The organism is Populibacterium corticicola (assembly GCF_042683685.1).
Lineage (GTDB): Bacteria > Actinomycetota > Actinomycetes > Actinomycetales > Cellulomonadaceae > Timonella > Timonella corticicola.
The window spans coordinates 1-57,671 of the sequence record NZ_JBHUOP010000005.1 but is presented as its reverse complement, the minus strand read 5'-3'; the positions used below and the strand labels follow the sequence as shown (position 1 = coordinate 57,671).

At 58.1% G+C, this 57,671-nt stretch carries 46 protein-coding genes, 1 tRNA gene and 1 pseudogene (1 of these 48 running past the window's edge); 12 read left to right on the top strand and 36 right to left on the bottom strand.

Annotated features, from left to right (window positions below):
* Nucleotides 1-694 carry the 5' portion of a DUF3048 domain-containing protein gene (locus tag ACFSYH_RS12125; RefSeq protein ID WP_377467246.1) on the bottom strand. The gene continues 401 nt to the left of window position 1, outside the view, so the window shows 694 of its 1,095 coding nt (coding positions 1-694); the start codon lies at nt 692-694; its stop codon lies off the left edge, out of view.
* 95 nt (nt 695-789) lie between these two features.
* On the opposite strand from ACFSYH_RS12125, the gene ACFSYH_RS12120 reads away from it, so the two are divergent.
* Nucleotides 790-2,007 (top strand): AMP-binding protein, encoded by a 1,218-nt coding sequence (locus ACFSYH_RS12120; protein ID WP_377467245.1) that lies wholly within the window; start codon nt 790-792, stop codon nt 2,005-2,007.
* A 3-nt stretch (nt 2,008-2,010) separates the two neighbouring features.
* Complete coding sequence (locus ACFSYH_RS12115) at nt 2,011-2,880, top strand: 1,4-dihydroxy-2-naphthoate polyprenyltransferase (RefSeq protein ID WP_377467244.1); 870 nt, start codon at nt 2,011-2,013, stop codon at nt 2,878-2,880.
* 178 nt (nt 2,881-3,058) lie between these two features.
* Here the strand turns inward: ACFSYH_RS12115 and ACFSYH_RS12110 are convergent, their stop codons facing one another.
* Nucleotides 3,059-3,310, bottom strand: a complete 252-nt coding sequence (locus ACFSYH_RS12110; protein ID WP_377467243.1) for a DUF4229 domain-containing protein — start codon at nt 3,308-3,310, stop codon at nt 3,059-3,061.
* A gap of 30 nt (nt 3,311-3,340) precedes the next feature.
* Here ACFSYH_RS12110 and ACFSYH_RS12105 point away from each other — a divergent pair, with 30 nt between their 5' ends.
* On the top strand, nt 3,341-3,742 hold the full coding sequence (locus ACFSYH_RS12105) for a PLD nuclease N-terminal domain-containing protein (RefSeq protein ID WP_377467242.1): 402 nt from the start codon (nt 3,341-3,343) through the stop codon (nt 3,740-3,742).
* 101 nt (nt 3,743-3,843) lie between these two features.
* Here ACFSYH_RS12105 and ACFSYH_RS12100 read toward each other — a convergent pair whose 3' ends face one another.
* From ACFSYH_RS12100 to ACFSYH_RS12070, 7 genes are all read right to left on the bottom strand, one after another.
* On the bottom strand, nt 3,844-4,410 hold the full coding sequence (locus tag ACFSYH_RS12100; protein ID WP_377467241.1) for a hypothetical protein: 567 nt from the start codon (nt 4,408-4,410) through the stop codon (nt 3,844-3,846).
* A 141-nt stretch (nt 4,411-4,551) separates the two neighbouring features.
* Complete coding sequence (locus ACFSYH_RS12095) at nt 4,552-5,106, bottom strand: hypothetical protein (protein ID WP_377467240.1); 555 nt, start codon at nt 5,104-5,106, stop codon at nt 4,552-4,554.
* A 378-nt stretch (nt 5,107-5,484) separates the two neighbouring features.
* Entirely contained in the window at nt 5,485-6,483 is a 999-nt protein-coding gene (gene ccsB, locus ACFSYH_RS12090) for a c-type cytochrome biogenesis protein CcsB (protein WP_377467239.1), read from the bottom strand.
* A gap of 96 nt (nt 6,484-6,579) precedes the next feature.
* Nucleotides 6,580-8,382: a cytochrome c biogenesis protein ResB gene (gene resB, locus ACFSYH_RS12085; protein WP_377467238.1), complete on the bottom strand. Its 1,803-nt coding sequence runs from the start codon at nt 8,380-8,382 to the stop codon at nt 6,580-6,582.
* Nucleotides 8,383-9,255 carry a cytochrome c biogenesis CcdA family protein gene (locus ACFSYH_RS12080; protein ID WP_377467237.1) on the bottom strand — a complete coding sequence of 291 codons (873 nt, stop codon included), beginning with the start codon at nt 9,253-9,255 and terminating at the stop codon, nt 8,383-8,385.
* Complete coding sequence (locus ACFSYH_RS12075; RefSeq protein WP_377467236.1) at nt 9,252-9,869, bottom strand: TlpA family protein disulfide reductase; 618 nt, start codon at nt 9,867-9,869, stop codon at nt 9,252-9,254. The genes ACFSYH_RS12080 and ACFSYH_RS12075 overlap by 4 nt, the downstream gene beginning before the upstream one ends.
* 43 nt (nt 9,870-9,912) lie before the next feature.
* Entirely contained in the window at nt 9,913-10,557 is a 645-nt protein-coding gene (locus ACFSYH_RS12070) for a histidine phosphatase family protein (protein ID WP_377467235.1), read from the bottom strand.
* 185 nt (nt 10,558-10,742) lie between these two features.
* On the opposite strand from ACFSYH_RS12070, the gene ACFSYH_RS12065 reads away from it, so the two are divergent.
* Nucleotides 10,743-11,285 carry a YceI family protein gene (locus ACFSYH_RS12065; protein WP_377467234.1) on the top strand — a complete coding sequence of 181 codons (543 nt, stop codon included), beginning with the start codon at nt 10,743-10,745 and terminating at the stop codon, nt 11,283-11,285.
* Between the two features lie 112 nt (nt 11,286-11,397).
* On the opposite strand, the gene ilvA is transcribed toward ACFSYH_RS12065, so the two are convergent.
* Nucleotides 11,398-12,621, bottom strand: coding sequence for a threonine ammonia-lyase (gene ilvA, locus ACFSYH_RS12060; RefSeq protein WP_377467233.1), 1,224 nt, complete (start codon nt 12,619-12,621; stop codon nt 11,398-11,400).
* Between the two features lie 32 nt (nt 12,622-12,653).
* A complete protein-coding gene (locus ACFSYH_RS12055; protein ID WP_377467232.1) occupies nt 12,654-14,135 on the bottom strand; it encodes an AI-2E family transporter in 1,482 nt (493 codons plus the stop codon).
* A gap of 121 nt (nt 14,136-14,256) precedes the next feature.
* Between ACFSYH_RS12055 and msrA the strand changes: the two genes are divergently transcribed.
* Nucleotides 14,257-14,928, top strand: coding sequence for a peptide-methionine (S)-S-oxide reductase MsrA (msrA, locus tag ACFSYH_RS12050; protein WP_377467231.1), 672 nt, complete (start codon nt 14,257-14,259; stop codon nt 14,926-14,928).
* A gap of 22 nt (nt 14,929-14,950) precedes the next feature.
* Here the strand turns inward: msrA and ACFSYH_RS12045 are convergent, their stop codons facing one another.
* Nucleotides 14,951-15,838, bottom strand: coding sequence for a LysR family transcriptional regulator substrate-binding protein (locus ACFSYH_RS12045; RefSeq protein WP_377467230.1), 888 nt, complete (start codon nt 15,836-15,838; stop codon nt 14,951-14,953).
* Between the two features lie 35 nt (nt 15,839-15,873).
* Here ACFSYH_RS12045 and ACFSYH_RS12040 point away from each other — a divergent pair, with 35 nt between their 5' ends.
* From ACFSYH_RS12040 to ACFSYH_RS12030, 3 genes are all read left to right on the top strand, one after another.
* Complete coding sequence (locus ACFSYH_RS12040) at nt 15,874-16,296, top strand: DUF5997 family protein (RefSeq protein WP_377467229.1); 423 nt, start codon at nt 15,874-15,876, stop codon at nt 16,294-16,296.
* 337 nt (nt 16,297-16,633) lie between these two features.
* Nucleotides 16,634-17,194: an alternate-type signal peptide domain-containing protein gene (locus ACFSYH_RS12035; RefSeq protein ID WP_377467228.1), complete on the top strand. Its 561-nt coding sequence runs from the start codon at nt 16,634-16,636 to the stop codon at nt 17,192-17,194.
* 1,080 nt (nt 17,195-18,274) lie between these two features.
* Nucleotides 18,275-19,495: a signal peptidase I gene (locus ACFSYH_RS12030; protein ID WP_377467227.1), complete on the top strand. Its 1,221-nt coding sequence runs from the start codon at nt 18,275-18,277 to the stop codon at nt 19,493-19,495.
* A gap of 79 nt (nt 19,496-19,574) precedes the next feature.
* Here the strand turns inward: ACFSYH_RS12030 and ACFSYH_RS12025 are convergent, their stop codons facing one another.
* The 22 genes from ACFSYH_RS12025 to ACFSYH_RS11920 all read right to left on the bottom strand — a co-directional run bounded on the left by ACFSYH_RS12025 (nt 19,575) and on the right by ACFSYH_RS11920 (nt 46,499).
* Nucleotides 19,575-19,979, bottom strand: coding sequence for an FKBP-type peptidyl-prolyl cis-trans isomerase (locus ACFSYH_RS12025; protein ID WP_377467226.1), 405 nt, complete (start codon nt 19,977-19,979; stop codon nt 19,575-19,577).
* Between the two features lie 136 nt (nt 19,980-20,115).
* A complete protein-coding gene (locus ACFSYH_RS12020) occupies nt 20,116-20,973 on the bottom strand; it encodes a Bax inhibitor-1/YccA family protein (RefSeq protein ID WP_377467225.1) in 858 nt (285 codons plus the stop codon).
* Nucleotides 20,974-21,183: 210 nt separating this feature from the next.
* Nucleotides 21,184-21,606 carry a hypothetical protein gene (locus tag ACFSYH_RS12015; RefSeq protein ID WP_377467224.1) on the bottom strand — a complete coding sequence of 141 codons (423 nt, stop codon included), beginning with the start codon at nt 21,604-21,606 and terminating at the stop codon, nt 21,184-21,186.
* A gap of 322 nt (nt 21,607-21,928) precedes the next feature.
* The gene (locus ACFSYH_RS12010) at nt 21,929-23,050 is read right to left on the bottom strand and encodes a Fic family protein (protein ID WP_377467223.1); all 1,122 of its coding nucleotides are present in this window, start codon (nt 23,048-23,050) and stop codon (nt 21,929-21,931) included.
* Between the two features lie 105 nt (nt 23,051-23,155).
* Nucleotides 23,156-23,228, bottom strand: a tRNA-Leu gene (locus ACFSYH_RS12005).
* Between the two features lie 122 nt (nt 23,229-23,350).
* The gene (locus ACFSYH_RS12000; RefSeq protein ID WP_377467222.1) at nt 23,351-24,811 is read right to left on the bottom strand and encodes an NAD(P)/FAD-dependent oxidoreductase; all 1,461 of its coding nucleotides are present in this window, start codon (nt 24,809-24,811) and stop codon (nt 23,351-23,353) included.
* 263 nt (nt 24,812-25,074) lie between these two features.
* The gene (locus ACFSYH_RS11995) at nt 25,075-26,634 is read right to left on the bottom strand and encodes a hypothetical protein (RefSeq protein ID WP_377467221.1); all 1,560 of its coding nucleotides are present in this window, start codon (nt 26,632-26,634) and stop codon (nt 25,075-25,077) included.
* Nucleotides 26,631-26,960 carry a PadR family transcriptional regulator gene (locus tag ACFSYH_RS11990; RefSeq protein ID WP_377467220.1) on the bottom strand — a complete coding sequence of 110 codons (330 nt, stop codon included), beginning with the start codon at nt 26,958-26,960 and terminating at the stop codon, nt 26,631-26,633. The genes ACFSYH_RS11995 and ACFSYH_RS11990 overlap by 4 nt, the downstream gene beginning before the upstream one ends.
* A gap of 346 nt (nt 26,961-27,306) precedes the next feature.
* The gene (locus ACFSYH_RS11985; protein WP_377467219.1) at nt 27,307-28,305 is read right to left on the bottom strand and encodes a Ppx/GppA phosphatase family protein; all 999 of its coding nucleotides are present in this window, start codon (nt 28,303-28,305) and stop codon (nt 27,307-27,309) included.
* A 75-nt stretch (nt 28,306-28,380) separates the two neighbouring features.
* Nucleotides 28,381-28,932: a DUF501 domain-containing protein gene (locus ACFSYH_RS11980; protein WP_377467218.1), complete on the bottom strand. Its 552-nt coding sequence runs from the start codon at nt 28,930-28,932 to the stop codon at nt 28,381-28,383.
* A gap of 106 nt (nt 28,933-29,038) precedes the next feature.
* Nucleotides 29,039-29,917, bottom strand: coding sequence for an FtsB family cell division protein (locus ACFSYH_RS11975; RefSeq protein ID WP_377467217.1), 879 nt, complete (start codon nt 29,915-29,917; stop codon nt 29,039-29,041).
* 249 nt (nt 29,918-30,166) lie between these two features.
* Nucleotides 30,167-31,459: a phosphopyruvate hydratase gene (gene eno, locus ACFSYH_RS11970; RefSeq protein ID WP_377467216.1), complete on the bottom strand. Its 1,293-nt coding sequence runs from the start codon at nt 31,457-31,459 to the stop codon at nt 30,167-30,169.
* A gap of 140 nt (nt 31,460-31,599) precedes the next feature.
* Nucleotides 31,600-32,277 (bottom strand): MazG family protein, encoded by a 678-nt coding sequence (locus tag ACFSYH_RS11965; protein WP_377467215.1) that lies wholly within the window; start codon nt 32,275-32,277, stop codon nt 31,600-31,602.
* A gap of 164 nt (nt 32,278-32,441) precedes the next feature.
* A complete protein-coding gene (locus ACFSYH_RS11960; protein ID WP_377467214.1) occupies nt 32,442-34,292 on the bottom strand; it encodes a fibronectin type III domain-containing protein in 1,851 nt (616 codons plus the stop codon).
* A 300-nt stretch (nt 34,293-34,592) separates the two neighbouring features.
* Nucleotides 34,593-36,650: a carbohydrate binding domain-containing protein gene (locus ACFSYH_RS11955; protein WP_377467213.1), complete on the bottom strand. Its 2,058-nt coding sequence runs from the start codon at nt 36,648-36,650 to the stop codon at nt 34,593-34,595.
* 8 nt (nt 36,651-36,658) lie between these two features.
* Nucleotides 36,659-39,640, bottom strand: a complete 2,982-nt coding sequence (locus ACFSYH_RS11950) for a carbohydrate binding domain-containing protein (protein WP_377467212.1) — start codon at nt 39,638-39,640, stop codon at nt 36,659-36,661.
* Nucleotides 39,641-40,161: 521 nt separating this feature from the next.
* Nucleotides 40,162-40,929: an ABC transporter ATP-binding protein gene (locus ACFSYH_RS11945; protein WP_377467211.1), complete on the bottom strand. Its 768-nt coding sequence runs from the start codon at nt 40,927-40,929 to the stop codon at nt 40,162-40,164.
* Nucleotides 40,926-41,942, bottom strand: coding sequence for an ATP-binding cassette domain-containing protein (locus ACFSYH_RS11940; protein WP_377467210.1), 1,017 nt, complete (start codon nt 41,940-41,942; stop codon nt 40,926-40,928). The genes ACFSYH_RS11945 and ACFSYH_RS11940 overlap by 4 nt, the downstream gene beginning before the upstream one ends.
* Nucleotides 41,939-42,862: an ABC transporter permease gene (locus ACFSYH_RS11935; protein WP_377467209.1), complete on the bottom strand. Its 924-nt coding sequence runs from the start codon at nt 42,860-42,862 to the stop codon at nt 41,939-41,941. The genes ACFSYH_RS11940 and ACFSYH_RS11935 overlap by 4 nt, the downstream gene beginning before the upstream one ends.
* Nucleotides 42,859-43,827, bottom strand: a complete 969-nt coding sequence (locus ACFSYH_RS11930) for an ABC transporter permease (protein WP_377467208.1) — start codon at nt 43,825-43,827, stop codon at nt 42,859-42,861. Before ACFSYH_RS11930 ends, ACFSYH_RS11935 begins: the two co-directional genes overlap by 4 nt.
* Before the next feature lie 202 nt (nt 43,828-44,029).
* Complete coding sequence (locus ACFSYH_RS11925; protein WP_377467207.1) at nt 44,030-45,712, bottom strand: ABC transporter substrate-binding protein; 1,683 nt, start codon at nt 45,710-45,712, stop codon at nt 44,030-44,032.
* Nucleotides 45,713-46,100: 388 nt separating this feature from the next.
* A complete protein-coding gene (locus ACFSYH_RS11920) occupies nt 46,101-46,499 on the bottom strand; it encodes a hypothetical protein (RefSeq protein WP_377467206.1) in 399 nt (132 codons plus the stop codon).
* A 421-nt stretch (nt 46,500-46,920) separates the two neighbouring features.
* Here ACFSYH_RS11920 and ACFSYH_RS11915 point away from each other — a divergent pair, with 421 nt between their 5' ends.
* A complete protein-coding gene (locus tag ACFSYH_RS11915; RefSeq protein WP_377467205.1) occupies nt 46,921-47,184 on the top strand; it encodes a hypothetical protein in 264 nt (87 codons plus the stop codon).
* A 63-nt stretch (nt 47,185-47,247) separates the two neighbouring features.
* Nucleotides 47,248-47,568 (top strand): annotated as a pseudogene (locus tag ACFSYH_RS11910) (ISL3 family transposase); the annotation flags it as partial.
* Between the two features lie 639 nt (nt 47,569-48,207).
* Here the strand turns inward: ACFSYH_RS11910 and ACFSYH_RS11905 are convergent.
* Together ACFSYH_RS11905 and mfd are read right to left on the bottom strand one after the other, a co-directional pair.
* Nucleotides 48,208-48,834 carry a hypothetical protein gene (locus ACFSYH_RS11905; protein WP_377467204.1) on the bottom strand — a complete coding sequence of 209 codons (627 nt, stop codon included), beginning with the start codon at nt 48,832-48,834 and terminating at the stop codon, nt 48,208-48,210.
* Between the two features lie 767 nt (nt 48,835-49,601).
* Entirely contained in the window at nt 49,602-53,288 is a 3,687-nt protein-coding gene (gene mfd, locus ACFSYH_RS11900) for a transcription-repair coupling factor (protein ID WP_377467203.1), read from the bottom strand.
* A gap of 153 nt (nt 53,289-53,441) precedes the next feature.
* On the opposite strand from mfd, the gene ilvD reads away from it, so the two are divergent.
* Both ilvD and ACFSYH_RS11890 read left to right on the top strand, forming a co-directional pair.
* Nucleotides 53,442-55,298: a dihydroxy-acid dehydratase gene (gene ilvD, locus ACFSYH_RS11895; RefSeq protein ID WP_377467202.1), complete on the top strand. Its 1,857-nt coding sequence runs from the start codon at nt 53,442-53,444 to the stop codon at nt 55,296-55,298.
* 232 nt (nt 55,299-55,530) lie between these two features.
* A partial coding sequence (locus ACFSYH_RS11890) for a choice-of-anchor G family protein (protein ID WP_377467201.1) occupies nt 55,531-57,671 on the top strand: 2,141 nt, incomplete at its 3' end.

Sequence of the window (57,671 nt, the reverse complement as noted above, 5' to 3'; positions counted from 1 at the left end):
CGCTTCCGTCAGCCACCGCACTCGCTGCTTCGTAGGTTTCGGCGAAGGCGAACTGCTCGGCGGGGGTCTTGTCGTGGCTTGAGTCTGCCAGGAGTTCGAACTTGGCCAGGTCAGCGTGGAGGTTGTGCGGTGCACGACGCCCGGAGGACCGCCACATGGCGCTTTGACCACTGGTCTCGTCGAGCGATTGGATGTTCTTGTCGGCGCGTAGTTCCCGTAGGATTCCACTTTGGCCTCCGGAGTACACGAACATTCCGTTGAGCGGCGAGACGACGCGGTAGTCCATTGGACGCACGGAACGCACTGGACCGACCTCGGTTGGATACTCGGAGTGGTAGACCGCGATGAATCGAGACACGTCGAACTCGACGATGGTCTCCCACACCACGTCTGCTTTGTCGAGGCCGTACTGGGGACGTGCGGCTGCGGTGTTCTCGATCTTGACGGCGATGGCCGGCCGTTCCTCGATGCTCTCGGCTGCAACGCCGGTCAGCGGCCACACGGTTGGGAGTTCAGGTTCGGGAACGGTGCCCTTGTCCGCGGTGGGGGTTGGCGTCACGGTCTCGGTCGCCGTTTGCGGTGCAGGTTCTTCTGACGAGCAGGAGGCGAGCATCAGTGCACTCAGCGACACTGCAACGAGGCTGGCCGTTGCGGTGCGGGTTCGGCGCCAGTGCGACCGTTCGATGCGGCTCATGAGGTAACTCCTTGTGTGGCTTTCGCGGCGCCGTTCTGGCGCACGAGGTAAAGCATAGTTTCAATCAATCCTATTGCGCGCAGTAGGCTTACAGAGTGAGTGACGCCCCGTTTTCCGCCAATTGCCTGACCACGCCCACACCGTATTCGTTGGAGGCAGTCAAGTCGATTCTGGCGAGTGCAGGGCATGTGGTCATCCACACCTCCGGGTCCACGGGCGCGCCCAAGGCCGTGTTGTTGTCGGCCTCCGCCCTGATGGCGTCGGCTGCCTCTGCGGATCGCGCACTGGATGGCCCTGGGCAGTGGCTGCTCGCGCTACCCACGGATCACATTGCAGGCGTGAACGTGCTGGCACGTTCCGTCTTGGCTGGCACGCACCCGGTCACGTTGGACCGTTCGGTTCCGTTTTCTGCGTCGGGTTTCTTATTGGCGACGAGTCGGCTCGTTCACCCCACCCGTTACGTTTCGCTTGTCCCGACCCAGCTGCACAGGTTGATCTCACCTGAAACTTTTGTGCGTGACTCTCGTACCTCGGGTGCGGTGCAGGATGAGGCTCTCAATGCGCTACAGGGTTACGCGGCCGTGCTTGTGGGCGGGGCCGCTATTCCCGCTCCCCTACTGGATCGTGCGCGGGTGGCTGGGATCAACATCGTCACCACCTACGGTATGAGCGAGACCGCAGGCGGCTGCGTCTACAACGGCAGCCCACTCGACATCGCCCAGGTCCACATTGATTCAGCCGACCGGATCTGGCTGAGTGGACCGATGCTCGCTGACGGCTACATCTCGGACACCGAGCTTGAGAACCTGCCGGCTTTTCCCTCCTCGAACTTACCCTGCACCACCGCCCATGTCCTGCGCGAGGACCCTGCCTTCATCACCGATGAATCCGGCGTACGTTGGCATCGCACAAACGACCTCGGGCACCTCGACCCAGCAAGCGGAACCCTGACCATTCTTGGCCGCGCCGATGACGTCATCTTGTCTGGCGGACTCAACATCGTCCCGTCCCGCATCGAATCCGCTCTCACCGATCGATACGGAATCGGCCAGGCCTGCGTTGTCGGTGTACCCGACCCCCACTGGGGGCACAAGGTCGTTGCCGTGGTGACGCAAAGCGGCGCAGATCTCGCACCGCTTGACCAGATCAGAGGCGAACTGACCGCTACGCTTGGTAGGGGGTACGGTCCACGTGCTTTTCTCACCGTGGACCAACTGCCACTGACAGACTCGGGGAAACCGGATCGTCGCCAAGTAGAACGCATCGCGCAAGCGATGACCGCCAACCAACCCGCACGCAGTCTTAGGAAGTGAACCATGGCCACCGCCCGCGAATGGATTGCCGGTGCGCGCCCGCGCACCCTACCCGCTGCCGCCGCACCCGTGCTGGTGGGAAGCGGCGCCGCCGCACAGATTGACGGCTTCGCGTTCCTTCCCGCGCTGTTGTGCCTGCTGCTCGCACTCGCACTGCAAATCGGCGTGAATTACGCGAACGACTACTCTGACGGGGTCAAGGGAACCGACGTGGACCGCGTGGGTCCGGTACGGCTCACCGCCGCACGGCTTGCTTCGCCCGGTGCCGTCAAGGCTGCTGCACTCGGCTCACTCGGGATCGGCGCACTCATTGGACTCATACTCGTGATCCTCACCGGACACTGGTGGCTCATCGCAGTAGGCGTGGCCTGCCTGTTCGCCGCATGGTTCTACACCGGCGGCAAGAAACCCTACGGCTACTCCGGGCTCGGAGAGGTCGGCGTATTCGTATTCTTCGGACTCGTCGCCACCATGGGAACCACCTACCTTCAGGCCGGACGGGTCTCCTGGCCGTCATTCCTGGGAGCCGTCGCAATCGGCCTCATCGCCTGCGCCATCCTCATGGCCAACAACATCCGCGACATCCCCACGGACCAGATGTCCGGCAAACGCACTCTCGCCGTACGAGTCGGAGACTTCCGAGCCCGCCGCCTCTACCTCGCCATGATCTGGCTGCCCTTCCCGCTCACCCTCATCTGCACATTCTTCAACCCGTGGGCGTTGTTCGCATTCCTCATGCTCTTTCCGGCCGTCATGCTCTCACTCCCAATGCTCGCTGGCGCTCGCGGGAAACTTCTCGTTCCCGTGCTGGCCGGAACAGGAATGTACGAACTCGGTTTCGGAGTACTCCTCGGTGCGGGGTTGGCCCTCTAGCCTGAATGTGTTCTTTCGCTTGATGCGTGAGTTTCGCGGGTCCCCCAATGGACGGTAGCGAACGGTTACCAGAACCAACATGGTGGTTCCCCGGGATCAACCACCATTAAAAAATGACCCCATTCACAGAAAATCACCATACGAGTTGTCCTGTTCGCATGCGGGACGCACGTATCGGTTAGAGATTGTCCTCGAAGTCCGCGTCCTCAGCCGCCAGACGCTCAAGCGCCGAGTCCTTGCGTTCCTTACGGGAAGCCAACCGGGAGGTCAGTTCGTCGCGTTCCCTGCCAAGCAGCAGATACGACAGGAGCATGCCAAGCAGGATCGCAAGAACCCACAGCAGTGCGCCCTGGGCGCCAGCCAACTTCAAGCCGAACGCACAGACCAAGATGAACGCGATTCTCAAAACTGAGTACTTCAGGAATGTCACATCTTAAGGTTAGACCGTTAACCTTAGAAGATGCCTAGATTCTTACTCGGATTGTTTGTGTTTGCGCTCGCAGTGTACGCGGTCTCCGATGTGATCGCGTCCACTGACCAGCGGCGGAACAATACACCGAAGTTCATGTGGATCATCATCACACTGTTCATCCCCATAGTTGGTCCGCTGATCTGGATCGTGTTCTCCAACATGACCCGCAACGTCAGACCGCAGTCAAACATCCCACCCGCACAGTACTCTCGCCGTGCCAAGCCAATGAACGGCGGCCCAACTGCGCCCGACGATGACCCCGATTTCCTGTGGAAGCTCGCAGCCGAGCAGCGCCGCAAGGAAGCTGAGCGCAAGGCCCGCACAGAAGAGGACACATCCAAGGATGAAGACTCCGAGGACGAATCCGACGGGGACTCCTCCAAGCGCTAGTCGCGCATGCCGCCGACCTGTGGGTTTCGTCGCCAATCTGTGCGAGGTAGAAGCACAGCCCGACAAGAAAACCCACAGACCGCTAGCGGGCGAACTCGTTTCTACAGCCCTCGCCCAGTCCAATCCAAGGCCTTCAACTGTGGTTCTTGAAGGAGTGCTTCTGCGAGCGCACCGTCGCAGCCTATGACTGTGTATGCGGTATCGGGGGTCGATGCAATCACCCATGACCTGTCTGTCGCCCACAGGTAACTGACCTCGAGGAAGAGAAACGGGTCCCAGTGTTTCTCAACCGCGCTAAAAAGACACTCGTTCAGTTCATCCTGGAGAAGAAGGTACGCCAAGCGTCCAGATACCCACGTCATTTCAGGGGTATCTATGCGCGCGATGCCCTCAGGTCTCAAGTATCCAGCGTAGAACGCAACACAACACTGCTCTTTCGGCCCTAGAACCTTCAGCAATACCTGTTCGAAGGCCTCGGTTTGCTCTTCGGAGAGCGGGACATCATTGGCGTTGGGCGCTCGAAACGGAAGAACGGGGTCGTCAACAACGTACGTTCCCGGATGCAGGATGACAACGACCCGCGGAAAACCTTGCGGAATGTCGCGGTCATAATCCTGCGCCATCGCGCGAAACCACGTTTCGTTTGCCTGGCTAATCCGCGTAAACATATATTTAGGCTACTCCCGAGCGCACCGTTCCGTGATGGTGGTTGTTCGATGCCCAGGAATGAGTGATCACACGGATACGTGATGCTCCCACCGAGCGTGTGGTGGAAGCATCACGTAAAGATCAGTCCGCGAAAGTTTTGCTCACTCTTCGCAAACACTTCCGTGGGGCACCAACTCCACCCCTAGGATAGGTTCGAAGACGCGTTCTGTCTCCTCCCCAACCTTACGATGAGTGATTTCGACCCCATCGGCTTTACCCTCAGCGAGAGGATCTGTGAGTTGGACAGTCGCTACTATTGACGCTGCCATACCCGCCGGAACTTCGACAGGAAGATCAGGAAAGACCGGCCGCTCTTCCACTGCATGGCCTTCGTATGGCGCAGTCGCACCGTGAACCACCACACCGAAAGACTCCAACTGCAGGTTCTCTGGGTTGGCCAAGGTGACGTCTTCAATTGCGATGTCAACGGATTCAACGGCCATAACCAGTGTCGTTTCAAACAATCGTTTGTCATCCGAACCTGCAACCAGACATGAAACGCCCTCAAATCCTGCGTTTTCCAGGATTGTTTCCCCTTGGCTCGAGCAAGCCGAGGCCGCCCCCACCACCAGTAACAGCAAGCCAGCATGCTTCACAATCTGACAAAAATGCGTTGCGAGTGGAGGCCCACACAGATTCGGCTCTATTCGGATCATTGGCACTTCCTCAGTAAGAGGGTAGCGGCCTGCGCCTCACACCCTTGTTTCGCCGCGAAGTCACCGTTGACGTCGGCATCTGAATCCAAACACACCATTTCGAGAAGCACAAGAGAGGTCTATCCGGCGCGTTGGGGATGTTGCCGGTCTGTGGGTTTCGTCGCCAATCTGTGCGAGGTAGAAGCACAGCCCGACAAGAAAACCCACAGACCGCTAGCGCATAGGTTGAACGCTGTTTCACTGTGATTGCGTTGCAAAGCGCCTGAGGCTGTGGCGAATCTTTGGCTGCATGGCAAAAAGCTGCAGTGTGCGTCCGTTCAAGATGCACACTGCAACTTTTTGCATTGACTCTGCCCGCTGACTGACTGACCCCGAGAGTTACCCAGCGTAGGAGTGCAGTCCGCTGAACACGTAGTTCACAACCGTGAAGTTCATGAGCACACAGATGTATCCGACGACCACGAACCAGGCGGCACGGCGTCCGGCCCAGCCACGGGTTGTCCGCGCATGTAGGTAGGCGGCGTAGACCACCCAGATCACGAACGACCAGGTTTCCTTCGGGTCCCATCCCCACGCGCGACCCCACGCCTCGTCAGCCCAGATCGCACCGCCGATGATGGTGAAGGTCCACATGACGAAGCCCCACGCGTTGATGCGGAAGGACAGGGCCTCAAGTTTGTCCGGCGTGGGAAGCACATCGAGCCAGCCCCAGTTCAGTTTGCCGTCGTTCTTGGCGCCTCGAAGCAACTGCAGGACAGACACCACGAAGGCCACGGTCAGCACACCGGTGGCCCCCACTGCAACGCCCACGTGGATGACCAGCCAGTATCGCTGCAAGGCGGGCTGTACGGCATCCGCCTGAAGGTGGAACGCCTGCAATGCGACCATCAGGAAGGTCACGACAAGGAAGGTCACGAAGACACCGACGTAACGGATCTCCTTGAACAGTTGAACGCCAAGGAACACCACGACCGCTGCGAGCGTACCGGTGATGGTGAATTCGTACATGTTTGCCCAGGGAACCCGGCCAGCCGCGATGCCGCGGGTGATCACTGCCGCGAAGTGCAGGAACAGGCCAACCCAGGTGGTTGCCATTGCGATGCCGAGTGCCTTGCTCCTACGGCCAACGTAGGTGATGTGCGGGTCGGTTTCACCGGCTAGAGCCACTCCTCCAGTTTTGGACGCTCTGACTGCCTCGTTCACGGCGCTTGCGGTCGCAGGAGCAGCGGCAGTCCCAGCTTCAAGTTTTTCGCGTCGGCGCAGGCCCACAGCATCCGACACCTTCGCGAGGTCGAACGCAAAGCACACCATAGCGATCGTATAGGCCGTGACGGTGGCCCACACGAAGTAGTCGCTCAGTTCTGCAACGTTTGTCATGTCATTCCTTTGTGGGCGGCTGTTTTCCCCAACCCAAGGGAGGTTCAGCCTATGCGGGCGACCGGTTCCCCGGCCAGGTGGTGTCTGAACAAAATCTTACAGTTCGCGTCGCGCGAGTCTTAGGGCTTCGCGTTCCGCTTCGGATAGAGGTTTAGCGGGCTCCAATACCCGAGCCACGCCGTCAACCTCTCCCTGCAATCCGGAGTCGTCTCCGCGGGCCAGACCAGCGAGCGCCACGTGCACGGTTCCGTCCGGCTGTTCGACTGCACGGACCCAGACACGGCGGCGTGGGGTAAACAGGGACAGTGAAATTCCGATAAGCGCGGCAACTGAAGAGACGAGCAACCAGATCAAGGTCGGGTCGTAGCGCAGGTCAAATGCGGCAAAGCGCGGGATGTCCGAGAACTCGATCGTACCCAACCCATCCGGAAGCTCCACGGTCTGCCCCAGAGCGAGCAGGATGGGGTCTGGATTCTCCTGCGTGGCGGTCACCTTGGTCATGTTCTCGGTGGCGAGCCGGTACACGTTTTGCGGGATACCGTCGTCCAGACCGAGGTCGCCTCGGTAGAGGTCCAGCACGAGTACGGGGTTGAGCGCTTCGGGATAGATGGACCGCATTCCTCCATCGGTGAGGTCCGCGGTGGGCAGCAGATAGCCAACGAATCCCAGTTGTTCGCCGGTCGAGACATCGGGAACCTTGATGACGCCCTTGGAGGTGTATTGAGCGTCTTCTGAGAGGAACGGCACGGCCCCAGAGAATGCGACTTCGCCTGCGGCGTCGCGTACGGTCACGGTTGGCGCGTGCCCGTTGCCCATCAGATAGACCTTCGCCCCGCCAAGGTCGAGCGGATAGTTGACCTTGATGGTCTCTTGGCGGGACTTACCGTCTGGCGTTTCCACGCTCATGTGGGCGGTGAAGTCCTCGGCGGCGGAGTCGGAGGCCCGGAACTTGGATTCGAAGCTGTCGAGTGTGATGATCCAGGGTTCCATCGAGTCTTCCGAGAACCAGGCTCCGTGCTCGAACGTGTTGTAGGCGACCTGCGCGTTGGCGAATCCACGTCCTTCGATCAGAATCGCCTGGCCGCGGTATTCGAGGAGTTGTCCGGTTCCAAACGAGACGAGGATACCCACAAGCGAGAGGTGGAACAGCAGGTTACCGGTCTCCTTGAGGTAGCCGCGTTCGGCGGAGACGGTCCAGGTGGTTTCCTTTTCCTGTGTGACGGAGGTACGGAACCGTGGCAGGAATCTCAGGCGTCCGCGCAGGTGGCGTTGCGCGGTGAGGGCCGCGGCCTGCGCTGCTCCCCCATCTTCACCGGTCGACACACCCGAGTCGGTCTGTTCAGGTGCCAAAACAACATTGGCCTTAGCCGGGAACCGGTTGAACACGCGCGGAGTCTTAGGTGGCGCCGAACGCAGGGCCTTGTAGTGCACCTTGGTGCGCGGCAGGATGCAGCCGATCAGCGAGATGAACAGCAGCAGGTACACGGCCGCGAACCACGGCGAGGCGTATACGTTGAAGAAGCTCCACTTGTCCAGCAAGGGTCCGAGGGTCGGGTTGTCCGCGATGTACTGGTTCACCCCGGCAAGATCGTGGGCACGCTGCGGGAACAGCGATCCCGGCAGCGCCGCAACTGCCAGCAGCATGAGCAGCATGAGCGCCACACGCATCGAGGTCAGTTGCCGCCACAGGAAACGCATCCACCCCACGAATCCGAGTTGCGGGCCGCCTGCGGTCCGCTTCGGCTTTGTCTCAGTGTCGTCTACAGCGTGGTCGCCGCCGGTTACGAACGCATCCTCGATGCCTTCCGGCCGATAGGTTGCACCGGTGGTTTCCTGATTGTCGACGAGTCGATCCGATTCGTTGTCGCCTCTAGACCCAGCGTTGTTGCGTGTTGTCATTTACACCACCGTGCTCGTGTAGCCGATCCAGATGGACATCTTGTTTGACAGTGCCGTCCACCAGCCTGCTGCCATCGCGATTCCGAGGATGAGGAGCATCCCACCGCCGATCCGCATGATGGTGAGGCGGTGCTTGCGCATGAACCCGAGCGCTTTCTTGGAGCGTTCGAGTCCGACGGCGATGATGAGGAAGGGCAGCCCAAGCCCCAGCGAGTACGCAACGGCGAGAATCGCTCCGCGCGTGGCCGAGCCTTCCGTCAGTGCCAGCGAGTTGATTGCCACGAGCGTGGGGCCAAGGCATGGTGTCCAGCCAAGCCCGAACACGAAGCCCAGGATCGGAGCGCCGAGCAGTCCCGAGTTGGGGACATAGTGCAGTTTGGCCTCGTTGCGTAGCGCGGGAATAGCGCCCATGAAGGCAAGACCCATGACCGCGACGAGCACCCCCAACACCCGGGTGACCGTGTCGCTCCACTGGGCGAGTGCCACACCGAGCGCGCCTGTCGCCACACCGGCCACAACGAAAACGAAGGTGAACCCGGCAATAAACAGGGTCATCCCCACAAAGATGCGGCCACGCCCCGCAGACCAGATCCGACGCACACGTGAGGTGCGTCCGGAAGCCGCCGAATCGTCGGCAATCTGTGTGGAAGGCGCCCGCTGGGTGCCAGCCTGCGAGCCGGCTAAACCGCCAAGGAAGCCAACATACCCGGGGACAAGTGGAACAACACAGGGAGAGGCAAAGGACACAAGACCTGCGATCAACGCAACGGGAATTGCGAGCGCCATCGATCCGGAGAATGCCGTCTGCGCAAAGGAGTCACCGATTCCGGTGGCGAGCGGCGCCCCTGCCGTGAGGACAGGCAGTGAAGTCACGAGTCATCGCCTTCGGCGAGGACTTCATCGATCAGAGCGTTGAGTGTGGACTTCTCAATCTGCCCCAGTACGCGTGCGGCAACCCGGCCCTCTTGATCCAGAACGACCGTGGTGGGTACCGCCTTGATGGGGACAACGCCAGCAAGGGTCGCAATCGCCTTGCCGTTGCGGTCGTCGATGCTCGGCCAGGTGATCCCGAATTCACGCTCGAACGCCTGGGCTGCGCCCGCGTCGTCTGTGCGGTTGATGCCGATCAGGTGTACACCGTCGTCGGCTCGATCTGTGGCCACGTCCAGAAGATCCTGCGCCTCAGCACGGCACGGCGGGCAGGCAGCATACCAGGTGTTGAGCACGACAACGTCGCCAGCAAAGACGGACGTATCCACGGCGTTGCCGTCGTAGTCCGTCCCGGTCAGCACAACCGATTCACCGCGTTCGTCCACGTCCCACGTGCGCAGCGAACCGTCACCGGACTGGTAACCCTGGTCCACCACGACCTCGCCGTTTCCCGAGTCCTGTGGGCCGCACGCGGCAAGCACGAGCACAGCGCCCGCAGCACACAGGGCTGCGAGGGCGCGACGGGAACGGGGAAGGGACGAGGACAAACGACTCACAACGCTAACTTTGACGTAATCGACTGGATAAAACCTGAAAATGTCAGGCTCCTGCCACCTTGGAGGCGTTCGGATATAGGTCTGCAACCGGTTCAGTGTACTTGACCTCGACAAGGGTGTCTTCGTCGAAGGTGAGAGAGGTCAGGGATGCAAGGTTGCACTCACGCTTACGTGGGTCGTGCCACAGTCGCTTGCCCTCGTAGGCGGAGCGGGCGATCCAGATGGGTAGTTGGTGGCTGACCAGAAGCGCTTCGTGTCCCCGTGCCAGTTCGCGAGCCGAGTCCACGGCTGCGTGCACTCGGGCAACCTGCTCCTTATATGGTTCGCCCCACGATGGACGAAATGGGTTGATGAGATGCGGCCAGTGCTCCGGGTGGCGTAGCGAGCCGTCACCCACGCCGAAGGTCTTACCCTCAAAGTAGTTGGCTGCCTCGATCAGGCGCTCATCCGTACCGAGTTCAAGATTGAATGCCTTGGCACTTGGCGTTGCGGTCTCCTGTGCTCGCTGCAGCGGCGAGGCGATGACGGTGACGATATCCCGCTTTTCCGCAACAAGGTGTTCGGCAACTCGGCGCGCCATCTCGTTTCCGAGGTCAGAGAGTCGGTATCCGGGGAGGCGTCCGTACAGGATCTTGTCTGGGTTGAAGACTTCGCCGTGACGCATAAGGTGGACAGTAGTAAGGGCCATGGCTCTAGTCTGTCAAAGAATCGCGGTTGTTGGGGCACAGGTCCGAGTGATGGGGACCACCACACGAATTTAGTTGAATCTTCAACTAGCACTTGCACGACCTCGCAGAAGGGTTTAGGCTAGTTACGAGCAATACTTGAAGCGTCAAGCAATTGAGCGCGCCACCCCTGAGCAAAGGAACCAACATGACTCTCCCAGCAGGTCTCGAAGCAGGCACCTACAACGCAGACCCAACCCACTCGACCGCGGCGTTCACCGTACGCCACGCAGGAATCTCCAAGGTCCGTGGAACCGTTCCAGTGACCTCGGCAGTCATCACCATCGGTGACTCCCTTGAGTCCTCCTCCGTCACCGCTGAACTCGACGCACGCGGCGTGAACACCGGAAACGCAGACCGCGACGGACACCTCCAGTCGGCAGACTTCTTCAACGTCGAGGCCAACCCAACCTGGACCTTTGCATCCACCTCGGTTGCTGGAACCCCTGAGGAGTTCACCGTGACCGGCGACCTCACCATCAACGGCGTCACCAAGTCCGTTGAACTTGAGGTCGAATTCACCGGAACCGCCGTTGACCCATTCGGCAACAAGCGCGCGGCATTCGAGGGCAAGATCGAGTTCTCCCGCAAGGAGTTCGGTCTGACCTGGAACGCTGCCCTCGAAGCCGGTGGCGTCCTTGTCTCCGACAAGGTCAAGGTTGACCTCGAGATCTCCGCAATCGCTGCGTGATGAATCCTCCCTTCGGTCATCGCATACGATGACTTGAGGCTTGAGAGTAAAGAACCCTCGTCCACGTACTGTGGACGAGGGTTCTTTCATGTCGCGGTCACCCTGCCTAAACTCAAGACGACAGGTTGTAGCCCTTTGAACGCATGAACTCGAGCAACTCTTGGCAGTGTTGGGGTCCCTTGGTCTCGACCTGCATGGTGACCTCAACCTCATCGATTGCGAGATCAACACCAGTACGCACGTGATCAACATGCATGATGTTCGCCTGCTGGGACGCAAGATCAAAGAGCATCTGTGCAAGCGCACCCGGCCTGTCAATCAGCCGCACCTTCATCACGAGGAAGCGTCCGGCAGCCACCAGGCCGTGCCGCACCACACGCAACAAAATGTTCGGGTCGATGTTTCCGCCGGACAGCAGCGACACCACGGGGCCGTCGAACTGGCCGGGCTTGGCGATCAACGCCGCCACCCCTGTCACACCGGCCGGTTCCACCACGAGTTTCGCACGCTCCGCCATGAAAACAAGCGCCCGCGAGATGTCCTCTTCCGACACGTTCACGATGCGGGTGTTGTGACGCGCAATGATGTCGAACGGCACATCTCCGGGAGTGCTCACAGCGATTCCGTCCGCCATGGTTGATTGGGCGGGGAAGGTGACGGGATGTCCAGCCTGGAGCGAGTACGTGTACGCCGAAGCCCGTGTGGCCTGCACACCAACGACCTCCACCTGCGGGGCGATGGCTGCGAAAGCAGCCACGAGTCCAGCCACGAGTCCGCCACCTCCAACAGGTGCAAGAACCGTACGCACGTCAGGCACCTGCTCAAGGATCTCCAGTGCCACGGTCGCCTGGCCCACGATCACGTCGGGGTGATTGAACGGGTGGATGAACGTTGCACCCGTGCGGTCGGCCTCCGCTTGGGCCTCAGCGAGGCTTTCATCCACATTCGTGCCGTACAGGCGCACTTCGGCCCCATATTCTCGGGTTGCCGCGATTTTCGGCAATGCTGCACCAGCTGGCATGTACACGACCGCTGGGATGCCGAGCGCCGCGGCCGCGAGCGCCACCCCCTGCGCGTGATTACCTGCGGATGCAGCAATCACGCCACGTGATTTTTCCTCGTCACTGAGGCGCGCCATGCGCACGTAGGCACCACGCACTTTGAACGATCCGGAGCGTTGAAGATTCTCGCACTTGAGGTAGGTTTTGGTGCCGGTGAAGGCTTCGAGCGCCCGCGATGACTCGATCGGTGTCACCCGTGCGATCCTGTCAAGAAGCTTGGCGGCTTCCTGAATGGATTCGAGCGTGACCGATGAGGTGTGCGGAGAGATCGTCATGGAGACTTCCTGGATGAGTGCTGGGCGGACAATTACTGGCCGCGTGGTTCGCCGTTGGGGTCGGCGGGGTCTGTGGATGAAGTTGACGACGAGTTGGAAGAAGTGGCGCTTGCGTCCACAGCCCCGGAAGCGCCCGTTTCGTAGGGATTCGTGAGCCCGTTGGTGCCATAGGGACTAGCGTGCGTAGCTGGTCCATCGGGTTTACTCTGGAAACGCGCCATAATTCTATCGAGGATTTCAGTGCCTTTGTCCTCGCTCTGTGGCACCTCGTCCCAGCGTCCATCGGAGACGTACTTTGCTGCGGAGACCACCATGTAGGCGGGACTACCAGAGGGCTTGATGGCGATGTGGTCGTCAAATCCGAGTTCAGGAAACTTATCGTGTCCTCGGTAGTACAGGATGATCGTGTTCAATGTGGCGACTAGCGGCACGGCAAACAGCGCACCGACAATCCCGGCGAGAACGGTTCCCGCAGTCACGGAGAGCAGTACGGCCACTGGGTGTACGGAGACCGCGCGCCCCATGAGCAGTGGTTGGAGTATGTGTCCTTCGATCTGCTGGACAAACAGCACGATGCCGAGCATGATGAGCGCATAGATCCATCCCTTGGCAACCAGCGCAACGAGTACGGCCACAGCGCCGGTTAGAATCGCACCGACAAACGGGATAAACGAGCCAAGGAATACCAGCGCGGCCATGGGCACGACGAGCGGCAAACCTAGAACTGCGGCGCCAAGGCCGATGCCAACGGCATCAATAAACGCGACGAGGATTTGAGTGCGCACATACGACGAAAGGGTGACGAGTCCGCGCCGGCCTGCTTGATGTGTGCGCTCTCGGACGTGCCGCGGCAGCAATCCTACGAGCCAAGTCCAGATCTGTCGTCCGTCCATGAGAAAGAAGATAGTGCAGAAGAACGCGATGAGCGTTCCCGCAAAGATGTGCGTAACGGTGCTGGTCACCGACAACGCCCCGTCGAGAACCGTGCCCACATACTGCTGGAAATTCCGGGTCAGTTCGCTCCAGTAACTCTCGACCGAGTGAAGGTCCAGGTTGAGTGGGGCTCCTTGCGCCCAGGTGAGTAGTTCGTTGAAACCCTTCATCGCCTGTGTTGACAGTTGCGAGATACCCGCCGCGATCTGTGATCCAGCCGCAGTCAAAAGCCCGGCAAGCGCCGCGATCAGCACAACGATTGACGTCACTGCACTGAGTGCACGAGGAACCTTGAGTTTCGTCACGAAGAAACTGTGCATCGGTTGCAGGAGCACAGTGAGCAGCAGTGCCACCGCAACCGGGATAACGATGGTTTTAAGCGCTCCAACACCCCAGATGGTGAGGGCAGCGACTGCCACGACCACCAGGATCCGCCATCCCCACGACGCGGCGGCAACAAGCACCGGGGAGACGTAGGGTTTTTCATCTCGGGTTTTCGCGGATACTGCTTCTTTGAGTACCGGCGAGGCTACACGTACCGTGGGTTCGTTCGTGTTCTCGGCACCGGGAGTCTGAGACATACTTACCTTTCGTTATGGTGGAACAAGCAGTCCGGAACATTTTCTCGCGCCAACTGGTTGTAACCTGTTGCCTATTTTTCCACCGACGCGACCGTTTTCGCGTCATTCCGAGGGGGTATTTGTGTTTGAGGCTCTTTTTGGTTCATCGCTGAAAACAACGATGGTTTCGCCTGAGCGAGCACTGTCTGGGCGTGGTGAGTCGATTCCCGTTCCCTCTCGGCACGAGGTGCTGGATGCGCCGCTCGTAGGCCTTGAGGATGATCCTGCGCTGCGCACGATTTATCTGGGACTGGGATGTTTCTGGGGTGCGGAGAAGGAATTCTGGCGTACCGACGGGGTCGTGTCGACTGCGGTTGGGTATCAGGGCGGCTACACGCCCAATCCCACGTATGAAGAGGTGTGCTCCGGGTTGACCGGCCACACCGAGATCGTGAAGGTCACCTACGATCCTGCCCAGATTAGCGACCGCGAGATTCTGCGGAAGTTCTGGGAGTCACACGACCCGACGCAGGGGTTCCGCCAGGGAAATGACGTGGGAACGCAGTATCGTTCGGCGCTCTACTTCACGACCCCTGAGCAATCGCGACTAGCCCGTGAGACGTTGGAGTCGTTCCAGCAGGCACTCGAGTCGAAGGGATTTGGTCGGATTACCACCGAGATTCGGCGCGCTGATGGCGAGGCTCCGCAAGCTGCCGGCCCGTTCTATTATGCGGAGGCCTACCATCAGCAATACCTGTACAAGAATCCGAACGGTTATTGCCCAGTTCATTCGACCGGAGTTGCGTGCGACTGACGAGGGGCATTGGGCGGCGGGGTTAGCGCTTAGGCTTGCGGCCCGTTCCCTTGCTGCTTTTCGACGAGCCCTTCGTTCCGCCCTTGCCTCCCGCGGGTTTCCTTCCGCCTTTGGCTGCGCCGCGGCCCGCACCAGCGCGCGTTCCGCCAGTGCGTGACCCTGCCTTGCCCTGAGCCGCGCGACGCTTCTGCTTTTCTGCGACCTGGGCGGCACGCTCAGCCTTTTGTGCAGCCTGGGCGTCCTCATCAGCGATCTTCTGCTGGTCCGGATTGGAACGCTGCGCCCGCGAAGAGCTCGCTTTTCGTCCACGCACAATCCCGATGAACTCCTCCACGTCCTCAGGGTTCTCGTCGTACGCAGGCCACACAAGCGCGACCGGTGAGAATGGTGCGCCCTCAATCGGGAGATAATCAAGGTCTTTGCGGTGATGCAACCGTGCCAGCGACTGCGGCACGATCACCACCCCGACCCCTGCGGCAACCACCTCAAGCGCGATCTTGGTGTTCTCCACCCGCTCGACAGCGGGAATACCCGGAAGGTGGGGCCAGTCCAACGGACAGTCGAGGGGATACTGAAGTACTTCGTCGGCAATGTCCACGAGCGTGAGGTTATCCGCCGCAGCGAAGTGGTGCTCCTTCGGGAACACAACAACCGGTGTTTCGCGGTACAACTCAATCGCGTGTAGGCCCTCGCGGTTTATCGGCAGTCGTACAAGGCTCATATCCGTCAAGCCCTCGCGCACGGACTGCGCTCCATCAAGTGCGGGAAGCTGAATCAACTCGATAGGTGTTTCTGGTCGGCGCTGCTTCCACAGGTTCACCCACTTGGCGGGAGTGACTCCGGGAACGTAACCCAACCGGAAAGTGGTGGGAGTCTCGTCAAGATTGCCGTTATTGGTGCCATTTTCCACAACTCAAGGCTACCCGCATTCGGTACGCTTTAGGTATGACAACTCGTAGGACCTCCCAGGACATGAAGGCGGCAACCGCTGCGAAGAAACTTGGTATTTACTTGCCAGCAGCGCCCCAAGAATTTCAGGAGGCGACCATCACCCGCGAGGAGCTCAACGAGCTCCAGGCCAACCCACCCCAGTGGCTCGTTGACCTGCGCCGCAACGGACCGCACCCACGCACCATCGTTGCAAAGCGCCTTGGGATTTCGATTTCCGGCTTGAACCGAAACGGCTACTCCGAGCCGCTCACAACCGAGGAAATCAACGAGATCCGCACCGAGGAACCCAAGTGGCTCGTCATCGAACGGCAGATCGCCGCTGAGGTCAAGGCCGAAGAAGAGCGGATCGAGAAGGAAGCCCGCATCAAAGCGGAACGCGACGCGCGTCGCGCCCGCACCGCACCCAAAGGCAAGTAGCAGCTCAAGCACAGTGCGGGGCTGGCTCGAACTCAGTAGTTCGAGCCAGCCTTTTTGCGTGTCTGCAGAGTTGGTTCGACAGGCCAACACCCTTGATGGGATGTTGTTCTGAATGACATTCACATCGTCCACAACATCGAATTTAACGTATCAGGTTTATTTTTCCAGTAAATAATTCACACTCAAACCATTCACAAATAAACATTTATGAAAATTACTTAACGAACAAAGTAATTCGGGTGAATTGCACACAATTGCTTGCAACTTGCGTTAGTAAAGGATTACTTTGTGTGAAGTGCGCAGTACGTATTCACCCCCACCCACGAGGAGAAAGATAATGTCAAAACATGCAGAGACCCCCACCGGACCCAAAAAAAGCGGGGTTCCAATACTCGCCATCGCCGCTGGGGCAGCGTTGCTGCTAAGTGGCGGCAGCACACTCGCCTACTGGAGCGTGGAACAATCCGCAGCTCTCGAAAGCATTCAAACGGGTGATCTCAACCTCGTAGTCGATGATGCAACGTGGGAACTCAACGGAACTGCCATCAGCGAAAGCCAAGCGGACAATCTTAAGCTCGTACCAGGTGACACCGTTGAAATCACCCTGCCCCTCGACATCACTCTTGTAGGCGACAACCTCAGCGCCGAGCTCTCAGTCGCCGACAGCGGAATTGTTGCTTCAGGGAACGAAGACATCTCCGTCACCACAACAATCTCCGGGCTAACCGCGTCAGGAACTGTCTACCCGGTAACCCCGGCAACACTGGACCCAGAAACATCCATCGCTGCAGTTGTGACCATTGACTTCGATGCCACCACGTCAGAACGAGACAGCACAGATGTCACCATCAACCTTGATGAGCTTGAGTTCACCCTCACTCAAGTTCCAACGCCTTAGCCTGATAAACCATGCCGCCCCGTACTGCATCAAACCGCGGGCCCACGAAGCGGCACCTCACCATTCCGCGCCTCATAATCGTGGCGCTTAGTGCAGTGCTATTCGTGGAAGTGGGCCGCCTCGCCACACTGGCACGATGGGAAGCACAAGCAACTTCTGGGCTCAACGCGATATCAACTGGAACATTCGAAGTATCGGCACACTGGCACTCAAACGCACCCTCTTGGACAAATCTTTATCCAACACAAAGCCGTGAGGCCGTATTCACTGTGACTCTAGCTAGTACCGCTGAGAACCTACGCTGGAAATTTCGCGTGACGAACACAATATCTGGTTCTTTCCAACCATATGTTGTAACAAAAGCTTGGCTTGGTTCGTCTTGTGGCACAGGTGCGGAAATACTTGGATCCTCAGTTCCAGGAACCGCACTTGTTGCGGGACAAAGCCAGAATGTATGCATTCGGTATACATTATCCAGCAATGCACCGACAAGCCTGCAAAATGCTAACCTGCAACCCGAAGTAACGATTATCGCAGAGCAGGTGAGACCATGAAATCCGCGTCCTGGAACAAAGTACACCTACGTACAACATCCCTTATTCTGGGATTTACACTGTGTCTCAGCCTAGGACTTACCAGTTCTACACCGAGCGCAAGCGCACTCTGGCACCATGGCACAACACTCAGGCCGGCACTCGCAACTGGAACCCTCGCCACTCCAACCAACCTCAACTGCGTTAACAACTATCAACTTATTGCTGGAAGCATCAAGTTGTCTTGGAGCGCCGTCCCAAGCGCAACCTCCTATTGGATCTACATGCATGGGACATCAAGCGCAGCGTCCACTGCAATAAAAATCGGGGATACCACAACCACAGAGTTCGTGGTAGCTACCGGGTTAGTCCCCGGACTCCTCAGTATTATCGGTAACCTACTGTCCCCTAACAGCCTGATCTTCACAGTTGAGGCCCGAGCAGGAGACAATTGGAACTCACCACGATCAACCGGATACCGCGCAAGTCCGAATATCACCCTAATACCGTTGGCACTCACAGGTCTAGCCTGTCACGAGCCAGTGCCATGACCGCCCAAAATGAGCCACCGGCAACCCGCAGGCACGCATACACTCGACGACTGCAGCCGTTACCCAGCCAGTTACTAAGCCGCATCCTAAAGTTGACGCTTGTCGGCTTCTTCGGGCTCCTGATATTTGTGCTCATAGTGCTACCTCGCGTCCGCGGAGGGGCAACCTACACCGTACTCACTGGAAGCATGGCACCCGCCATACATCCTGGCGACCTCGTAGCCACCCAATCTGTTAACTTCGAAGACATCAAAGTTGGTGACATCGTGGTTTATCAGCTTGAGTCCGGGCAACCAACAACGGTCACCCACCGTGTAACGGCATTCACTTGGACAGCAGCGGGCACAAAAACTCTTACAACCCGTGGTGACGCTAACAACGTCACAGATTCTCTCCCCGTACGGGCAGAACAAATACACGGAAAAGTCATGTACGTCGTACCCAAAATTGGTTACCTCACTAACCTTGGGACCGCGCGCGTCCGTTCACTCTTGCTGCTCGTTACCGCATTCGGACTCATCACCTACGGGATACTTACCCTCGCTGCAAAGCGCACACACAACACACTGTCCTCCCACGCTCTTGTGGCCTTGGTTTTCGTTGTGCCGCTAACGCTGAACGCATCTGGCGGCCCAGCTCACGCTACTACCCCACCCGTAGAGCCCATAGCGTTATCACTCGATGAGCAAAACTGGATGAGATCAGGGAATATTCAACCTACTGGACACAGACTTCTTCTCGTACCAAATCATCCAGTTCGGTTAAACCTCACCGCTCGCAACCTCGTCGACAAGCCTGTGTATCTGGAACTCAGTGCTACAGCGCAACTCGCTGACTCGTCGCCAATTGAAACTACTCACCCAAATCTGCGCCTAAAAACGGCCGTCCACTCTTCAACCCTAGAGTTGGAAAACCACACAAACAGCAACGTCATCACCATAGAAGCGTTGCAGCAGCACAGATTTATTCTCACTATCGAACTAAATGATCAGTCCGCATCGCACGCTCGATCCACAAAGGGCATTCCCCTGATGGTAGAGATCACAGCTGTAACGACGCACCTTCCGACAGTTGTAAATTACCCCCCAGCCGGGCCCAGCCACGTAGCAGTGACAGGGCTTTCTGAGCCATATCTTGCAGCGGTTTTAGTCCCAATTCTCCTAGGGCTCGGAATGTTTCTACGGGGCCGTGGCCGCAAAACACGCACCGAGGCGTAAACGTATCCAGAATGCAGGTAGGGTGGGTCGAACGTAAAAGTTCGGCGCCACCCTACCTGTATAGATATCTTGATCTCGTTTACGCTACGTCGACCAGATCGATCACAAACACGAGAGTTGCGCCGCCGGCAATACCCGCCTGCGGGATGCCACGCTGGCCGTAACCAAGCTCTGGTGGAATCGACAGCAGGATACGCGAACCAAGCTTCTTGCCTGGCAGCCCCTGGTCCCAGCCACCGATAACGGCACCGATACCGATTGGGAAGTCAATGGTTGCACCGCGATCGTAGGAGTTGTCGAACACGGAACCACCCCACGACTGGCCGAGGTAGTGCACCACAATGTTGTCGCCAGCAGCGATCTCTGGACCATCACCTTCGACAAGAACCTCGACTTGGAGGCCTGCTGGTGCTTCTGGAGTTGGGAAGGTGATAACCGGCTTTTCGCCGAATCCGCCGGTAGCGGATGGAAGTTGGGTCGACATACGTCGGAGCCTTTCGTCATGGATTTCCCCGTTGCTGCGCAACTGCGGGAACTGCCCGTCACACTAGTGTGACATGACCGTTGGCCCGTCCGCCAACAGTTACCTGTTGATGAATAGGCCGACGGTCAATGAGAGATTAGTCGCTTCCGCGCAAGATCGCGAGCAGACGCAGGATCTCGACGTACAGCCAGATCAGCGTGACCATAAGGCCAAACGCTGCGGACCAGGCGTACTTCTTCGGGATGCCGTTACGAACACCGGTCGCTGCCATGTCGAAGTCTGAGATCAGCGACATTGCAGCAAGGCCGATAGCAACCAAGCCGATCACGATGCCGAGTCCACCGGAACGCATTCCCCAACCATCAAGCAGGCCGGTCGCCACGAGAACCAGGTTGACCAAGCTGAATAGCGCAATGCCAACGATTCCCACGAGCAGGATGCGGTTGAACTTCGGGGTCACGCGGACCTTGCCGGACTTGAACAGGAACAGCGCGCCTACGAACACCGACATCGTGGCCAGAACCGCCTGGAAGACCAGACCATCAAGCGGCTGTCCGGATACGGTCTGGTTCTGGAAGATATAGGAGATTCCACCAAGGAACATTCCCTGGAAGACGGTGTACGCCACGATGAGCGCCGGGCTTGGCTCCTTCTTGAACGCGTTGACGAGACCGAGAACAAGGCCACCGATCACACCAACGATGTAGAGGCTTGGGTTCAATACCCACGTGGCCGCCGCGACAGCGATCAGAAGCGCCAGCAAGCCACCGGTCTTCATGATGATGTCGTCATAGGTCATTCGGTCGGTGTCTGCCGAGGTAGCGGCTGGAGCGTTGTACATCTGCTCCATTGATGCCGCGTCCATCGTCTGTGAGTACGCGCCGTGGGCCTCGGTTGCGAGCCGTGGGTCCATCTGCTGTTGCTGCGTACGCTGAACGTCGCGGTTCGCCTTCTCGCCGAACACTGCACTGTTGTTAAAGACTGGGTTTGCCATTCTTCCTCCGTTTTGGGGGATGTACACGCCCCACAATACCTGCGGGACGGACGGTACTGACCGTTATAACGCAACAGGTTGTCATTTAGTTCCTGAGTTGAGCGCGGTGGTACTTCACGTAGTCCACCCCTCATACAGCGTTATGTGCACGTTTTATACCTATTGCCGACGATACGGTGGGCTTTCCCGCCTGTATCGTCGGCTTTGGGGTCAAGATTCAAGTTCACGCAAAGCGGCACGCACCGAGCGCTGCTCGGCTGCGCTCCACGCTCCGAGCCTTCGTCGGAAATAAGCGAAGTGAACGGTGATGCGTGGGTCTTCGCGCCCGAACCACCCAACCTGCATCCAACTCTGTTTGCTCGCCACGCTCCCACGCCACGAACTCGAGTTGATCGCAATAAACGCGCTGTTATCCGAACGGTCACGCGAGGTGACATACAGGACCGTGTACATTTCACCGTCAGTCCCGACAACAAGGCAGGGCCGATCCTTGCTTCCCGTGCCATCACGGAAGGGCACGTCAGCCATCCAATATTCGCCGACGCGGGGAGCTTTAAGGTATGGTCCATCACCGCCACGACGCGGTCCTGCGCGGCGCTTATTCTTACGCGGCGCAAAGAGAACTACGAGCATGAGGAGTACGAACAAAACCCCAGCAAAAACTGAAGGTTCTAAGCCTAGGATTGTTTCCACCCACAGAGCATATACGAACTCATCGGATTCAGGTCGCTACCTCGAAAAACGCCTCAGGAACGCCACTCATGTGCCCGATGAGGCGGATTGATCGAGATATCACGAGGCGCGCCTCGGCCATGCCAGCGCTGCCTCACTGAATAGGGCAGTAACTGGCACTCAGACTCTGTCTAGTAAAGATTCTTTCCACGAACGCAAAACGTGTAAAAAAATCGACGATTTCTTTACACGTTTTGCGTTCGTGGAAAGAATCTTTACACGTTTACTCGTTCAACGAGGCAATGCCAGAAAGGACTTCGAGCATACGTGTATTGAGATAGAGGACTTCTCTTCCAACTTTAACCTCGTCAAGGACACCGGTGGCGACCAAAGACTTCATCCACCGTGTCGCGGTGGGACGCGATACTCCGCACCGGTCAGTCACGTTCTTGGTACGCGCATACGGTTGTTCCATGAGAACAGAAGCAAGGTCTGCATTCGCGGTCCCTGTCACCGTGCGAGTATGGGTAGTGAGATCCTCATGAAGTCTCGTTAACTCTTGAACCAAAGAGAGCGTCCGCTCACCGCTGCGGCGCACTTGCTCAACAAAATAAACGAGCCATTCTTCCCATGCTCCGTGCTGGGTGACGTCTAGAAGACGCTGATAATACTCATCTTTCGTAGCGATGATCTCTCGTGACAGATACAGCAACGGCAGTTCCAGAAGTTGTGCATCACAAAGCATGAGGACATTGAGGATACGACCCGTACGTCCGTTGCCATCTGTGAAGGGATGGATGGCCTCAAACTGGTAGTGTGCCAAAGCCATCCGAACAACGGGATCAAGGTCGTCGATGTCACTACGTTCCCGTGCTCCAGAGTTAACGAACAAACTCCAGTTGTCGAGCAAACCCTGAATAACATCAGGCGTTGACGGCGGTGTGTAGACCCGCTCTCTAGTAAGCGGGTTGCCAATATAGACTTCCCCGTCTCTAACCCGAACCTCGTGCCCACGAATCTGAGAGCAGATACCCACAGCAGTCTGAGTGCTAATAGGTCGGCTGCCTAGGCTGTCGAATCCGACCCGTAGCGCTGAGCGGTAACGAAGGGTTTCACGTACCGCTGCGCTTGCTTCTTCAAGCAGGGCGTGAGATGTGGCTGTGGCGGCAAAGAGTTCGTCAGTAGTTGTGACAATATTTTCAATCTGAGAACTCGCTTGAGCTTCCAACAGCGGAATCGCGTTGATAACAACGGCGGGGTTAGCAAGTTGCCGAGCAGCGGCATTAAGTTCCGCAAGCGCCGCTCGAGCTTCAATCGTGCTTTTGAGTACTGCACGTGTTTCGACATCACCGCGCGGAGGCAATGGAGGTAGAGCATTGAAAGGATGTTCGGGAGACCAACTCACCAGATTCTCTCCTTGACCGCTATCTCGATTCGCTGCGAACGGCTGACACTACTGAGAGCATACAAGAGTGGCCACGACGCATGATCGTGGCCACTCTTAAACAAGTACCCCCAGTCGGACTCGAACCGACACTGGACCGATTTTAAGTCGGTTGCCTCTGCCATTGGGCTATGGGGGCGTGCAGACCATCCTGCCTACTGCCGTCCGACCCCACTCAGCGGAATCAGACTTTAAGAGGATACCGCGATGGGGCGCTCAAATCGAACGCCCCATCAGCAAGTGATACCTCGTACCAAAGATTTACTTGGCTTCAGCCTTCTCAGCGTCGGTAGCGTTCTCGTCCTTCTTCGCCGGGGCTTCAGCCTTTGGCTTGGGTGGAACTGCTGCGCGACGGAACTCTGCGCGTGGGTCGTGCAGCGGACCAAGTGGCACGAGTTCACGGCGCATGAGGTAGGCAGCGGTCCAACCCGTTGCAATGCGGATCTTGCGGGAGATCGTTGGCATTGCCATGAGGTGGTAGCCACGGTGAGCACACCATGCGAGGAAGCCACGCAACTTCAGTCCACCGAACAGGATGGCGACACCCTTGTGTAGGCCAAGTGAGGCCACGGTTCCGAGGTTCTTGTGCTCGTAGTCCTTGAGGTCACCGGAACGCAGAACGGATGCAAGGTTGTCACCGAGGAGTTTTGCCTGGCGGACGGCGTGCTGAGCGTTTGGCACGCAGAAACCGTTGATTCCACCATGCACGTCCGGCACGGCGGCGCAGTCACCGGCGGCGTATGCGTCTGGGATGACGTTGCCGTCCTCGTCGATGACCTGGAGCTTCGTGTTGACGGTGACGCGCCCCAGCTTGTCGGATGGGAGATCAGACTCACCGATGACAGGGTTCGCCTTGACACCAGCGGTCCATACAACGGTGTCAGACTCGAACTCAACACCGGTCGAGGTCACGATGTTTCCGTCCACGCACGAGGACAGGAAGGTGGAGAGGTGGAACTCAATTCCACGCTTCTTCATCTCTTCAAGCGCATAGTTGGCCATCTCGAGAGTCAGTTCTGGAAGGATACGGTCCGAACCCTCGATCATGACGAAGCGCAGTTCGCTAGCGTCAATGGTTGGGTATTGCTTGACCGCGGACTTCGCCATATCCTCGATCTCGGCGATCGCTTCAATACCTGCGAATCCACCTCCAACGAATGTGAAGGTCAGGAGGCGTTCGCGCAGTTCCTTGTCCCAGGTCGAGGATGCGACGATGAGGCGGTCGAGCACGTGGTTGCGCACTGCGATTGCCTCTTCAACATTCTTGAAACCGATTCCGACCTCGGCAAGGCCTGGGATAGGCAGCAGGCGGGATACGGAACCGAGTCCGATGATGAGGTGATCGTACGTGATCTCGTATGGGTCGCCGACCTCTGGGGTGATCTCAACGGTCTTTGCGCCGTGCTTGATCGCGGTGACGCGGCCCTGAAGAGTGTCGATGTGCTTCAACGCACGGTTGTGCGGAGCAACCACGTCGCGGTCCGAGATGGAGCCTGCGGAAACCTCAGGCAGGAACGGAGCGTAGGTCATATATGGGCGAGGGTCAACCACAACGATCGCTGCCTCACGGCGGCCGAGGCGCTTGCGGAGACGGCGTGCGGAGTACAGTCCGACAGATCCACCACCCAGCACTACGATTCGTGGAACCTTACGTGGGCGTGGCGTAACGGTAGCCTGCGCGGTTTCCGCAGCAGCATCCGTGGTCTCGTTTGTCTGTGGCATGCTCCAATTTTATGACTGGGACTTTGGTCCGGCATCATTTTGGGTGCGTGATAACCAGCACATCCCATGAATTTTCCGCTTATTCTGGCGGTTTTGAGTTGCTTTTCACTAGTTAGGCTGTCCTTATTTTGGTTATTACCTGACGACGAGCCCTCACCCGCCCTCGCACCGTCACCTTCCATCGGGTGGAGGGTGGGGAATTACGTGGGTGTGCTGCTCTTTCTATGCACACCCACGTAGTTCCGCACACGTTGAGCAGACGGTCAGTCGCTCGAAGCAGAATCACTATCAGCAGGCCCGGTTACTGCTTCTTCTGCTGATTCCTCAGTCGATTCGACTTCCGAGCCCGACTCCTTCTTGTCGTCCTCAGATTTTCCGTCGCTTCCCTTCGCACCCTCTTCAGAGCCGCCCTCGGCGGCGTCCCCATCCACGCTGGAAGGTGACTCGTCGGACGAACTAGCCGACTCGTCGTCAATTGAAAGCGGTGCAAGCGCAGGTAGCTTCTTGAAGGCGGGCGCTTCTGGCTCCTGAGCACCTGGACGTTTGAAGCCGTAGATGCATTCACTGTCACTCGGCAGGTTAGAAATGCCACCCAAATAAAGCACTTTCTCATGTGGCCCATACCGGAACTCAATCTGGAACGTGTTGTGCCTCAGCAACCCGCGCCCATGCCTCAGCGAGCCATCATCTTCGTCCTCGTCCCAGTCATCATCCCATTGCTCATTAATGTGACCGGACATCACCGCGTTCCAAAACCTCTGGGATTCCTCAGAGCACGTATCCTCCACAATATCTACAGCCGAGAACGACGCAGGGAAAACGTTCAGCACGGGACGACCATACTCATCGGCACGAGCATTCATAACGTCAACGGTTCTAGTGACTCTGTTGACCTTGATCGGATAGAACGCCGCGTCAAGGGAGTTCCCCTTGTCATCAATGATGCGCGCATCAGGAATGAGGTTTCCTTCTGCGTCATATACAAACAGATTGGATGCACTACCCAAATCCATCTGACTCAAATAGGCTTCCCCATACCCATTTGAGGGACCATACGTGGTCATATCAACACTGGCGTTCATCGCTTCTTGGCCATCGTCATAGCCCCTGCTATACCCGCTGTCATATGCGTCATTGGGGCTGCGGTCCTGATACGGCCGGGTGAAGGCTGGGACAAACAACAGCACAAACACATTGAGCGCAATGACAGCCTTACTCCAGAAACCAGGAACCGCATGGCGGGCACTCGCCAATCCCAGCAGCGCGGAAAGAAGCACGATTCCCGCGAACAGCCACCAGTGAGCCAGGTCCTGTGGGAACCGCTGGATCCCCTGTCCCTCCATCTGGACGATGATGCAGTACACGAGCCAGCCACGCACAAACCACCAGGCTGGACGCATTTCGGTCAGGAATTTCACCACCGCAGGGCTGAACTTGATTCCCTGGGCTCGGGCACCCAGCCCTATCACGGCGGCCACCAGCGAAGCGATCCATGCGCCAAAGCGCTTGAATGGATTACGGCTCTTGGAACGCAGAGCACCAGATACTGGCATCTGCCCCGCAGCCTTTGCGCCGTCGAAGTCAACGCCAGCGGACTCGCACAGTTCGCGAGCGTACGCCTCCGGCGTGCCGAACCGCGCGATGAGATCGTTCAGAGTGATATCACTCGTATCCGATACTTCAGTGTTCTCGGACATGGCCTCGATCAGGTCCGCTTCGAGTCCACCCGTGAGTTCTTCAACCACTTCAGGCGACAGTCCCTTGAGGAACCCGCGCACCTGTGTGGCGTAGTACGAGACGTAGTTAACCAAGACCATGTTCATGATGCGTTTCCTTCTTCGAGTAGCGCAGTCATCGATTGTGCGAAGCTACCCCATTCTTTTCGTTGCTGTTCGAGTTGTTCCTTGCCCTGACCATTAATTGCGTAGTACTTGCGGTGTGGCCCCTCGTCGCTCGGCACAACGTAGGTTGACAGATTTCCTGCCGAGTACAGCCGCCGCAGCGTGCCATACACCGAGGCTTCACCGACTTCCTCGAATCCGGCTGCGCGCAATCGGCGCACAACGTCGTATCCGTACCCATCGGCCTGTTCCACCACCGCGAGCACCGCAGCATCCAGCACTCCTTTGAGGAGTTGACTGTTGTCCATCGCTGCACCTCGCTCCCAGATTCCACGGACCTATCCGCTCCAATGTTCCGGAATAAACACTACTATGCTTCGCGCAGTACTGCTAGTGTCGAGGTACTAATTCTTGCGCAGTAGTATTTATCGTGCGGTTCAGCAGTGAGTTCTCTGTATCCAATGTGAAGGGGAAGCCGCGCTAAGCATCCCCGAACCTGTTTTATCCAGCCGATGTGTGGCAACGGAAGACACGCATCGGCGAGAGAACCCACACATCGAACCAGAGCTCACACAAAAAGGCGTGGCCGGAACAAGTCCAGCCACGCCTTATGCGTAACGAATATGCGTAATTAGAGTTCAGCCAAGCAAAGATCTAGCCGAGCGACAACGCGATCCCGTCCAGGATGTCGTGCTCAGACGTCACTGTGGTTTTCAAGTTGCCACCGGCTTGGGCAACGGCGGCCTGCACGCGCGCAACAACGGTCGACCACACGAGTGCACCCGCACCGATCACATCAACCCGACCGGGATGCATGAACCCGAGAGCAGCCCGCTCCCCTGAGTTCCGGGCCAGCAGATCATCGCACGCCTTTTGAACGTTCTTGAGCGGAAGTACCGCACCGTTGATCTGGTCGCGGTCATACTCCCGCAGTTTCAGCGCATGTGCGGTCACAGTGGTCACAGAACCAGCCAACCCAACGAGGGTTCCGGTCCGTTCAATCGGCACAACACGTGACGCCTCGTCAATTGCCGCGTTGATGTCCTGGGCAGCCGCAGCGATCTCCTCCTGAGTTGGAGGGTCCGACTGCAGGTATCGTTCGGTCATACGGACACAACCAACATCCATCGAATACGCAGCCAAAGGTGCGGAACCACCCAAAACAAGTTCAGTGGAACCGCCACCCAAATCGACCACAAGATAAGGCCCCGGATATTTGGAACCAAGCACGCTGACAGCCCCGCGGAACGACAGAGCCGCCTCCTCGTCGCCAGTCACAACCTCTGGTTCCACGCCCAACGCGGCCTTCACTCCAGCGACAAACTCGCCTCGGTTCTCGGCGTCTCGGGTTGCGGATGTCGCCACGAAGCGGATCTTCTGCACGCCATACGCCTCACACAACTGGGCATAGCGGACACACGCGTCAAGCGTGCGCGCAAGAGCCTCATCTGCGAGACGGCCAGTCTTGTCAACGCCCTGACCGAGCCGAACGACCTCCATCAACCGGAGATGGTCGCTCAATGTGCCCGAGGCTCCATCGACGTCTGCGATGAGCAGGCGGATTGAGTTGGTGCCGCAGTCGATGGCCGCGACACGAGTCTGGCCAGCGGGAATCGCTGGCGCAGTTTCGGGAAGATCAACAGATACGCTCATGGGCTCTACTTTTCCACTAGCATCTGACAGTGCCAGACGCACAGACAACGCGACCGCAGCCGCTCCTGACAGGGTTCAGCAACTGCAGACGTCGGGACGCCATTCATCCTTGATCATCTCAAGGGCCTCGTCGCCGAGTGGTTGGATACCCGGACCAGCGGCGAGCGCGTGACCAATCAGCACGTGCAGGCATTTGACGCGCACGGGCATGCCTCCAGCGGAGATACCTGCGATCTCCTCAACGTGTCCGAGGGTTTCACGGGCTGCGAGGTAGTGTTCGTGTGCCTTGTGGTAGCGGGCGGCGAGTTCCTCATCCTCCAGGAGGCGGTCCGACATCTCCTTCATGACACCGGCGGCTTCAAGGCGGCTGGCGTTGAGCACGGCCCCTGGGTGAGTCAGGTAGAAGGTTGTGGGGAATGGGGTGCCGTCCTCCAGACGCGGCGCGGTTTGAACCACGAGCGGTCGACCACACGCACAGCGTGCAGCGATGCCGACGACTCCGCGAGGCACGCGTCCAAGCTGCTCTTCCAGTGCCACGAGATCAGCTTCGGTCACCGCAAACGCGTCGGTTCCCACAGTTTTAGTCACGGTTCGTCCTTGCCGGTAGGTGTTTTCGCCAGCGTCCATTCTCTCAACAAACACCCGCTACCGGCACCGCCGAGATCACCCCAGTTCGTCACATTTGGATCTTGGCATCCCCTGCTGTGAGGACTCACGCAGATCGAGTTGATACTCAGTCGACTGAACTGCCCGTTGTGGTGTCCTCTGGTTCTTCGTCGTCCTCGGAGCCACTACCCGCAGCACCACCATCAGACACCTCATCCTCCGCGGGCTCACCGCTCTCCAGCAGGGTTCCGGTCCGTTGGATAGACTGCCACAGGTCCTCATACCAGGCTACGTCTTGGTCAGGAAACAGCGCTGGTGTATCGGTTGTCGCGCCAGGAACATCTTCCAGGTCGGCGTCGTTCCAGCCCATGACCCGGTATGGGGTTTCGCCGGGGAACACGAACGTGAGACGTTCCCGAGCCTGCGCGATGACGTATTTGTCGTCTTCCCAGCGAGCAAGTTCGTTGCGGAGGTCCTCGTTGATGGCCTGTTGCTGTTCGATGTCCGCACGGATTGCGTTGTTGGCGTTGTACTGCTTGAAGTAGTTACGCAGCACGGGTGTCACGATGACCGCGCAGATTGCCAAAGTCAGCGCAAGAACAACCACACGTGCTGTGGTGGTCTGTAGTAGACCAAAGTTTCGGTTGAGTGGTGCTCCAACCGCGTATGCCGAAACGCTTTCGGTATCCGGGCTGCGGGTTTCTCGAGCCGCCGCGGGTTTCTGGGGACGGCTTGGAGTACCTGACCCGCCACTTGCGCGCGGAGTCGTTTTTTCCTTGCCGACGATCCGGTCGCCTTCCCCACGACGCGGCGCCTTCGGCTGCGCATTGCGCGGGGTTCCGGTGGATAAGCCTGCCCGTGGTTGGCGTGGCACCCCCGTGGCCGTTCCCCGCGAGTTCGGTCCCGCAGACGGCACCTGGCCGCTGGACGGCCTGGTGTTGCGTCGCGCCGAGCGCGGCGAACTGCCGCCGGACGGGCGCGGTGCGTGGGGACGTTGGGGAGACATAACTGTAATCTTCCCAGTCGTGGCGCACGCCGGTTGCCCGCCACGCCGGATCCTAGTCCAGCCGCACAAAATCACCACACCGTGGAATGGCCCATTCGGCGATTGTTCATCTAAGCCCTGCCCCCTGAGATCCACTGTTGCCACGGATCCACTTCCACAGAAGTCGGGCACAGAGAAAGGGAGTCGACCCCGTGGGGTCGGCTCCCTTAACGCTCACGTTTCCCGCCGCGATACGGCAAGACTCAGAGTTCAGCCCTTGTAACGTGGGAAAGCGGACTTTCCTGCGTAAACTGCTGCGTCACCGAGCTGAGCTTCGATGCGGAGGAGCTGGTTGTACTTGTTGATGCGCTCGCCACGTGCTGGTGCACCGGTCTTGATCTGGCCGGCGTTGGTTGCAACCGAAAGGTCAGCGATGGTGGTGTCTTCGGTCTCACCGGAACGGTGGGAGGTCATTGCGAAGAATCCGGCACGCTGCGCCAGGGTCACTGCGTCGAGGGTCTCGGTGAGCGAACCGATCTGGTTCAGCTTAACGAGGAGCGCGTTTGCAGCCTTCTCCTCGATTCCGCGTGCGAGGCGCTCAGGGTTGGTTACGAACAGGTCGTCGCCAACGATCTGGGTCTTGTCGCCAACAGCCTCAACGAGCTTTGCCCACGATGCCCACTCGTCCTCGGACAGTGGGTCTTCGATGGAGACGAGTGGGTAGTCAGCAACGAGGCCAGCGTAGAACTCGATCATTTCGTCGCCGGTCTTCTCGCCACCTTCCCAGTTGTAGACGCCCTTGGCCTCGTCGAAGAACTCGGTTGCCGCAACGTCGAGTGCGAGTGCGACCTCTTCACCTGGCTTGTAGCCAGCCTTCTCGATTGCCTCGATGATGAGGTCGAGTGCTGCACGGTTGGACTCGAGGTTTGGTGCGAAACCACCCTCGTCACCAAGACCGGTTGCGAGGCCCTTGGCCTTGAGAACGGACTTGAGGGAGTGGTAGACCTCAGCACCCCAGCGCAGGGCTTCCTTGAAGGTTGGTGCGCCGATTGGAGCGATCATGAACTCCTGGATGTCAACGTTGGAGTCGGCGTGCGATCCACCGTTGAGGATGTTCATCATTGGGACTGGGAGGGTGTGCGCGTTTGGTCCACCAACGTACTTGTACAGTGGCAGGCCAGCGGACTCTGCTGCAGCGTGTGCGACTGCGAGCGAGATGCCGAGGATGGCGTTTGCGCCGTACTGGCCCTTGTTCGCGGTTCCGTCGATCTCGATGAGCTTAGCGTCGATTGCGCGCTGGTCCTCAGCGTCGAAGCCTTCCTCTACGAGCGCTGGGCCGAAGACGTCGTTGACGGCCGCAACTGCCTTCTCAACGCCCTTACCGAGGTAACGGGACTTGTCACCGTCGCGGAGCTCAACTGCTTCGAATGCACCGGTGGATGCACCGGATGGGACACCTGCGTGTCCGATTGCACCGTCTTCAAGAACAACCTCAACCTCAAGGGTTGGGTTACCGCGGGAGTCGAGGATCTCGAGCGCGCGTACGGATTCGATAAATGCCACTGTGGGGCTCCTTCAAGAGACTTGAACGTACATTCCAAGCCTACCGGCGTCACATAAGGCGACTAGGGCAATTCGTCCTATGCTTCTTACGTTCATAGGCACCGGTGTGCTTGTCCGTGCAGGCTACGGGCCTGCGGGCTTTAGGGGTGATCGAGCAAACTCGATTCGGCGCTGCGCACATCACGTTCAAACTCCGTGAGGGCTTGTCGTAATGCGCCTTCAGCGTCAACGCCTTGGCGTGCGGCTCGCCGCACGAGGTCCAAGAGTTCATTGCCGATTTTTACTGCGTCGTTACTATTGTCTACGTTTTCTGACACAGATGCCAGTGCGTTCACGATTCGTTCATCGCGGTTTACGCGGCTCACCATTTTCTGAGCGCGTGCGAGAGCGCCCATGGTGAGGGGGATTCCGTCGAGGACGGACTCGCGCTGCTTCTCCTGTTTCTTCAGCGCTTCCCAGTTCTGTGTGACCTCCACGGCGTCAGCAACCTGCACATCAGCGAAGACATGTGGGTGGCGGAAGCACAGCTTGTCAGCGAGATCCTGAGCCACATCGTCGATCCCGAACGGCTCGCCCTCGTGTTCTTGGGCGATGCGCGCATGGAAGAGCACTTGGAGCAGCACGTCTCCGAGTTCCTCGCGCATGTTGGCTCGGTCACGCTGCTCGATTGCCTCCGCGAGTTCGTGGCTTTCCTCAAGCAAGTACTTCACGAGGCTCTCGTGCGTTTGTTCCGCATCCCACGGACAACCGCCCTCTGAACGCAGTGTGTCCATGACTTTGATTGCGTCGGCGAGACCTTCGTGCGCTGGTTTGTTCACTCGTTCATTCAATCAGATGCCACTGACATACATATCAATTGCCGACGATACGGCTCGGTTCCAGCGTCCCCTCACCTTGCCAGAGCGCTTGGATGCGTCAGATAGGCGACGAGTGGGCTGGGGCCGCAGTACATCTGCGGTCCCAGCCCACTTATGCGGGGTGACTACTGGTAGTTCTCCCAAGCTTTGAAGGAGATCGAGACGTTGCGTGAGGCAGTATTTTGCCTGCCCCAGTTATCACTTGTGGTTGCCGTGATCTTTACTGAAGCAGTGTGTGCATTGCCAGAGTAGTTCCAAACCCTCAACTTGATTTGGTAGCGACCGTTACCAAGGTGCTTGACATCCGTTAGCCACTCCTCAGTCCACGCACCGTAGTTGACCTTGTTATCGGAACCTGCAACAACCCAAGCAATTGGGGCCTTACTGAACTTGTTCGGCTGGGCCTTTACGTACAGTGTGATGTATCCGTTCCCATCGGACGTCAACGTTGCCTTTGGGTCTTCGATCTCAAGGCTTGGGGCAAGGTCAGCCGTGGAAGCCTTCTTCCAACTCGTCCATGAACCCCAGCCTTTTTGGTTCCATGCGCGCACTCGCACCTGGTAGGCGGTTTTCTCCTTGAGCCCACTCACCGTAACAGTTGGGCTTTTCACGTGGGTGGCGTCCACGGTCATTGACTTGGATTTCTTACCCACCTCACGGTACTCAACCTGGTATTTTGCAACCGGCGCCCCGGCACTGGATGGGCGCGTGAACTTTACTTTAAGAGCACTATCAGCGCTGCTGATACCCAGTTTGGTGGGCGCTTTGGGTTTCTTGGCTACGGATGCTTTGGTCTGTACCTTAACGTTTGCTTTACCGCCCGAGACCTTGGAGAACGCGAACCGGATGCCCTCGGGACTGCGCCACGATTCGCCAGCAGCAAGCGCGTCGTTTGTGTTGCGCCCACCTGGGCGAACGTCTAACACGACTGGGGCAACTGCACCGTAACTTTTAAGGCTTGTGTCAACTAGACGGATCTGGACGCCAGTGGCGTACCCGCTCAATGCAGTCTTTCCATTCTTGCCGTCGCGGTACTCTACCCAGTAGGAGCGTTTAGAGTTCACTTTGACTCGGACGGCTTTGACGCCACTCTTCTTTGAAGTTATCGCGCGCAGCGAGTAGGACTTTGAGGTCTTCTTTTTTGTGGTGTTAAAGGTTCTTTTCTGGGATGCTTTCAGCCAGCCCACTCGGTCCAATTGCGGCCCCGGTAAGTAGGAGAAGTCGCCGTGACCCATCACGTCACTGTAATCACCGTACTCGCGAGAGTTGCACTTCTTGAGCGATGTCAGCGTCACTTTTCCTTTAGAACAAAGCAGTGAGTTTCCATGCGGCAGGCGTAGGTTGTGTCCGATCTCGTGAGTGAGCACGTACGCATCAGTAGGACCTGCCATGACAGCAACTTTTCCGCCTAACTCTGCCTCTCCTGAGGCCAACTTCTTTGATTTACACGAGTTGGATGGAAGCCGAACGATCATGTGGTCATACGAACTACGTTTAATCTTGTTCTTCTTGAGGATGCCGCTGAGGGATTTTGATATACCGTAGACGCTCGCCGTACATCCTGCACCAGCAGGCTTCTTGATCTTTTGCCACTTGAGAGTCTTACTCACGGTAAGACGGACTTTCCCGCCAGAGACTTCATTGAAGTACGCGTCGGCTTTTTTTACGTGTTTTTTGGTTGCTGACACGTCGTTCTTCGGTTTTTTGGCGCCTTTCCAGTACACAGGAACGATGAGTACTTTTCGGGTCTTTTTGGCCTTCTTTGCCGCCACACCGGGGCTAACACGAGCCGTGAATGCGGCCCCGCTAGGTGCTAGCGCTAGGGTATTGATACCTGAGGCGTGGGCCGGTGTAGTAACGGCATGTGTGCTAACAGCCTGGGCAGGGACGCACAGTGTTGTGAGAGTGACAGTTGCGGTCGCAAGTGCTGCAAGAACCTTGCGTCTGTGGTGTTTCGTTCCGCTGTGCGTGCTCATATCCGTACCCCTTGCTATCTTCTTGTGTGCTATCTGGATTCCAGATGATCATTCCCCAGAGGAAACACTGTCAGATGGAACAGTTCCACGGCCAATTTTCCTCTTTGTTTAGAGCTTTTTCACCCTCTAGAAGAGCCGCGAGATGAAAAGATTCTACTCGCGACTCTTCTGGAATTAACGAGTGTTTAGACTGGTAGAAGCACCTAGGAGCAGATGTTTCTGGTTCGCTTGCGGTAAGTGATGATCCTGCCTATCGCAACGAGTTGTCGCGCCTGGGTCAATCACGAACAGACGTGTATTTCAACTACACGGGTTACCCGCGGTGACTTGGCCATCCTTGACCTGAACAGCCGTACCCGACAGCGAGTAATCGCTGCCAGAGTTGTTGTCCCAGGTACCCGAACCATTGTTGAACGCCGCAGTCACCCCAGCACCATTGGTCGTAATGGTCCGCGACACCCAACCGGAACACGCAGCGCTCAACGATTCACCCGGCGCTGCGGTCCACGCACCAGAACCCACCCGGTAGTGGACGTTGTATGCATTCCAGTTCTTGTTCGTGGAGTAAAACACCGTTGTCGTGTTGGTCGAGCCGTTCGAATCACACGGGTTACCCGCGGTGACTTGGCCATCCTTGACCTGAACAGCCGTACCCGACAGCGAGTAATCGCTGCCAGAGTTGTTGTCCCAGGTACCCGAACCATTGTTGAACGCCGCAGTCACAGTAGAACCATTGGTCGTGATGGTCCGGGACACCCAACCGGAACATGCAACGCTCAACGTCTCCCCCGGCACAGCGGTCCACGCACCAGAACCCACCCGGTAGTGGACGTTGTATGCATTCCAGTTCTTGTTCGTGGAATAGAACACCGTAGTGGTGTTGGACTCTCCTGAGCCGCCGTCACCACCCGAGCCGTTGTCTCCGCCACCGGATACGGCATTCACGTGCAGAGCCGAACCGCCATAAGCGGGTACGGTCACCGTCACCTTGCCATTACCGCCAACGGTCCAGGTCTTGTCGCAACCATCGCCTGCCACAACATCGCAGTACGTGCCAGCAGGCAGCGAGGTCTGGAACTCACTGGTCACGGAGTTACCGGTGTTGTTGAGGACCACGAAGCCCTTGTCACCACGACCGTATGCCACAACGTTTCCGCCCTGGGTCTGCCAGTTGTTGAGTGCGGTGCCCGCAACGGCGTTGTAGAACCCGACCATGTTCTTGATCTCTGGCCAACGGTGGGCACAGGTCCATGCGGAGTTGGCGCAGTTGGCATCGATGACCTCACCGGAGCCGGTCTGAGGTGCTCCTGCGTCATGGTCGGTGAACGTGTACCCGGTGTAGACGGCTGGCGATCCATATGGGTAACTGAGCATGAACATGTTGGCGAGCTTGTACTTCGCTCCCCACTTGTAGTTCATGGTCTCGCCGTTGCGTTCGGTGTCGTGGTTGTCCACGAATACTCCGGCGTTATTGCTGTTCAGCAGACCCCATCCCGTCCCGATGTTCTGCAGTTCGGAAATGTTTCCATCGAATTTGTCTTTCAGCCCACGCGCATAGTTGAACTCGTGCGAGTCGCCAGAACCGAGGTATTCGGAGGGTTGAATCGGTTCTCCCTGTGCACCGATGACCTCGTGCACCCAGTATAGGTTCTTTGCCACCGTGGTCTTGGACTTGATCGCCTCAAGGTCCGCCGCTGGCATGTGCTTGGCGGCGTCGATGCGATATCCGGCCACTCCAAGGCTTGCCAGATCGTCGAGGTAGGCCGCGATCTCACGTTGCACGTAGTCCGAACCGGTCGCCAGGTCCTGCAGGCCCACAAGACGGCAGTTCTGGACTTGCCACCGATCCCCGTAGTTGGAGATGTTGGACTTGCAACTGTTGAAGTCCTGCGGCCCGTATCCGCCCTCTGGTCCGGGGTACTGCTCGAGTTGGAACTGCGTTCCAGCCCAGCCGACGCCTCCGGTTTGGCCGGTCATATGGTTGATGACCGCATCTGCAATGATGCCGACACCAGCGTTGCTGCAGGTCTGCACCATTGCAGCGAACTCTGCTCGGGTTCCAAGCTTCGATTCGATCTTGTAGCTGACCGGTTGATAGGAGGTCCACCATTGGGAACCTTGAATGTGTTCCTGGGGCGGCGACACCTGTACGTAGGCGTATCCAGCCGGTCCCAGAACGTTGGTGCATTCCGTTGCGATTGAGTTCCAGGTCCACTGGAACATGTTGACGATGACGTTGCCGCGGTCCTGCCCGTTGGGCGTTGTCGCGGTTGCCGCAGTCGGTCCTGTGACCGATAGTGCTACGGCGCCGACCAGGGTCAGCGCCGTAGCGAGTGCGGCAGAGATTACCCTGCGCATGTGTCTCCTCATTGAGATGTTGTGTGCATCCTTCGTGCAGCCACGATGGCTGCGATTCCGGCGGCAAGTAGCACCGCCGAAAGGGTCAGCACGAAGACGGTCAGCGTGGTGCCTGTTTTGCTGAGTTCGCCCGCCTCGTCCTGATCCTCGTCTGTTGTGAGGGCATCGCCTGCGACGCCCCTGTCAGTCTCATCGGTTTGGGCGTTGTTCTGATCGCTTTGCGACGAGTCGGTTACGTCATCATCCGCCACTCCCGCTCCGTTGTCGGTTACGTCTGGGCCCTCTCCCCCACCTGCAGAGTTGTTGCCCGTCCCAGAGTTGCCACCGGTATCGCTACCGGATGATCCGGTTCCGGTACCCGAGTTTGTGTTTCCGTCAGTCCCGTTACCCGTACCAGACCCGCCGCCATCCGAGCCGTCATTGCCGCCGGAACCTGGGGTGTCGTCGTCAATACACGGATCTTGCTGGCTGACCGACAGGTCAGTAGCAACCGCTACAACCGGCGCATCAAATGTGAAGTTCCCGCCGCCCGCCGTGTTCAGCCACTCGAGGCCATCATTGCTGGCAGCGCCGTTATTGAACACGCCGTTGAGTCCTGTCCGTGCGTCTATCTCGAGGCCGTACCAGCCCTCACAGGCCACATCCATAGGAGTGCCCGGAACCGCAGTCCATTCGGAGCCAGCACCGTAGTGGAGGTTGTGTGTGGCCCATCCGTCACGGGCAGCGAGAAACACGCGAACGGTGTCGTACTCAGGAGCCTCGGGGATGACTGGCTCTTCTTCCTCTTCGGGAAGTTCTTCCTGACCAGCGCACGGGTTGCCCTCGGTCATGACCTTGTTGTCGACTGCCACCACCGGCCCGTAGGTCGAGTAGTTACCGCCACCGTCAGGGTTGTCCCACGTGTCCCCACCGTTGTTGAACACGAACTCTAGTTCATCGCCATCAGTTGCAATGGTCTTGCGGACCCATCCCTCACACGCAGGTGACATGCGCTCGCCTGGGACCGCAGTCCATCCCTTGATGCCGTGTCCATAGTGAATGTTGTGGGTGGTCCAGGCTGGGTTGACTCGGTAGTAGACCACGATGTTCTGGCTGTCCGTCGAACCGCAGGGGTTCGCATCCACGGCGACACCGTGGGAGAGCGTCACATGCTCACCCGAGATGTTGTAGTTTCCGCCACCCATCGGGTTGTTCCAGTCACCCGCTCCATTGGTGAGAACTCCGACGAATGGCCCGGTTGTTGGGACAGTGACCGCGTACCAGCCTTCGCAGACCTCGCTCATCTGGTCTCCCGGGGCCTGGGTCCACCCACCCGACGCATTGTGGTGCAGATAGGCCTCTGCCCAGCCCGAGTACTTGTGGAAGTACACAGTTGTGGTGGTGTTGGCATAAACGGGATCACCGGTGCGGGTCGAGTGCTTCGTCCACAGCACCACGGACTTTCCTGCGGCGGCGGTGATGTCGACGCTTCCATCCGCGCCAACCGTGAAGGTCTCATCACAGTCCGTCAGATCACGCGCGGCAATAACATTGCAGTAGGAGCCTTGAGGAAGGCTGGTTGTGAAGGTATGGTTCACCGATGCATTCGTGTTGTTGAGGACCACGAAGCCCTGTTCACCACGGCCATACCCCACGACGTTTCCACCGTCGAGAGTCTGCCAGTTATTGAGTCCGGTTGCCCGCACGTCGTTGTAGAAACCGACCATGTTCGCGATTTCCGGTTCGCGGTGGATACAGGTGAAAGCACCATCGGAGCACTCAGCATCGAGCACCTTTCCGACTGTGTCCTGTGGCGCACCGATATCATGTCCGCCATTGGCGTGTTCAAATTCGTATCCTGTGTAAGCGCTCGGAGAACCGTACGGATAGGAGAACAAGAATACATTCGCGAGCAGGTACTTGTTGCCCGCATGGTAACTCAGGGTTTCCCGGTTGCGCTCGGTGTCGTGGTTGTCCACAAAGACGCCTGCTCGATAGCCTTCCAGCAGATCCTGATTGGTCGCCAAACGCTGTAGCGTGGAGATGCGGCCGTTGAACGCCCGTTGGAGGGTCCGGCCGTAGTTGAATTCGTGGGAGTCGCCCGAGCCCAGGTATTCCACTGGCTGGATCGGCTCGCCACCAGATCCGATGACCTCGTGGACCCAGTACAGGTTCTTTGCCGCCGTGGTCTTGGACTTGATCGCCTCAAGGTCCGTCGCTGGCATGTGCTTGGCGGCGTCGATGCGATATCCGGCCACGCCGAGGCTGGCCAGATCATCAAGATAGTCCGCAATCTCCTGCTGCACGTAGTCCGAGCCCGTAGCCAAATCCTGCAAACCTACGAGGCGGCAGTTTTGTACGTCGTGGCGGTCGCCGTAGTTGCTGATTTCGGTTTTGCACTCATTGAAGTCCTGCGGTCCGTAACCGCCCTCTGGACCTGGGTAGTTTTCTTCGGAATACTCGGTTCCAGCCCAGCCGATGCCCGGCTCGGTTTGACCGGTCATGTGGTTGATGACCGCGTCCGCGATGATCCCGACGCCTGCATCTCGGCAGGTCTGAACCATGGTTGCAAACTCTGCGCGGGTTCCAAGTTTCGATTCGACCTTGTAACTGACCGGCTGGTAAGAGGTCCACCAGGGCGCGCCTTGCGCCCCGAGAACACCAATGATGTGTTCCTGCGGAGGGGAGACCTGGACGTAGGCGAAACCGGCAGGCCCGATCACGTTCGTGCACTCGGCAGCGATTGAGTTCCAGGTCCACTGGAACATGTTCAGGATTGCGTTGTCACCCTGATCGTTTGGCGTGGTGTGCATGGCGATTCGGCCTGCCGCGAGACCGGCTTTTCCGCCTGTGAGCGTCTGTACCGCCGTACTGGCTGCGGAGATTGTGGGTGGGGTGGGTACCGCAGCGGCGGCCTGAGACGTGAACGCGAGCGAAAGCACAGCAGTAACTGCAATTGCCTTGAGTCGTGTTCGCAATCCTGGCTGCGCCACCGAACGTGTTGCACGCATCTGGTGTTTTTCTCCTCATTGAGTTCCAGCGTTTGCGTCGATGCGCCACGCGGTGCGTGGAAGACGCTTGGAAGCGCGTTTCGGGGGCAAGGTAACGACGCCTCGAAAGCGCATGAGGTTGAATGTAAACGGTCTGCAAATTGATTGCAATGGGTGCAACAACTTGCAGAATCGCTCAAGCGAGCGAATTCATCCCATGTTGAAAAGTGGAAGGGTTTCGCTTGCAGAACTTCTCCGCCACATACGCAAGGACGGCGATGTAATGCGGATTCCAGGCCGATTCTTTTCAACGGCACGGTTCGATTGAAAGGAAATCTTGGGAAATCGACTGTCCACGCATCTCGATATTTGAGATCGCGGACGGGTTTTCCTCATGCTTCCCGCCTGCCCGACTCGTTGGGGCCAAAAGGGTCCGGGTGCATACATTTAGGTTGCGCACCCGGACCATTTTGGCCCCAACGAGTTTTGAGACAGCGCATACCTCTGCCCGCAGGCAACGCAAGGATGTTACTGAGAAAGGGTCATACAGTAGGAAGTTGCGGCACCGCGGCGAGAAGCTTCTTGGTGTAGTCCGCCTGCGGGTTCGTGAGCACATCACGTGTCGCTCCGGTCTCCTCGATCACGCCGTCACGGAGCACCACGGTCTGCTCGCACAGTTGCCCGACAATCGCCATATCGTGCGACACCATGATCAGGGTCATCCCGAGTTCGTGCTTGAGGCGCTGCAGCAGTTCGATGATCTGCGAGCGCACGGACACATCGAGCGCGCTCACCGGTTCATCGGCCACAAGCACCTGTGGTGATGGTGCAAGGGCACGCGCTATCGCGATGCGTTGGCGTTGACCACCTGAGAACTGCGCTGGATATTTGCTTGCTGCGTCCTCGTCAAGTCCGACCCAGCGCAGCACCTCGTGCACGCGGGCCGTGTGGTCCCCGGGGATCGACAGCGAGCGCAACGGCTCGGCGATGATTGCGCCGACGTTCATCCGCGGGTCGAGCGAGGATCGTGGGTCTTGGAACACGATCTGCACGTTGGATCTGAAGTCGCGCATGACAGCCCGGTTGCGGTGCGCGAGTTCGTCTCCCCGATACAGCACGCGTCCCGCCGATGGCCTGTCAAGGGCCATGAGCAGTTTGAGGATGGTGGACTTTCCAGCACCGGACTCGCCCACGATTCCCATGCTTTGTCCGGAGACCACCTCAAGCGACACGTTTTTAAGCGCGTGGGTTGCATCGTTTCCACGCCCAAATGTGCGCGACACATTGTCGAGCCGTAGGTATGGCGTCATACTGTGCCTCCCGGCTGGTCGGTGCTGTCCGCTGGGTTGTTCCTTGAGGCGCGCGCTGTACTGCTTGGCGACGATCCAGTCACATCCCAGCGTTCCGCACTCTCTTCGATGGGGCTTTTTTGGTCCGGGTGCCCAGACAAAGTAGCCGCATCCGGATCATTTTCGGCCCTTCGAGTATGAGGAGATGCACTCACAGAAGCGTGAAGGGTGAGGTCGTGGGAGGTGAGGTCGTGAGGAGGATGCAGGGTGATGGCTCGGGCAGCATCGAGCAGGGTACGGGTGTAAGGGTGCTGCGGTGTGCGCAGTGCCTGTGCCACGGTGGTCTCCTCGACGACTCGGCCGTTGCGCATGACCACGAGCCCTTCGGCGACCTTCGAGATCACGGGAAGATCGTGGGAGACGAACACGAGCGTCGTGCCCGTCTTGTCGATGACCTCGGAGAGCAGGTCGAGGATTTCGGCCTGCACGGTCACGTCGAGTGCAGTGGTGGGTTCATCCGCGATAAGCAGTTCGGGCTCGCAGGCCAGCGCCATTGCGATTGAGACGCGCTGACGTTGACCGCCCGAGAGTTGCCACGGGTAGGAACCAAGAACTCGATCCACTTCCCGCAGCGAGACCAGTTCGAGAAGCTCGCGCGAACGTGCCACGATCTGGCTCTTGTTCAGCGAGGTGTGCAGCTTGAGCGGTCCGGCGATCTGCTTGCCCACCTTCATGAGTGGGTCGAGCGCAGTGAGCGGTTCCTGGAACACCATCGCGATCTGGGCACCGCGCACGTGCCGGAGTTCAGATTCCGGTGCGCCGAGAAGTTCCCTGCCATTGAACTGGATTGATCCCGTGGCCTTCATGCCGTGTGGCAGTAGTCCCAAGATCGCCTGAGCAGTCAGCGATTTACCGGAGCCGGACTCCCCGATGATGCCAAGGCGCTTGCCGGAGTCAACTGACCACGAGATGTTGTCGAGCAGGGTTTTGCCACCCGAGGTGGTGACCGTCAGGTCAGTGATGACGAGGCTCATCGATCTCCCCTTAAGCTCGGGTCGAGGCGTTCGCGCAGGCCGTCGCCCAGCAGGTTCAGTCCAAGTACAGTCCACGCGATTGCGATACCGGGTACAAGGGCAGCGATCGGCTGGACGGCGAGAGTGGACTGCGCCTCCTTGAGCATTCGACCCCAACTTGCGGCGGGTGGTGGGGCTCCCAGCCCCAGGTAGGACAGGGATGCCTCAGCGAGGATTGCAGTTCCGCCAAGGATCATGAGCTGCACGAGCAGCATCGGCAGAATATTTGGAATCACGTGCCGCACGATGATTCCCACCCAGCGTGTACCCGAGGCGATGGCGGCGGTCACGTAATCCTCGCGCAGCACGCGTGCCGCGTTGATTCGAGTGATTCGCGCGATCACCGCGGAACCGGAGATACCGATTGCGAAGATGGCCGAACTCAACGATGCCCCGCGAACAGTCACGATAAGCATCGCGAGCAGCAGCGTGGGGAACGCGATAAGCAGGTCCACCAGGTTCACGAGCGCAATGTCGAGCCACTTCGTGGTCGCCGCGGCCACGATACCGATCAGCACGCCGAGCACTCCGGCAATCGCAACAGCCGACACGGCCACGATCAGAGCCGACTGAGCACCCACCATCAACTGGGTAAACAGGTCACGCCCCAGCCGGTCTGTTCCAATCCAGAACTCCCCTGACGGTGGAGCCAACCGTGTACCGTCTCCGACGGAGTCCAGCGGATACGGCGTCCATGCAAAGGACACCAGCCCCATCACGACTGTCGCCAAGGCCATGATCGCTCCAGCGACCAGAGACGGTGGAAACGCCCGGCGAGTCTTCTTCACTGCGGCACCCGAGTGCGGATCGCCGGACGCCGAGGGCCCAAGCCCAACCGGCTCGTCGGCAATGGCAACAGGTACGTTCTCGATACCGCTCATCGCTGGCCTCCCCCGGATACCGAAGACAACCGCAAGCGCGGGTCAATCGCGCGTTGCAGCAGATCAATCAGGAAGTTCATGATCAACACAACCGCGGTCAGCAGGAGCACCAGCGACTGCACGACCGGGAAATCGCGCGACACAACAGACTGCAACAACAGCGAACCCAGCCCGGGAAGCGCGAACACGTTCTCAATGACAACCGCCCCCAGCAGGGACGTAGCCAACTCGATACCCAAAATCGCGACCACGGGAACCGCACCATTACGCAACCCATGTCGCGCCAACGCACCCCACCGGGAGTACCCCAGCGAACGCGCCGTACGAATGTAGTCGGCATCCAACACGTCAAGCGTGGCCGAACGGACATAGCGAACCATCACGGACGACATCGCCACCGCGACAGTGATGACCGGCAAGATCAGAGACTCAATTGCCTTACCCGGCTCAGCCCAGCCCTGACGCGGGAACCCGCCAGCAGGCAGCACCCCGGCATTCAACGCGAACACCCACACCAGGATCACGCCAACCCAGAACACCGGGATAGCCAACCCCAACTGCGAAATCGCCGAAACCGCAACACCCACAAACGAATTACGGTACACGCCCGCGATGACACCGAGGGGAACAGACACCAGAACCGAAAGAATAAACGCACCCACAGACAGCGGAATCGTCACATTCAACTTCGACACGATAAGTTCGGAGACCGGGAGCTTCGAGATGAAGGCAGTCGTGCTGCCCGAGAAGATCGAGCCGATCCAGTCGAAATACTGGCTGGCCAACGACTTGTTCATGCCGAGTTCGTTACGCAACTGCTCCAGTTGCTCAACAGTCGTACCCGGACCGAGCAGCGCACTCCCCGGGTCACCCGGCAGCAGACGCAGCACCGCAAAGATCAAAATGCTGGCAACCACCAGCGAGACGATCAGCGAGCCAAGCCGAACCGCAATGAATCTAGCCATGGCGACGTTCAGTTCTTTCTCAAGACACACGCGCGGCAATCGCCACACGCGACAGTGTGATGCCTGTTGAGAAGATCAGTCCCGACTCGTGCGGGATGATCTCGTTTCCAGCTCATGCTCAACGCGGCAAAACGAAGTAGATAACGCAACTATGAGCCTGGATGTTCCCACCCAGGCTCATAGTCACTACATCACTGATCGATCAGTTTGTGCGAACGATGTTCGCTACGTAGAACGGTTCGGCGTTCTTGTCAGCGGAGAATCCGGTGATGTTTGCCTTCGACACACGAATCTGCGGGGCTTGGAACAGCCATGCAGATGGTGCCTCTTGCGCGATGATGCCGGAGAGTTGGTGAATCAGCTCCGTCTGTTCGGCTTCTGATGCAGCCTCATCGGACTTGACCTTGAGGTCCTGAACTTCGGCGTTGTCGTACTGCCAGTAAAAGTCAGGGTTTGCGTACCACAGCACGTCGCGTGGGTTGTTGTGGTTCATGAGCGTGGTCTCGTAGTCCTTGTTGGTGTAGACCTGCTCGTACCATGCCGCGTCATCGAATGGGCTCAGTTCCAACGTCACACCAACGGCTGCGAGGTCAGATACGAGTTGCTGGACGATGAGTTCCTCAGCAGAACCAGCAACGTACTTGATCGAGAAGGACAGGTCTTTCACGCCAGCCTCATCCAAGAGTTCCTTGGCCTTTTCTGGGTTGTACGCGTGGATGTCTGCGTAGGATGCGTCATACCATGGCTCGCCTACCGGAGGCATCGAACCGATCACGACACCGTAGTCGCCCCACACTGCATTCTTGACGGCTTCGCGGTTGATCGCGGTGTACAGAGCCTGACGAACCTTCACGTCAGTGAATGGCTCAACCTGGTTGTTGAAGGTCCACAGCCACTTACGGATCGAGTTGCCCTCGGTCACAACAAAGTCGTCGTTGCCCTCGAACTGTGCGAGCTGGTCTGGGTTGTCCTGCTGCAACACGAGGTCAAGCTGGCCTGCGAGAAGAGCGTTGTTCATGGCGGTTTCATCAGCGAAGAACTGGAAGGTCACGCCAGGGTTCTTGGCTGGTTCGCCCCAGTAGTCCTCATTGCGTTCCAAGGTCAGGTGGTCGCCCTGGACCCACTCAACGAGCTTGTATGGGCCGGTTCCGTTCTCGGAGGTGTTGGCCTTGTCACCATCCTTGACGATCGTGACCGATGCGAGGAAGAAGGGCAGCGAGGCACTGCGGTGCGCAAGGTTCAAAACGACGGTTGCGTCATCTGGGGTTTCGATCTCCTCGATCACAAGGAGGTCGGACTTGCGTGCTGACTTCGAGTCCGGACCGATTGCCTCGGAGATCGACCAGTCGACGTCCTTCGAGGTGAGCGGCGTACCGTCGTGGAATTTCACGCCGTCCTGCAGGGTGAAGGTGTAGGTCAGGCCGTCTTCCGAGATTGCGATGTCCTTGGCGAGGGTGTTGATGACCTCACCGTTCTCGTCAACCGAGGTCAAGCCCTCGTAGACATTGCGGGTTGTGGTTTCGGAGATGCCAGATGACCCACCAACGTTGCGCTCAAGCGAGGTTGGCTCGTTGGTCGAGCCGATGACGATCTCTTCCGTGGTCTCGACTGCCACATCCGAGGTCGTGTCCGTCGCTGAGGGGGTCTGCTCGTTTGTGTTTCCCGAGCCGCATGCAGCAAGAACCAGCGAGGACGCTAGGACTGCGGCAACCAGAGTAAGCCTGGATTTCATTGCGGTGTTCCGTTCTGCAGGTGCCTTGGGGGTGCGAACGGCGGCAAGCCCAAGCACCTGCAGTTGTGGATTGCGCCGCGTGACTGATAAGTCGGAGAAGTCTTCTTGAGTTCCACGTTCTGTGGGGTCACGCCCGTGGATCTCTGTGAACACGCCAGGTGCTCAAGGTTTAGGCGGTGACTGGTTGGGAGGCTTCACCCGTTACTGCGGCCGAATGCGTTCAGGCTCGCGGGGTGTCCATCCCTATCCCAAGACAGGAATCAACAACAGCAACAACACACAATGCCGGCGACGCGTGGCATTGCGTGGAACTGGGATGCGTTGTTGTCATACATGATGGTTCAAGTATTACACGACTCAGAAATGGATTAACAGCCGTCCATGTGTTGGACACATCACGTCACGCGGTCAGATGCCTTGACGAAAACAACATAAATAAAGGGCTAACGTGTTCTATCGAACCCTTAGCCCTTCAGATGTGATGCTTTGCAAGCCGAATCATGCATGATGAGAAGCACTAGCCCCGCGACGAAGATTCCGGTTAGCCGGCGCCTTCTAGGCAATGCAAATACTTTTGAAACACGCCTTTCTTGGCTTCCTCCACTAGTGCATGCCCATCAACTTCTGGAACCGCCAACACCGCGAATCCACCTTCTTCGTGACAGGCAGCTAACACAACAAAATCTCTCGCATCATCGAGATCTCCACTATAGGTCGGCTCCTTGTTCAGGACCGCCGGGGAAAGATCGTACGTAAGAAAGGCTTCGTCTTCCGGACGTTCCTGTTGGGCCTGAAAAACAGACAACCCGATCAATTTTTCAGGCGCTGTTACTTTTTCATCACTACTTGTACATGCTCCGAGGAGAGTAAGCCCCGCAATGAAAAGAGCAATCAGTCTGCGCCTCACATGAAACTGTTCGTATCGATTTTGAATATGCAAGACGCTTTCCCTTCGTAGTTCCGCTGGGGTCAGCCCGCGCACGACGCCCTGAACAACCCAACTGGATTCTACTCTTGAAGGGTCGGAGACACCCTCCCACAAGGCGGAAAACTCGTTGAGTTAAGGTAGCTTTTACGTCGCAACATTCTTCCTACGCACGTATCGGCGAAACACAGCCACAAGCACTATCGCTACGGTAGCAACGCCGGACACGATGCTCAACGTCCGCACCGCCCACGTTTCGCGGCGCGCTCGAGACTGTTGAGCACCGAAGCCGGTGGGTGTATCGCGACGTCAGGTCCGGCTGGCACAAAGGGCGGGTGTGGTTCACTGTGAGCACGAAGGTGCCACTTTCCTAGGTTCCGTGGTCAGCTCAGATCGCGCTCTCGTAGGCGAAGTGGAGTCGAAAATCCTTCGGCTTGTGCGCATAAAGTGGGTTGTCACGCAGGGCGAACGCAGGTTTGTGGGCCGCGAGCGCTGGCTTGCGGTCGCACTCTTACGCGGTGTGTTTCCGTGGCTGCTGAGCAGCACGTTCGATCTAAAAGATAACCGCGGCCGTCGGGTTGCCCGCTTCGTTTTGGAGCGGGGCATGCGCCCCGGTATACACGCCTACATTGACGACGATTCCCTCGACCTGCGTCTCGCAGTCGCCTTGGCAGCGCAGATGGCTTACCTAGAGGACTAACCTCTTTTCTTTTTCTCACCTTCCGCTGGTGGTTTGTGCAGGTTAGATCCGAGGAACGCATCAGTGAAAGTGGTCGCGATGGACGGATTTACCGGATTCAAGACAGCCACTGCCGAGGAACTCCCCAGCGCGGTGGCGGTGATAACCCTTTTCACATCGTACTCTTGGCAGGGGACGCCTTGGACCGTTGCCACCGCCGGGTCCAGCAGCACATCCACAACTACCGAAGCCGCGCCGCTGATCCTCTCTACCGGACCCGATGTACCTTGATACACCGGAGCGGACCTCCTTACCGACCAGCAAGCAGAACGCCTCGAGGCCCTGTTCACCAGTGATAAGTATGTCGAGGTTGAACCGACGTGGAGTGTCTACCAGAAGATGATTAGGCTCTCGGAGTAAGCGAACCTGGCCGCCTAACACGCACATAGCGAAGCCCCACCTGGTGTTACCCATGGTGGGGCTTCGCTATGTGCGTGTTGCGCCTGGATGCTGTGACAGCCGCGCGACTTCACAGCGGAGTGATGGCTGAATCCTATGGTTCGTCTTTACTCGCCTTACCAGAGGATGACGAGAGGGAGGTGACTAGAGCGGCTGTAACGAGAACACCAACGAGGGCATGGGTTGAGGAACTCAAACCGGTCTCGCGTAGCCACGCAACGATAACTCCGTCACTGGTCGAAGCTATTGATCCGCGTGGAAAACTCGTTGTGGCTGCGGACCAACCCCAAATTACAGCAAGCAGAACGGCAGGAGAAATAAGAAGCACAAGTTTCTCTGCCTTTGTGTCAGTTTTGGTGAATGAGTAGTATAATCCGAGCGCGCTTAGAGCGATTAGGCATCCCAAAGCGACTTGCTGCAATACTGGGGTCGTAGCAGAAGCGACAGCAGCAATTGCATTACCCCAAGGCTCCAGTATCGCTCCATTTGCTACCGCTTCAGCCCGCGTCAGCAAATACCCTGAGAGTATTGCAAATACTACAGTCCCTGCTGAAACACTCCCGATTCTAGTCCAGAATGCCATTCTTATCGCAAGCTTCCCGTCAGCGGGCTAAGTTTCAACTCACCTAACTCCGTGCTCCGCTGGACTTCAATAGATCCACGCTGGTCTGCTGAATCAGTGCTGAGCACCAGAAGGGTCGTGTCACTCTGCTCGATGACCTCAATGTCCTCACCACTGTGACGAGAGTTTGCTGCAGTACCCGATTGTTCTAGTTCTGGGGCCTTAGCATCTGAAGGTAGGAGGTGTGAAACGACTCCTTCGCCTCCGCCCTCTTCTAACCTGAGCGTTAAGCCCCGCTGAAAGAAATCTTCACGCGGAGTGCACGCAATTCCGCCCACGTTCGCTGCACCGAGGTCATCAGTCATTTCCGTGATGACACAGATGTTAGATTCATTGTCGGAACCAACCCAGTGCTTTCCTAGGTCTGAATCTCCGACGTACCTTACCGAAGAAGATAGAATTTCTGTATCTTCTAGGTCGATCAGTTCTGGAACCGGTTGGTTTGTACTGCGAGACTCGGCCAGAAGCGGAACGAGCGCACTGGGCTGCGCGTCAGCAAGGGCCGATCGGCTGTCCGCGTGTGCAACGGCGATACCCATCGAGGCAAAAGCACTCAAGGCGATAACGGCCGTAATTGATCGCATCTTCATTTGTGATCTCCTTTTGTGGTTTTTTGCGGACGCAAAGTCATCGGCTCAACTGGCATGTTAGAGGCACATTGCCAATGTTGTATTGGAACGAGAAGTACCAATTGCACTGACTGTACGAAGCGCCACTGACTCGAGGATGATAAAGATAGACATAACCTGGCACGGGGCCTGACGCTTGACCATGAAGTTTGTACCCAGGGTGCGAGTTGAACGTTCTGATCTGAAGGAAGATCTCAGATATACCGATGCCTCGCGCTCCTACGCGCCCGCCATTGATGTTTGTGTAGGCGCTACTGGTGATGGTGGACCCGTGTGCTTTTGGAACATGATTGGCGTAAGTCGTGTAGGCTGCGGATGCTGGTTGCGCCACAGCGATAACGATCGCAGACGCCAAGACTGCACAAATGAGTGCCCACACGAGTTTCAGTGTGCCGCCGGTTGGACCGGCTAGATTTGATGGCACGCGATCGTCGATGCGCTTAATGCTCTCAAACATTTCCCCTCTTTTCGTTCGTTTTTGCATGACATAAATGACTTTATGAAATGTACCACAAATTCTCTACAGGAGAAGTCACCATTCTATAAGTTGCGTAACTACAATCATTCCTCTTAAGCGCGCGCGTTCTAATGGAATGCGCTAGAGGTTGTCAACCATTTGGTGAAGTTTGGAGCGATGTAATTTCCGGTATTTCCTGGCCCAGCCTGTTCAATACGCAAACGAGCCTGCCGCAGGTAGTGCAGCAGGCTCGTCGGCCATATAAACAGCGCTAGCGTCGTGTGCCGGCCTCCGCCGCAGCGCCCACATCGCCCTGCACGATAATGCGGATGAACTGGCGCGCCCAGTCGATGATCTCCTCGCCCCGCAGTGGCTTGCCGCCGATGCGGGAGGTCGTTGGATATGGCACGAGCACGGTGCGCACGGCGGTCTTGATCATCGAACCGGGGTAGATCCGCTTGAGCCGTAGGGTCGCGGACTCAGGCAACTCGACCGGGCCAAAGCGTACGTACTTGCCCTGAACGGTTACATCATGAACGCCCACCGAGCGCACGAAATTACGGAACGAAGCCACAAGGAACAGGTTGTTGACGGGCTCAGGCAACAAACCGTAGCGGTCGAGCAGTTCGGTGCGGATGAACTCGAGTTGTTCCTCGGTCGTTGCCTCCGCAATCTTCCGGTACGCCTCAAGCCGCAGTCGCTCTCCCCCGATGTACTCGTGCGGTATGTGAGCGTCGATTGGCAACTCGATGGATACCTCGGGAACCTCTTGGGTGTATTCGCCCTTGAACGCGCTCACGGCCTCGCCGACCATGCGCACGTACAGGTCGAACCCGACCCCTGCGATGTGACCGGACTGTTCGCCGCCGAGCAGGTTACCGGCACCACGGATCTCTAGGTCCTTCATCGCGACGGCCATACCGGCACCAAGGTCGGTGTTCGCCGCGATTGTGGCGAGACGGTCGTGCGCGGTGTCGGTCAGTGGCTTCTCGGGCGGGTACAGGAAGTAGGCGTAGGCGCGTTCGCGGCCACGGCCAACGCGGCCGCGCAACTGGTGCAACTGGGATAGTCCGAGACGGTCGGAGCGTTCCACGATCAGGGTGTTGGCGTTCGAGATGTCGAGGCCGGTCTCGATGATCGTGGTGGACACGAGCACGTCGAACTTCTTCTCCCAGAAGTCGAGGATGACCTGTTCCAGTTCGTGTTCGCTCATCTTTCCGTGGGCCACGCGCACGCGGGCCTCGGGAACGAGTTCCATCAGGTGCGAGGCGGTGCGGTTGATCGAGTCGACCTTGTTGTGGACATAGAACACCTGGCCTTCGCGGAGCAGTTCACGCCGAATCGCTGCGACGATCTGTTTGTCCTCGTAGGCACCCACGTAGGTCAGGACCGGGTGGCGTTCCTCTGGCGGTGTGGCCAGTGTAGACATCTCGCGGATACCGGTCACGGCCATCTCAAGGGTGCGCGGAATCGGGGTTGCGCTCATCGCGAGCACGTCCACGTTGGTCCGCAGTTGCTTGAGGGTTTCCTTGTGCTCGACCCCGAACCTCTGTTCCTCATCGATGATCACAAGCCCCAAGTCCTTGAAGTGCACCGATCCTGAGAGCAGGCGGTGGGTACCGATCACAACATCGACCTTGCCCTTGGACAGGTCGTCGAGAATAGCCTTTGCCTCTTTGTCGGACTGGAAGCGCGAGAGCGCCTTCACGGTCACGGGGAATCCGGCGTAGCGCTCGGAGAAGGTGTCGTAGTGCTGCTGCACGAGCAGGGTTGTGGGCACGAGAACCGCAACCTGCTTGCCATCCTGCACGGCCTTGAACGCGGCGCGCACCGCGATCTCGGTTTTACCGTACCCGACGTCACCACAGATGAGGCGGTCCATGGGGAGTTCCTTCTCCATGTCGGCTTTGACCTCGTCGATCGTGGCCAACTGGTCTGGGGTTTCGATGTACGCGAAGGCATCTTCGAGTTCACGCTGCCAGGGGGTGTCTGGCGCGAACGCGTGTCCCTGCGTCGCCTGACGCGCCGAGTACAGGCGGATCAGTTCGCCCGCAATCTCCCGGATCGCCTTGCGGGCGCGGGACTTGGTTTTCTGCCAGTCCGAGCCGCCCATCTTGTTGACGGTTGGTGCCTCGCCGCCCGTGTACTTTGTGATCTGGTCGAGTTGGTCCATCGGCACGAACAGGCGGTCGGCGGGCTGCCCCTTGCGGGATGCCGCGTATTCGATCACCATGTACTCACGTATGGCCGCATTCGCACCGCCAAGCGCGCGCTGCGTCAACTCAATGAATCGGCCCACACCGTGCTGTTCGTGCACCACGAAGTCGCCGGTGCGCAGTTGCAGCGGGTCCACGACATTGCGTCGTTTGGATGGCATCTTGCGCATGTCGCGCGTTGAGGTTCCGACGCGCCCAGTGAGATCCGCCTCGGAGAACAGCGCGAACTGCAGGTCAGTGGCCACGAATCCCGTCCCTGCCGGGAACGGGATCACATGGACGACACCAGCCTCAATATCACCGGTCAGGTCTGTGTCGAGGCGTGCTGGAACATCGAGTTTTCCAAAATTATCGACGAGTCGCTTAGCTGGTCCCGGCCCCTCGGCCGCCATGACCAGACGCCAACCTGCACGTTGCAGTGATTTGACGTCTTCGAGCGCCCGGTCGAGATCTCCGCGGTAGGTTTCCACGTCGCGGGCATTGATCTTCAGTACCCGTGCGGGCTCGATTCCGTCCTGTTGCAGGGACTCGAACAGTTGCTTCTCTAGGTCGGCTTCGCGGGCCTCTTCCTCGCTCATGCCCTCAGGGAATGGCGTCGCACCGAGGCCGAACGAGGCAAAACCCCACCAGCCAAGCGAACGCTGGGAGGCGATGTATTCAGCCTGCTCAAGCGTCAGGAACGATGCTGCGGACAGATCGATTGGGGTTTTTCCGCCAGCCGCAGCCCCAGTCCACGCTGCAGCGAGGAACTCCTCGGTCGTTGCCACCAGATCGTGCGCCCGGCGCCGAATACGTTCGGGATCACAGAGCACAATGAGCGATTCGGGGTCGAGTAGGTCGGCGACGGGAACCATCTTCTGCACGAGTGCCGGGGCAAGGGATTCCATGCCCTCAACCGCAACACCGTGCGCAAGTTTCTCAAGCATCTCGGCGGCGCCGCCACTTGAGGTCTGCGCGAGTTCAGCGGCCCGTTCCCGCACCTGCTCAGTCAGCAGCAACTCGCGACAGGGCGGAGCCCACAGACCCTGTTCGGCGATCTCAAGCGAGCGCTGGTCGGCCACCGCGAAACTACGGATCTCCTCAACCTCATCGCCCCAGAACTCCACGCGCAACGGATGTGCCTCGGTCGGAGGAAAGACATCGAGGATGCCACCGCGCACCGCGAACTCGCCGCGGCGCTCCACCATGTCCACCCGAGCGTAGGCCGCATTGGCTAGCGCTTCCGCCACCTCGGAAAGGTCTGCTGAATCTCCCGCTCGAAGGCGTACGGGTTCGAGGTCGCCCAAACCAGCCACAACCGGCTGCAACAGCGCACGCACCGGCATCACAAGTGCCCGGATCCGTCCGGTCATCCCCTCGTCAGTTGGGTGAGCGAGCCTGCGGAACACGGCCAAGCGGCGTGCCACGGTGTCCGCGCGTGGCGACAGACGCTCGTGCGGCAGCGTCTCCCACGCAGGCAGGGACGCAACGGACTCGTATGGCAGATAACAGCGCAGAGCGTTCGTCAGCTCGTCAGCCTCACGACCTGTTGCCGTGACAATCACCACAGGACGCGAGGGCTCGTCGGAAATCTGCGGAATCGGCCCCGAACTCGCCCGTGCCCCCGCCATTGCGGCCAGCAGAGGCGCACGCACACCGGGGCTCACCACGACGTTTAGTGCTCCACGCGCCGGGACGGAATGAATGACCTCCCGCGCGGCGTTGTCCTCTAAGAGTGCTGGGATAATTCCCGAGAGGTTCATTGCGACCTTTTCTTATGTCTTGAGTTACTCAGATAGTGCTGCGGGCCAACCGGACATTTGTTTCAGTGAGTGAACAAACAGGCGCCCAACCTATGGACAGTACTACGATAGTTGAATCGGTTTTTTGCCCTAGTTGAAGTTGGAAGTGCTCCGATGCCACAGTTACGATCCCGCACAGTTACCCATGGTAGGAACATGGCCGGTGCACGAGCGCTACTACGCGCAGCCGGCGTCGACGGTAATGACTTTGGCAAGCCAATTATCGCAGTTGCCAACTCATTCACCGAGTTCGTTCCAGGCCACACTCACCTCCAGCCGGTCGGACGCATCGTCTCCGACGCGATCAAGGCCGCTGGCGGCATCCCCCGCGAGTTCAACACCATCGCCGTGGACGACGGAATCGCCATGGGACACGGCGGCATGCTGTACTCACTGCCATCCCGCGATCTGATCGCTGACTCGGTCGAATACATGGTTGAGGCCCACTGCGCGGACGCAATCGTGTGTATCTCGAACTGTGACAAGATCACCCCGGGCATGCTCAACGCCTCACTGCGTCTGAACATTCCAGTGATCTTCGTCTCCGGTGGTCCCATGGAGGCTGGAAAGGTCGTCGTTGCGGACGGTGTTGCCAAGACCCACCTCAACCTCGTGAACGCGATCAACTACTCCGCTGACGACAACGTGTCGGATGAGGCGCTGGCCAAGGTCGAAGAGGCTGCCTGCCCAACCTGTGGTTCGTGCTCCGGCATGTTCACCGCAAACTCGATGAACTGCCTGACCGAAGCTCTCGGGCTTTCCCTCCCGGGCAACGGTTCGACCTTGGCAACCCACGAGAAGCGCCGCGCCCTGTTCGAGGAAGCGGGCCGCACCATCGTGCGCCTGGCGGAGCGCTACTACTTCGAGGACGACGACTCGATCCTTCCCCGCAACATCGCAAACAAGGCAGCGTTCAACAACGCAATGGCCCTCGACGTTGCAATGGGCGGTTCCACCAACACCGTGCTGCACATCCTTGCAGCCGCACAGGAAGCGGAACTCGACTTCACCCTCGAGGACATCGAGGACATCTCACGCCGCGTACCGTGCATCTCCAAGGTGGCTCCAAACCACCCGAACTACCACATGGAGGATGTCCACCGTGCAGGTGGAATCCCCGCACTGCTTGGTGAGTTGAACCGTGGCGGCCTACTCGAAACCAATGTGACCTCCGTGCACACACCCACCCTGCAGGAATGGCTCGACGACTGGGACATCCGTGGAGGCAAGGCAACCCCGGTCGCAACCGAGTTGTTCTACGCCGCACCCGGTGGCGTGCGCACCACCCTCGCATTCTCCACGAATAACCGCTGGGAATCGCTCGACACCGACTCCGAAGGTGGCTGCATCCGCTCCGTTGAACACGCCTACACCGCCGAGGGCGGTCTAGCCGTACTGCGCGGAAATATCGCCGAGGACGGCGCTATCTTCAAGACCGCCGGCGTTGACCCAGACGTCTTCCACTTCAAGGGCCGCGCGCTCGTGTGCGAGTCTCAGGAAGAGGCCGTGGAGAAGATCCTGTCCAAGCAGGTTCTTCCAGGTCACGTCGTGGTTGTCCGCTACGAGGGACCAGCCGGTGGTCCAGGTATGCAGGAAATGCTCTACCCCACCTCGTTCATCAAGGGACGCGGCCTCGGCAAGGTCTGTGCACTCATCACCGACGGTCGCTTCTCCGGTGGTTCCTCCGGTATCTCCATCGGTCACGTCTCACCCGAGGCGGCAGCCGGTGGTGTGATCGGTCTGATCGAGAACGATGACGAGATCGAGATCGACGTGAACTCACGCTCCATCACGCTGCTCGTTCCAGACGAGGTCATCGCTGAGCGTCGCGCCAAGATGGAGGCCTCCGAGCGCCCATGGCAGCCAAAGAACCGTGAGCGTAAGGTCTCCGCGGCACTGCGCGCTTATGCCGCAATGGCACTTTCCGCCGACAAGGGCGCAGTACGAGACGTTAGTAAATTATACCGGTAATTTATCGGTAATTTACTTGAGAAAGAGAGGCGACATTGTTGCCTCTCTTTTTTATTTCACTAATGAAGCATGTTATTTTTATATGTAAAATACATTAAAATGTGGGTGAATTGGGATTAATTGCCTTGTTTATATTTGCAGACCAGTATCGGTTAAACGCTTGTCGACATAATTTCTTCACCCATCCTTAAACCCCTTTAGGCCTTTGGTCCTAATAAGATTCCCAGCAGGAATGCAACGCCGCATTCCATTCGCTTTCACGACAAGTTCGTACGAGATCGCACTCGAAGGGAATCTCATGAAGACACATGCCCCACCCCCACCCCGCCCTCGATTGAAAACTTGGGCCAAGAAAATCACAGGACTGATCGCAGTCGTATCTACAGCCAGCGCACTATCACTGGCTGCTGCACCCGCAACAGCGCGAGTTGCAGACACAAGTCAGACACATGAAGCTTCAGGCGATTTCATTGAACTGGCACTCCTCGGTGGCAACCTAGAGAACATCGCTAATCTCAGTTCTGCGTATCGCAGCCGTCCACTAGACTCGACGCCCGATACTCAGCGACAGCCTTTAGGTGCTGAGGCGTTCGAGGCACTCTCACTAAGCATCGGTCAAATCAACTTGTTCGGTGATCAAGGCATCTTGGCAGTTGGTGCAGTAAACCAGTTTGCCCAAACAACCCCTACAGCCGCTCGAGGTGCGTCCGGAGCGGTCTCCAACTCCGGTGCCATTGCTGTCGGCGATGAGGCGTCAGAGTTTCCCAGTAACGCCACTTTCGACCTTTCAGAGGTTTTCGGATTATATGCTCCTGCAGTCGCCGAAACTCTCGGAAACATCGAACTCGAATTCGGTGCGATTTCTGCGTCAGCTGAAGCCACAGCCGATAGGCTGGTGAACTCCACAGACTACAACATCGCAGACGCAAAACTGAACTTTCAGATCCCCGGCATCGCAGCCGCTGGTACAAGCCTTGCCGAGAGTGCAGGGGACATTGTTGACGGAACCGTTTCAGCGGTCAGTGATGCATTTGAAAGCGCTCTTTCCGCTATTGATCTGCTAAACCCTGTCCTAGCCATCTTAGGGACAGAACTCGATATTAATGTCGAGGTCAGAAGCGAGATCCGCGACACTATCAATGAAATCTTGTCGACAAGTTACGGAACAGATGATGTTTCGGTCAACATAGCTGATGGTACTGTCTCAGTTGATGTGAACTCACTTCTACAACTCAACGATCGCTCGTACAACGCAGACCTCATAGACGACGAAACTGCGACCTTAATTGCGGAAGCGGTTTCAGACGCCTTAGACATAGTTTCTAGACAACTCACTGACTCCGTCCAACTTGCCCTCAACGCAGTGGAACTCGAGATTTCAGTAACTGCTAGACAAGAGAATTTTGGGGTTGGCGCTGGTCTAGAAGTTTCCGTAGCGGGCACACTTGAGGAGATTATTTCAGGTGAAGAAGACACGGCAACGATCAGAGCATACACAATTCTTGCGTACCAAGAAGTCGGTATAACGGTTCCTGCGAATGAACTGCTGACTCCGCTGGGTGAGGCCTTAGAAACCTTATTCTTTGGCGATGACTCGATCAGCGACACTCTTGTCGGTAACATTACGGACCAACTCATTGTTCCTGTCGTTGCGTTAACAGATCCTGTTCTCGAGGTTTTCTCAGAGTTGATCGGAATCCGTGTGAACAGTCTTTACGGCGTACAGAACGAAACCGGTAAGTTAGCCACGCCGAATCCCTACACTTCGGTGGGGCAAAACCATGCCGCTCTTGAGGTTAGTTTGTTCCGATCAGTTCCAAGCCAATTTGCGCGAGTTTCCCTAGGAAATACGTTCATTAGGTTGCCAGATTTGGTTGATCCCGCACTCACAATCGAACCAGAGTCCGTTGAACACGGTGAAGATGTTGAAGTTTCTGGTATCGGGTTCACGCCAGGATCGACTGTCACGTTGACTATTCCTGGTGCGGACGGAGATCTGATCATTGGCACTGCGACCGTGGACGATGTAGGTAATTTCACGGCCACGGTCTCCACGGAAAATTTTCCAGTTGGCGCAATCACAGTCACCGCGATTGACGAATCCGACCGTACTGACTCACATATCCTCACAATCACAGAACCTGACACCGGCAACGAGACAGGTGACCAAGACGGAACCCCGTCAGGTGACCAAGACGGAACCCCATCGGGTGACCAAGACGGAACCCCATCGGGTGACCAAGACGGAACCCCGTCAGGTGACCAAGACGGAACCCCATCGGGTGACCAAGACGGAACCCCATCGGGTGACCAAGACGGAACCCCGTCAGGTGACCAAGACGGAACCCCATCGGGTGACCAAGACGGAACCCC

What these genes read in the sequence shown, in the direction of transcription:
- ilvD (WP_377467202.1), top strand. Translation starts at nt 53,442, where the DNA reads ATGCCACAGTTACGATCCCGCACAGTTACCCATGGTAGGAACATGGCC.
- ilvA (WP_377467233.1), bottom strand. Translation starts at nt 12,621, where the DNA reads ATGACGATCTCTCCGCACACCTCATCGGTCACGCTCGAATCCATTCAG.
- ACFSYH_RS11955 (WP_377467213.1), bottom strand. Translation starts at nt 36,650, where the DNA reads ATGCGCAGGGTAATCTCTGCCGCACTCGCTACGGCGCTGACCCTGGTC.
- ACFSYH_RS11960 (WP_377467214.1), bottom strand. Translation starts at nt 34,292, where the DNA reads ATGAGCACGCACAGCGGAACGAAACACCACAGACGCAAGGTTCTTGCA.
- ACFSYH_RS12065 (WP_377467234.1), top strand. Translation starts at nt 10,743, where the DNA reads ATGACTCTCCCAGCAGGTCTCGAAGCAGGCACCTACAACGCAGACCCA.
- ACFSYH_RS12030 (WP_377467227.1), top strand. Translation starts at nt 18,275, where the DNA reads ATGACCGCCCAAAATGAGCCACCGGCAACCCGCAGGCACGCATACACT.
- ACFSYH_RS12055 (WP_377467232.1), bottom strand. Translation starts at nt 14,135, where the DNA reads ATGTCTCAGACTCCCGGTGCCGAGAACACGAACGAACCCACGGTACGT.
- ACFSYH_RS12040 (WP_377467229.1), top strand. Translation starts at nt 15,874, where the DNA reads ATGACAACTCGTAGGACCTCCCAGGACATGAAGGCGGCAACCGCTGCG.
- ACFSYH_RS12115 (WP_377467244.1), top strand. Translation starts at nt 2,011, where the DNA reads ATGGCCACCGCCCGCGAATGGATTGCCGGTGCGCGCCCGCGCACCCTA.
- ACFSYH_RS11990 (WP_377467220.1), bottom strand. Translation starts at nt 26,960, where the DNA reads ATGGACAACAGTCAACTCCTCAAAGGAGTGCTGGATGCTGCGGTGCTC.
- ACFSYH_RS11980 (WP_377467218.1), bottom strand. Translation starts at nt 28,932, where the DNA reads ATGGACGCTGGCGAAAACACCTACCGGCAAGGACGAACCGTGACTAAA.
- ACFSYH_RS12095 (WP_377467240.1), bottom strand. Translation starts at nt 5,106, where the DNA reads ATGATCCGAATAGAGCCGAATCTGTGTGGGCCTCCACTCGCAACGCAT.
- ACFSYH_RS12100 (WP_377467241.1), bottom strand. Translation starts at nt 4,410, where the DNA reads ATGTTTACGCGGATTAGCCAGGCAAACGAAACGTGGTTTCGCGCGATG.
- ACFSYH_RS11935 (WP_377467209.1), bottom strand. Translation starts at nt 42,862, where the DNA reads ATGAGCGGTATCGAGAACGTACCTGTTGCCATTGCCGACGAGCCGGTT.
- ACFSYH_RS11950 (WP_377467212.1), bottom strand. Translation starts at nt 39,640, where the DNA reads ATGCGTGCAACACGTTCGGTGGCGCAGCCAGGATTGCGAACACGACTC.
- ACFSYH_RS12025 (WP_377467226.1), bottom strand. Translation starts at nt 19,979, where the DNA reads ATGTCGACCCAACTTCCATCCGCTACCGGCGGATTCGGCGAAAAGCCG.
- mfd (WP_377467203.1), bottom strand. Translation starts at nt 53,288, where the DNA reads ATGAACCTCTCGGGAATTATCCCAGCACTCTTAGAGGACAACGCCGCG.
- ACFSYH_RS11985 (WP_377467219.1), bottom strand. Translation starts at nt 28,305, where the DNA reads ATGAGCGTATCTGTTGATCTTCCCGAAACTGCGCCAGCGATTCCCGCT.
- resB (WP_377467238.1), bottom strand. Translation starts at nt 8,382, where the DNA reads ATGACAACACGCAACAACGCTGGGTCTAGAGGCGACAACGAATCGGAT.
- ACFSYH_RS12070 (WP_377467235.1), bottom strand. Translation starts at nt 10,557, where the DNA reads ATGGCCCTTACTACTGTCCACCTTATGCGTCACGGCGAAGTCTTCAAC.
- ACFSYH_RS12035 (WP_377467228.1), top strand. Translation starts at nt 16,634, where the DNA reads ATGTCAAAACATGCAGAGACCCCCACCGGACCCAAAAAAAGCGGGGTT.
- ACFSYH_RS12020 (WP_377467225.1), bottom strand. Translation starts at nt 20,973, where the DNA reads ATGGCAAACCCAGTCTTTAACAACAGTGCAGTGTTCGGCGAGAAGGCG.
- ACFSYH_RS11995 (WP_377467221.1), bottom strand. Translation starts at nt 26,634, where the DNA reads ATGAACATGGTCTTGGTTAACTACGTCTCGTACTACGCCACACAGGTG.
- ACFSYH_RS11940 (WP_377467210.1), bottom strand. Translation starts at nt 41,942, where the DNA reads ATGAGCCTCGTCATCACTGACCTGACGGTCACCACCTCGGGTGGCAAA.
- ACFSYH_RS11945 (WP_377467211.1), bottom strand. Translation starts at nt 40,929, where the DNA reads ATGACGCCATACCTACGGCTCGACAATGTGTCGCGCACATTTGGGCGT.
- ACFSYH_RS11975 (WP_377467217.1), bottom strand. Translation starts at nt 29,917, where the DNA reads ATGTCTCCCCAACGTCCCCACGCACCGCGCCCGTCCGGCGGCAGTTCG.
- ACFSYH_RS12015 (WP_377467224.1), bottom strand. Translation starts at nt 21,606, where the DNA reads ATGCTCGTAGTTCTCTTTGCGCCGCGTAAGAATAAGCGCCGCGCAGGA.
- ccsB (WP_377467239.1), bottom strand. Translation starts at nt 6,483, where the DNA reads ATGACAAACGTTGCAGAACTGAGCGACTACTTCGTGTGGGCCACCGTC.
- ACFSYH_RS11905 (WP_377467204.1), bottom strand. Translation starts at nt 48,834, where the DNA reads ATGAAGATGCGATCAATTACGGCCGTTATCGCCTTGAGTGCTTTTGCC.
- ACFSYH_RS12000 (WP_377467222.1), bottom strand. Translation starts at nt 24,811, where the DNA reads ATGCCACAGACAAACGAGACCACGGATGCTGCTGCGGAAACCGCGCAG.
- ACFSYH_RS11930 (WP_377467208.1), bottom strand. Translation starts at nt 43,827, where the DNA reads ATGGCTAGATTCATTGCGGTTCGGCTTGGCTCGCTGATCGTCTCGCTG.
- ACFSYH_RS12105 (WP_377467242.1), top strand. Translation starts at nt 3,341, where the DNA reads ATGCCTAGATTCTTACTCGGATTGTTTGTGTTTGCGCTCGCAGTGTAC.